This is a genomic window from Massilia frigida (assembly GCF_011682175.1).
In the GTDB taxonomy this organism is placed as follows: domain Bacteria; phylum Pseudomonadota; class Gammaproteobacteria; order Burkholderiales; family Burkholderiaceae_D; genus Telluria_A; species Telluria_A frigida.
The window spans coordinates 1-55,751 of the sequence record NZ_WHJG01000032.1 but is presented as its reverse complement, the minus strand read 5'-3'; the positions used below and the strand labels follow the sequence as shown (position 1 = coordinate 55,751).

The 55,751-nt window shown below is 63.4% G+C and carries 54 protein-coding genes; 31 read left to right on the top strand and 23 right to left on the bottom strand.

Annotation, left to right across the window (positions count from 1 at the left end):
• Positions 1 to 56 precede the first annotated feature (56 nt).
• Positions 57 to 761: an energy transducer TonB gene (locus F2P44_RS24905; RefSeq protein ID WP_167090402.1), complete on the bottom strand. Its 705-nt coding sequence runs from the start codon at positions 759 to 761 to the stop codon at positions 57 to 59.
• A gap of 8 nt (positions 762 to 769) precedes the next feature.
• The gene (locus tag F2P44_RS24900) at positions 770 to 982 is read right to left on the bottom strand and encodes a (2Fe-2S)-binding protein (RefSeq protein WP_167090400.1); all 213 of its coding nucleotides are present in this window, start codon (positions 980 to 982) and stop codon (positions 770 to 772) included.
• Positions 983 to 1,217: 235 nt separating this feature from the next.
• Here F2P44_RS24900 and F2P44_RS24895 point away from each other — a divergent pair, with 235 nt between their 5' ends.
• From F2P44_RS24895 to F2P44_RS24885, 3 genes are read left to right on the top strand one after another with little or no spacing between them, the layout of a single operon-like run.
• Entirely contained in the window at positions 1,218 to 1,484 is a 267-nt protein-coding gene (locus F2P44_RS24895) for a FeoA family protein (RefSeq protein ID WP_167090398.1), read from the top strand.
• Between the two features lie 20 nt (positions 1,485 to 1,504).
• The gene (gene feoB / locus F2P44_RS24890; protein ID WP_167090396.1) at positions 1,505 to 3,397 is read left to right on the top strand and encodes a ferrous iron transporter B; all 1,893 of its coding nucleotides are present in this window, start codon (positions 1,505 to 1,507) and stop codon (positions 3,395 to 3,397) included.
• A gap of 1 nt (position 3,398) precedes the next feature.
• Positions 3,399 to 3,629: a FeoB-associated Cys-rich membrane protein gene (locus F2P44_RS24885; protein ID WP_167090394.1), complete on the top strand. Its 231-nt coding sequence runs from the start codon at positions 3,399 to 3,401 to the stop codon at positions 3,627 to 3,629.
• 96 nt (positions 3,630 to 3,725) lie between these two features.
• On the opposite strand, the gene F2P44_RS24880 is transcribed toward F2P44_RS24885, so the two are convergent.
• The 4 genes from F2P44_RS24880 to F2P44_RS24865 all read right to left on the bottom strand — a co-directional run bounded on the left by F2P44_RS24880 (position 3,726) and on the right by F2P44_RS24865 (position 10,639).
• Positions 3,726 to 4,865, bottom strand: a complete 1,140-nt coding sequence (locus F2P44_RS24880) for an NHL repeat-containing protein (RefSeq protein ID WP_167090392.1) — start codon at positions 4,863 to 4,865, stop codon at positions 3,726 to 3,728.
• An 8-nt stretch (positions 4,866 to 4,873) separates the two neighbouring features.
• Positions 4,874 to 6,781 carry an esterase/lipase family protein gene (locus F2P44_RS36650; protein WP_167090390.1) on the bottom strand — a complete coding sequence of 636 codons (1,908 nt, stop codon included), beginning with the start codon at positions 6,779 to 6,781 and terminating at the stop codon, positions 4,874 to 4,876.
• Between the two features lie 91 nt (positions 6,782 to 6,872).
• Positions 6,873 to 8,801 carry a CocE/NonD family hydrolase gene (locus tag F2P44_RS24870; protein ID WP_167090387.1) on the bottom strand — a complete coding sequence of 643 codons (1,929 nt, stop codon included), beginning with the start codon at positions 8,799 to 8,801 and terminating at the stop codon, positions 6,873 to 6,875.
• Between the two features lie 212 nt (positions 8,802 to 9,013).
• Complete coding sequence (locus F2P44_RS24865; protein ID WP_167090385.1) at positions 9,014 to 10,639, bottom strand: FMN-binding glutamate synthase family protein; 1,626 nt, start codon at positions 10,637 to 10,639, stop codon at positions 9,014 to 9,016.
• A 71-nt stretch (positions 10,640 to 10,710) separates the two neighbouring features.
• Here F2P44_RS24865 and F2P44_RS24860 point away from each other — a divergent pair, with 71 nt between their 5' ends.
• Genes F2P44_RS24860 through F2P44_RS24845 form a run of 4 tightly spaced genes read left to right on the top strand, consistent with a single transcriptional unit; the run spans position 10,711 to position 13,924 of the window.
• A complete protein-coding gene (locus F2P44_RS24860) occupies positions 10,711 to 11,382 on the top strand; it encodes a glutathione S-transferase (RefSeq protein WP_167090383.1) in 672 nt (223 codons plus the stop codon).
• A 4-nt stretch (positions 11,383 to 11,386) separates the two neighbouring features.
• A complete protein-coding gene (locus tag F2P44_RS24855) occupies positions 11,387 to 12,163 on the top strand; it encodes a 5'-3' exonuclease (protein ID WP_167090381.1) in 777 nt (258 codons plus the stop codon).
• Between the two features lie 18 nt (positions 12,164 to 12,181).
• On the top strand, positions 12,182 to 12,565 hold the full coding sequence (locus tag F2P44_RS24850; protein ID WP_167090379.1) for an ANTAR domain-containing response regulator: 384 nt from the start codon (positions 12,182 to 12,184) through the stop codon (positions 12,563 to 12,565).
• A 6-nt stretch (positions 12,566 to 12,571) separates the two neighbouring features.
• Positions 12,572 to 13,924 carry a tetratricopeptide repeat protein gene (locus F2P44_RS24845; protein ID WP_167090377.1) on the top strand — a complete coding sequence of 451 codons (1,353 nt, stop codon included), beginning with the start codon at positions 12,572 to 12,574 and terminating at the stop codon, positions 13,922 to 13,924.
• A 27-nt stretch (positions 13,925 to 13,951) separates the two neighbouring features.
• Here F2P44_RS24845 and F2P44_RS24840 read toward each other — a convergent pair whose 3' ends face one another.
• Genes F2P44_RS24840 through F2P44_RS24830 form a run of 3 tightly spaced genes read right to left on the bottom strand, consistent with a single transcriptional unit; the run spans position 13,952 to position 16,099 of the window.
• Positions 13,952 to 14,482: a DUF2812 domain-containing protein gene (locus tag F2P44_RS24840; protein WP_167090375.1), complete on the bottom strand. Its 531-nt coding sequence runs from the start codon at positions 14,480 to 14,482 to the stop codon at positions 13,952 to 13,954.
• Positions 14,483 to 15,598, bottom strand: coding sequence for a tRNA 2-thiouridine(34) synthase MnmA (gene mnmA / locus F2P44_RS24835; RefSeq protein WP_167090373.1), 1,116 nt, complete (start codon positions 15,596 to 15,598; stop codon positions 14,483 to 14,485).
• 15 nt (positions 15,599 to 15,613) lie between these two features.
• The gene (locus F2P44_RS24830) at positions 15,614 to 16,099 is read right to left on the bottom strand and encodes an NUDIX hydrolase (protein ID WP_167090371.1); all 486 of its coding nucleotides are present in this window, start codon (positions 16,097 to 16,099) and stop codon (positions 15,614 to 15,616) included.
• A gap of 245 nt (positions 16,100 to 16,344) precedes the next feature.
• On the opposite strand from F2P44_RS24830, the gene F2P44_RS24825 reads away from it, so the two are divergent.
• Genes F2P44_RS24825 through F2P44_RS24815 form a run of 3 tightly spaced genes read left to right on the top strand, consistent with a single transcriptional unit; the run spans position 16,345 to position 19,278 of the window.
• Positions 16,345 to 17,457: a Re/Si-specific NAD(P)(+) transhydrogenase subunit alpha gene (locus tag F2P44_RS24825; RefSeq protein WP_167090369.1), complete on the top strand. Its 1,113-nt coding sequence runs from the start codon at positions 16,345 to 16,347 to the stop codon at positions 17,455 to 17,457.
• Positions 17,458 to 17,497: 40 nt separating this feature from the next.
• On the top strand, positions 17,498 to 17,821 hold the full coding sequence (locus tag F2P44_RS24820; protein ID WP_167090367.1) for a proton-translocating transhydrogenase family protein: 324 nt from the start codon (positions 17,498 to 17,500) through the stop codon (positions 17,819 to 17,821).
• Positions 17,818 to 19,278 (top strand): NAD(P)(+) transhydrogenase (Re/Si-specific) subunit beta, encoded by a 1,461-nt coding sequence (locus F2P44_RS24815; RefSeq protein ID WP_167090365.1) that lies wholly within the window; start codon positions 17,818 to 17,820, stop codon positions 19,276 to 19,278. Before F2P44_RS24820 ends, F2P44_RS24815 begins: the two co-directional genes overlap by 4 nt.
• Before the next feature lie 70 nt (positions 19,279 to 19,348).
• On the opposite strand, the gene F2P44_RS24810 is transcribed toward F2P44_RS24815, so the two are convergent.
• The gene (locus tag F2P44_RS24810; protein WP_167090363.1) at positions 19,349 to 20,113 is read right to left on the bottom strand and encodes a phospholipase D-like domain-containing protein; all 765 of its coding nucleotides are present in this window, start codon (positions 20,111 to 20,113) and stop codon (positions 19,349 to 19,351) included.
• Positions 20,114 to 20,315: 202 nt separating this feature from the next.
• On the opposite strand from F2P44_RS24810, the gene F2P44_RS24805 reads away from it, so the two are divergent.
• The gene (locus F2P44_RS24805) at positions 20,316 to 20,945 is read left to right on the top strand and encodes a lytic transglycosylase domain-containing protein (protein ID WP_167090361.1); all 630 of its coding nucleotides are present in this window, start codon (positions 20,316 to 20,318) and stop codon (positions 20,943 to 20,945) included.
• A 10-nt stretch (positions 20,946 to 20,955) separates the two neighbouring features.
• Here F2P44_RS24805 and tnpC read toward each other — a convergent pair whose 3' ends face one another.
• Entirely contained in the window at positions 20,956 to 22,341 is a 1,386-nt protein-coding gene (gene tnpC / locus F2P44_RS24800) for an IS66 family transposase (RefSeq protein WP_229423732.1), read from the bottom strand.
• A 134-nt stretch (positions 22,342 to 22,475) separates the two neighbouring features.
• Here tnpC and F2P44_RS24795 point away from each other — a divergent pair, with 134 nt between their 5' ends.
• Positions 22,476 to 22,667, top strand: coding sequence for a hypothetical protein (locus tag F2P44_RS24795; RefSeq protein ID WP_167090359.1), 192 nt, complete (start codon positions 22,476 to 22,478; stop codon positions 22,665 to 22,667).
• Positions 22,668 to 23,255: 588 nt separating this feature from the next.
• Entirely contained in the window at positions 23,256 to 24,923 is a 1,668-nt protein-coding gene (locus F2P44_RS36435) for a methyl-accepting chemotaxis protein (RefSeq protein WP_167090357.1), read from the top strand.
• Positions 24,924 to 24,932: 9 nt separating this feature from the next.
• On the opposite strand, the gene F2P44_RS24785 is transcribed toward F2P44_RS36435, so the two are convergent.
• From F2P44_RS24785 to F2P44_RS24770, 4 genes are read right to left on the bottom strand one after another with little or no spacing between them, the layout of a single operon-like run.
• Entirely contained in the window at positions 24,933 to 26,081 is a 1,149-nt protein-coding gene (locus tag F2P44_RS24785) for an FAD-dependent monooxygenase (protein WP_167090355.1), read from the bottom strand.
• On the bottom strand, positions 26,081 to 27,415 hold the full coding sequence (gene pepP, locus F2P44_RS24780) for a Xaa-Pro aminopeptidase (RefSeq protein WP_167090353.1): 1,335 nt from the start codon (positions 27,413 to 27,415) through the stop codon (positions 26,081 to 26,083). Before pepP ends, F2P44_RS24785 begins: the two co-directional genes overlap by 1 nt.
• Complete coding sequence (gene murU / locus F2P44_RS24775; protein ID WP_167090351.1) at positions 27,412 to 28,134, bottom strand: N-acetylmuramate alpha-1-phosphate uridylyltransferase MurU; 723 nt, start codon at positions 28,132 to 28,134, stop codon at positions 27,412 to 27,414. The genes pepP and murU overlap by 4 nt, the downstream gene beginning before the upstream one ends.
• Before the next feature lie 13 nt (positions 28,135 to 28,147).
• Positions 28,148 to 29,203, bottom strand: coding sequence for an aminoglycoside phosphotransferase family protein (locus F2P44_RS24770; protein ID WP_167090349.1), 1,056 nt, complete (start codon positions 29,201 to 29,203; stop codon positions 28,148 to 28,150).
• Between the two features lie 97 nt (positions 29,204 to 29,300).
• Between F2P44_RS24770 and F2P44_RS24765 the strand changes: the two genes are divergently transcribed.
• The 5 genes from F2P44_RS24765 to F2P44_RS24745 all read left to right on the top strand — a co-directional run bounded on the left by F2P44_RS24765 (position 29,301) and on the right by F2P44_RS24745 (position 35,229).
• Positions 29,301 to 31,529 carry an LPS-assembly protein LptD gene (locus F2P44_RS24765; protein ID WP_167090347.1) on the top strand — a complete coding sequence of 743 codons (2,229 nt, stop codon included), beginning with the start codon at positions 29,301 to 29,303 and terminating at the stop codon, positions 31,527 to 31,529.
• A 74-nt stretch (positions 31,530 to 31,603) separates the two neighbouring features.
• A complete protein-coding gene (locus tag F2P44_RS24760) occupies positions 31,604 to 32,998 on the top strand; it encodes a peptidylprolyl isomerase (protein ID WP_167090345.1) in 1,395 nt (464 codons plus the stop codon).
• A 4-nt stretch (positions 32,999 to 33,002) separates the two neighbouring features.
• Positions 33,003 to 34,052 (top strand): 4-hydroxythreonine-4-phosphate dehydrogenase PdxA, encoded by a 1,050-nt coding sequence (gene pdxA / locus F2P44_RS24755; protein ID WP_167090343.1) that lies wholly within the window; start codon positions 33,003 to 33,005, stop codon positions 34,050 to 34,052.
• 20 nt (positions 34,053 to 34,072) lie between these two features.
• The gene (rsmA, locus tag F2P44_RS24750) at positions 34,073 to 34,852 is read left to right on the top strand and encodes a 16S rRNA (adenine(1518)-N(6)/adenine(1519)-N(6))-dimethyltransferase RsmA (RefSeq protein WP_167090341.1); all 780 of its coding nucleotides are present in this window, start codon (positions 34,073 to 34,075) and stop codon (positions 34,850 to 34,852) included.
• 26 nt (positions 34,853 to 34,878) lie between these two features.
• Positions 34,879 to 35,229, top strand: a complete 351-nt coding sequence (locus tag F2P44_RS24745) for a DUF5710 domain-containing protein (RefSeq protein ID WP_167090339.1) — start codon at positions 34,879 to 34,881, stop codon at positions 35,227 to 35,229.
• A gap of 145 nt (positions 35,230 to 35,374) precedes the next feature.
• Here F2P44_RS24745 and F2P44_RS24740 read toward each other — a convergent pair whose 3' ends face one another.
• Positions 35,375 to 37,618: a PhoX family protein gene (locus F2P44_RS24740; RefSeq protein ID WP_167090337.1), complete on the bottom strand. Its 2,244-nt coding sequence runs from the start codon at positions 37,616 to 37,618 to the stop codon at positions 35,375 to 35,377.
• Between the two features lie 242 nt (positions 37,619 to 37,860).
• Between F2P44_RS24740 and F2P44_RS24735 the strand changes: the two genes are divergently transcribed.
• A complete protein-coding gene (locus F2P44_RS24735; protein ID WP_167090335.1) occupies positions 37,861 to 39,339 on the top strand; it encodes a serine hydrolase domain-containing protein in 1,479 nt (492 codons plus the stop codon).
• 188 nt (positions 39,340 to 39,527) lie between these two features.
• Here the strand turns inward: F2P44_RS24735 and F2P44_RS24730 are convergent, their stop codons facing one another.
• Complete coding sequence (locus tag F2P44_RS24730; RefSeq protein ID WP_167090333.1) at positions 39,528 to 40,142, bottom strand: hypothetical protein; 615 nt, start codon at positions 40,140 to 40,142, stop codon at positions 39,528 to 39,530.
• A gap of 50 nt (positions 40,143 to 40,192) precedes the next feature.
• A complete protein-coding gene (locus tag F2P44_RS24725) occupies positions 40,193 to 40,801 on the bottom strand; it encodes a hypothetical protein (protein WP_167090330.1) in 609 nt (202 codons plus the stop codon).
• Positions 40,802 to 41,003: 202 nt separating this feature from the next.
• On the opposite strand from F2P44_RS24725, the gene F2P44_RS24720 reads away from it, so the two are divergent.
• Together F2P44_RS24720 and hrcA are read left to right on the top strand one after the other, a co-directional pair.
• A complete protein-coding gene (locus tag F2P44_RS24720) occupies positions 41,004 to 41,720 on the top strand; it encodes an HAD family hydrolase (RefSeq protein ID WP_167090328.1) in 717 nt (238 codons plus the stop codon).
• Between the two features lie 127 nt (positions 41,721 to 41,847).
• On the top strand, positions 41,848 to 42,864 hold the full coding sequence (gene hrcA, locus F2P44_RS24715) for a heat-inducible transcriptional repressor HrcA (protein WP_167090326.1): 1,017 nt from the start codon (positions 41,848 to 41,850) through the stop codon (positions 42,862 to 42,864).
• A 21-nt stretch (positions 42,865 to 42,885) separates the two neighbouring features.
• Here the strand turns inward: hrcA and fur are convergent, their stop codons facing one another.
• On the bottom strand, positions 42,886 to 43,314 hold the full coding sequence (fur, locus tag F2P44_RS24710) for a ferric iron uptake transcriptional regulator (protein ID WP_054264984.1): 429 nt from the start codon (positions 43,312 to 43,314) through the stop codon (positions 42,886 to 42,888).
• 90 nt (positions 43,315 to 43,404) lie between these two features.
• Here fur and F2P44_RS24705 point away from each other — a divergent pair, with 90 nt between their 5' ends.
• The 5 genes from F2P44_RS24705 to F2P44_RS24685 are packed head-to-tail and all read left to right on the top strand — an operon-like array spanning position 43,405 to position 46,232.
• On the top strand, positions 43,405 to 43,965 hold the full coding sequence (locus F2P44_RS24705) for an outer membrane protein assembly factor BamE (protein ID WP_167090324.1): 561 nt from the start codon (positions 43,405 to 43,407) through the stop codon (positions 43,963 to 43,965).
• Positions 43,966 to 43,996: 31 nt separating this feature from the next.
• Positions 43,997 to 44,806, top strand: a complete 810-nt coding sequence (dapB, locus tag F2P44_RS24700) for a 4-hydroxy-tetrahydrodipicolinate reductase (RefSeq protein WP_167090322.1) — start codon at positions 43,997 to 43,999, stop codon at positions 44,804 to 44,806.
• 8 nt (positions 44,807 to 44,814) lie between these two features.
• Positions 44,815 to 45,471: a MotA/TolQ/ExbB proton channel family protein gene (locus F2P44_RS24695; protein ID WP_167090320.1), complete on the top strand. Its 657-nt coding sequence runs from the start codon at positions 44,815 to 44,817 to the stop codon at positions 45,469 to 45,471.
• Positions 45,472 to 45,481: 10 nt separating this feature from the next.
• Positions 45,482 to 45,904, top strand: a complete 423-nt coding sequence (locus F2P44_RS24690; protein ID WP_167090318.1) for an ExbD/TolR family protein — start codon at positions 45,482 to 45,484, stop codon at positions 45,902 to 45,904.
• A 1-nt stretch (position 45,905) separates the two neighbouring features.
• Positions 45,906 to 46,232 (top strand): barstar family protein, encoded by a 327-nt coding sequence (locus F2P44_RS24685; protein ID WP_167090316.1) that lies wholly within the window; start codon positions 45,906 to 45,908, stop codon positions 46,230 to 46,232.
• A gap of 55 nt (positions 46,233 to 46,287) precedes the next feature.
• Here the strand turns inward: F2P44_RS24685 and F2P44_RS24680 are convergent, their stop codons facing one another.
• From F2P44_RS24680 to F2P44_RS24665, 4 genes are all read right to left on the bottom strand, one after another.
• Positions 46,288 to 46,650, bottom strand: a complete 363-nt coding sequence (locus F2P44_RS24680; protein ID WP_167090314.1) for a VOC family protein — start codon at positions 46,648 to 46,650, stop codon at positions 46,288 to 46,290.
• A 72-nt stretch (positions 46,651 to 46,722) separates the two neighbouring features.
• Positions 46,723 to 47,493 (bottom strand): helix-turn-helix domain-containing protein, encoded by a 771-nt coding sequence (locus tag F2P44_RS24675; RefSeq protein ID WP_167090312.1) that lies wholly within the window; start codon positions 47,491 to 47,493, stop codon positions 46,723 to 46,725.
• A gap of 64 nt (positions 47,494 to 47,557) precedes the next feature.
• Positions 47,558 to 48,070 (bottom strand): hypothetical protein, encoded by a 513-nt coding sequence (locus F2P44_RS24670; RefSeq protein ID WP_167090310.1) that lies wholly within the window; start codon positions 48,068 to 48,070, stop codon positions 47,558 to 47,560.
• Positions 48,060 to 48,551 (bottom strand): CCDC90 family protein, encoded by a 492-nt coding sequence (locus F2P44_RS24665; RefSeq protein WP_167090308.1) that lies wholly within the window; start codon positions 48,549 to 48,551, stop codon positions 48,060 to 48,062. The genes F2P44_RS24670 and F2P44_RS24665 overlap by 11 nt, the downstream gene beginning before the upstream one ends.
• 263 nt (positions 48,552 to 48,814) lie before the next feature.
• Between F2P44_RS24665 and leuS the strand changes: the two genes are divergently transcribed.
• The 5 genes from leuS to F2P44_RS24640 all read left to right on the top strand — a co-directional run bounded on the left by leuS (position 48,815) and on the right by F2P44_RS24640 (position 55,629).
• Positions 48,815 to 51,457, top strand: coding sequence for a leucine--tRNA ligase (gene leuS, locus F2P44_RS24660; RefSeq protein ID WP_167090306.1), 2,643 nt, complete (start codon positions 48,815 to 48,817; stop codon positions 51,455 to 51,457).
• 3 nt (positions 51,458 to 51,460) lie between these two features.
• Entirely contained in the window at positions 51,461 to 51,979 is a 519-nt protein-coding gene (locus F2P44_RS24655; RefSeq protein ID WP_167090304.1) for an LPS-assembly lipoprotein LptE, read from the top strand.
• A 9-nt stretch (positions 51,980 to 51,988) separates the two neighbouring features.
• The gene (holA, locus tag F2P44_RS24650) at positions 51,989 to 53,005 is read left to right on the top strand and encodes a DNA polymerase III subunit delta (RefSeq protein WP_167090302.1); all 1,017 of its coding nucleotides are present in this window, start codon (positions 51,989 to 51,991) and stop codon (positions 53,003 to 53,005) included.
• Positions 53,006 to 53,069: 64 nt separating this feature from the next.
• Complete coding sequence (locus F2P44_RS24645; protein ID WP_167090300.1) at positions 53,070 to 54,335, top strand: glutamate-5-semialdehyde dehydrogenase; 1,266 nt, start codon at positions 53,070 to 53,072, stop codon at positions 54,333 to 54,335.
• Between the two features lie 16 nt (positions 54,336 to 54,351).
• Positions 54,352 to 55,629: an AAA family ATPase gene (locus tag F2P44_RS24640; RefSeq protein ID WP_167090298.1), complete on the top strand. Its 1,278-nt coding sequence runs from the start codon at positions 54,352 to 54,354 to the stop codon at positions 55,627 to 55,629.
• Positions 55,630 to 55,751: the final 122 nt, after the last annotated feature.

Sequence of the window (55,751 nt, the reverse complement as noted above, 5' to 3'; positions counted from 1 at the left end):
GCGGCACAATGACGAAAAGCCCCTCGCGGGGCCATCGTTTGTTGCTCCCAAACCGATCAGCTGGCGAGCTGGAAGGTCAGCGGGACAATCACGTAGACCGAGACCGGATGGCCATCTTCCACGTGCGGCTTGAACACGGCGCGCAAGGCGGCCTGGCGGCCCGCTTCGTCGAGGCGCGAGGAGCCCGATGAGCTCTGTACCTTGACCTGGTCGGGCATGCCTTTTTCATTGACCAGGATGAGCAGCACGACCTTGCCCTGTTCGCCCATGCGCTTGGACATGGTCGGGTACACCGGCTGCGGCGGCTGGATGTATTCGACGCCGGAGGTGATCGTTTTGGGACCTGCCGCCGGCGGGGCCGGCGGCGCCGCCACGGCCACCGGCGGGGCTGGCGCCTCGGTCACGGCAGGGGCCGACGCGGGCGACGCGGTAATCGTATTCTGGAGCGGCGTTTGCACGATCTGCGTCGGCGGCACGATCACCGGCGGCGGTGGCCGCAGCCTGGCGATCGAGACGGTTTTCGGCGCGGCGGGGGCGGCCGGCTTGGGTGGCGGTGGCGGCGGGGCGACCAAGGTCACCATCACCGCTTGCGGGATCGCTACCTCGACCATGCGGTGCAGCAGGCCGCTCGAAATCAGGTAGAACAGCACCGCGTGGATGGCGACCACGGCGGCGAAAGGGCCGAACTTGGCGCGCAGCTTCGCCACCACGGCGGTGGGATCGCCCATGCCGGCGTCGGTGGAAAAGGTCATTGCGCTCATGGCGATACTCAGGCGGTTTGCGCCGAGCGGAACGACAGCTCGGTGGCGTGGATTTTGCTGTCGAGGTGTTCGTTCAGCACTTGTTTGGCGCAGCTGGCGCATTTGCCGCAGCAGGTGGCCACGCCCAGGTCGCGGCGCAGCTCGGCCATCGACGACAGGCCCAGATCGACCGCCTGACGAATTTCGCGGTCGGAAATGTTATTGCAAACACAGACGATCATCGAAGCACCTTCCTTTGACTTGGCTTTGCGTTGGCTCAGCGGACAATCTTGCCGCTTTCACTATAATGAGAATCATTATCATTAAGATTTGTATTCTGTCGCAACTCCAGATCGTTTGCAAGTGGTTTTCTCAAAAAGGGCCAACTCCAAATAGAAATAAGTCGCATTTACGTTTATGATGCTAGTATCCAACACGATGTAGCGCGAATTCCACTTATCTTAGTGAAGTGACAATATGACTCTTGCCCCCACCCTGATCACGCTCGATGCCCTCGTTCCCGGCCAGAGCGGCACCGTGATCCATATCGCGCCGTGTGCGGCGGACGCGGGCGGCGGCGTCGATGTCGCGCGCCGCCTGATGGAGCTCGGCTTCGTGCCGGGCGAGTCGATCCGCATGCTCAAGCGCTTGCCGGGCGGCGATCCGGTGGCGGTCAAGGTGGGCGACTCCACCTTCGCGCTGCGCCGCTTCGAGGCGTCGCTGATCTCGCTCAAACCGGAATAACCGAAACAACGGAAACAACAATGGGTGCTGTAGAACCACAAGTCCAGGCAGTGACGCGCACGCCGCTCATTGCGCTGTTGGGCAATCCGAACTGCGGCAAGACTGCCCTGTTCAACCGCCTCACCGGCGCGCGCCAGAAGGTCGCCAATTACGCCGGCGTGACCATCGAGCGCAAGGAGGGCAGTTTCACCTCGCCCATGGGGCGCGCCTATAAAGTACTGGATTTGCCGGGCGCGTACAGCCTGTCGGCCACCACCCCCGACGAAGCCATCACGCGCGACGTGGTCGGCGGCCTGCGCGCCGGCGAACAGGCGCCCGACGCCGTCGTCTGCGTGGTCAACGCCACCAACCTGCGCCTGAACCTGCGCCTGGTCCTCGAAATCAAGCGCCTCGGCTTGCCGATGGTGCTGGCGCTGAACATGGTCGACGTGGCCAACAAGCGCGGCATCAAGATCGACAGCGCCAAGCTGGCGAGCGAACTGGGCATGCCCGTGGTCGAAACCGTGGCCGTGCAGAGCGGCGGCGAAATGGCGCTGCTCAAGGCGCTCGACCTGATGCCGCACGCGGCTACCGTGAAGGCCGCGCCGCTGTCGGCCATCGATGCCGTGCCGGTCGAAGAAACCCAGCGTGAAGTGCGCCGCATATTGGAGGCGTGCGTGAGCTACGCCAACGATACCGGCAACCTGTCCGAAAAAATCGACGATGTGGTGCTGCATCCCGTGTTCGGCCCGATCCTGCTGGCGGTGCTGATGTTCCTGGTGTTCCAGGCGGTGTTCAGCTGGGCCGCGGTGCCGATGGAAATGATCAGCGGCGCCGTCGAAGCGGTCGGCGCCTGGGTCGGCGGCATGATGAGCGAAGGCATGCTGCGCAGCCTGCTGGTCGAGGGCATTCTCGGCGGCGTCGGCAGCGTGCTGGTGTTCCTGCCACAGATCCTGATCCTGTTTTTCTTCATCCTGGTGCTGGAAGATTGCGGCTACCTGCCGCGCGCCGCCTTCCTGCTCGACCGGATCATGGGCGGGGTCGGCCTGTCGGGCCGCGCCTTCATTCCGCTGCTGTCGAGCTTTGCCTGCGCCATTCCGGGCGTGATGGCCGCGCGCACCATCCAGAATCCGCGCGACCGCCTGGTGACGATCATGATCGCGCCGCTGATGACCTGCTCGGCGCGCCTGCCGGTGTATGCGCTGATCATCGCCGCCTTCATTCCCAACCGCGACGTGGGCGGCGGCTGGATCAACCTGCAGGGACTGGTGCTGTTCATCCTGTACTTTGCCGGCATTTTCAGCGCCATGGCGGTGGCCTGGGTGATCAAGCGCTTCATGGGCGCCAACAGCCACCAGCCGCTGATGCTGGAACTGCCCAGCTACCACTGGCCGCACCTGCGCAACCTGGCGCTGGGCCTGTGGGAGCGCGCCAAGATCTTCCTGGTGCGCGTCGGTACCGTGATCCTGGCGCTGATGGTGCTGCTGTGGTTCCTGTCGAGCTTCCCCGGCGCGCCGGAAGGCGCCACCCAGCCGCCGATCTATTACAGCATCGCGGGCATGCTGGGCCGCGCGCTGGCCGTGGTGTTCGAGCCGATCGGCTTCGGCTGGCAAATCTGCATCGCGCTGGTGCCGGGCATGGCCGCGCGCGAAGTGGCCGTGGGCGCACTGGGCACCGTGTATGCGCTGTCGCAGACCGGCGACGAACTGGCCACCACGCTCGCGCCCATCATTTCGCAATCGTGGTCGCTGCCGACCGCGCTGTCCCTGCTGGCCTGGTATGTGTTCGCGCCCCAGTGCATCGCCACCCTGTCGGTGGTGCGGCGCGAAACGGGCAGCGTGCGTTACGCCTTCATCATGGCCGGCTATATGTTCGCGCTGGCGTATGCCGCCTCTTTCATCACTTACCGCGTCGCGATCGCGATGGGAGCCTGATATGCTGGAGAACCTGATCGTTGCATTGATCGTCGCCGTGGCCGCCTGGTATGCGGCGTCGAAATATCTGCCAGCCACCTTGCGGGCCAAGCTGTTCGGCAAGAAGAAGGCGTCCGCCGGCTGCGGCAGCGGGTGCAGCAGCTGCGGGACGTGCGAGGATGGGCCGGCGGCGCCGCGCATCGATGCGTCCGGCCCATCGTCACGGCGCGTGATCCAGCTCCATCTGAAGTGAGCACGTTCGCCGGGATGCCCCGCCTATTGATCCGGGTGACCCTCTGATGACTTGTCGATCCATGATCGCGGTTCCCGTGCCTGGGGCGGCTCGGCCTCACCTCCGGCGCGAGCTTCTCCCTGGTGTGATCTTATAGATCGTCATGTCGTTGGCGACGTAGATTTCGCCGCGCGGCCCCAGTGCCATCTCGGTCAGGTCGTGTCGCACCGCAGGATTCTGTCGCGGCAGCAGTCCGGCCTTGTCAAACCGGAAGTACGTGCTCATCTTGCCATCGGTATCGACCTGCAGGATGCGGGTATTGTCGGTCAGAAAAATGCGGCCGTGCGCATCGACCGCCACCGCGCTGATCTTGCACGACACCGCCCGCGTGGCGTCCACATTGGCCCTGCACGCGGTGTGCGCGCCGCCCGCGCACCTGCTGTCGTCAGGCGATTCCGGTGCGGCAAGTGAACAATCGCCGCCGTGCGTTGCTACCGGTACGGCACGCTCATCGGGCGTGATGCGGTAGACGCCATGCCGGCTGTCCGTCACCACCACGCCGCCGTCCGGATGGGCCGCCATGCCGCGCTTTTGCGCCAGCGTGCCGGGCGCGTACGCGTGCATGCGCGCGTTGCCGGGAATCGGGAGGCGTATCCGTTTTCCCGTGCCGGAGATTTTGTAGGTGTTATCGTCATCCTGCACGTACAACTGGCCTGCGCCGTCGCTGGCGATGGCAGCGATGTGGATGTACTGGTCGGTGATGCTTTGGTACTCCATGGCGGCGTCGGCATGCGCGAGCCGCGTTACCTTACCATCCGGCGTAAATTTCTTGATGCGTGGGTACCGGATACAGCCGTGGTCATCATTGCTGGTATCGGCGACATAGATGTTTCCTTGCCCGTCGGCGCTCAGGGCGTGTGGAATGATCAGGTTGATGCGCTTGAGCGGATCGTCGCTGCGCACGACCTCGCGAATGAATTCGCTGCGTCGTCCGTCGGCGCGCATGACATATACGCGCTCGTCGCGCCTGGAACTGACATACAGCGTGCCGCGCGCATCGACGGTCATGCCGTCGATGATGTCCTTGCCATCTTCGATTACTTCCTGGTGCGCCGCCGGCACTGCGCGGCGGCGTTGTTCCGCCTCGGCTGCCATGGCTGCCTGGCGCGGCATCTGGTAGGCCGCCGTGGCGATACCGGCGGCGACCAGCGCCAGGCTCAGGAGAATGCTGCGGCGCTCGCCCGGGTCTGCGGTCATGGCGCTTCCTATTTCGGCGCAGTCAAATCGATCGGCGTCACATAGCCGTATTTTCCCGGCACCACATCGTACGTATGCCGGTACGGCGGGTAACCCCTTACCTTGATCGTCAATTCATACCTGCCTTCGTTCAAACCGACAAACGAAAAAAACGATTTGAACATGTAATCCTGGCCTGCCAGATAGGCTTCGAGGGTGCGGTCGCTAGTGTCGGCGCTCGGCGTGATCTCGCGCCGGTCGCTTTCGTTGGCAAGTATGATGGACTCGATCTCGATGTCGCGGCGGCCCGCGCGGAAGCTGCCGGCCGGGTTGTCGGCCGGCGTGACGTCGGCGCCGATGTAGCCGGACAGGATGCCCTGTGGCGTGAGCTGGAAGGCCAGGTCGGGAATGCCGCCGGGGCCGATGGTCACCTGCGTGCTGGCCGGCGTGGTCTTGAATGCGCGCGTCACCAGGCCCACGTTGTAGGTGCCGGGTGGGAAAGGGCCCAGTTCACGCCCGCTGTCGCGCGCGTTGAGCGGCCACACGATCCGCTCGCGCGCCGCGTCGAGCGGTGTCAGTACCAACACCGGCGTCGAGGCCGATGTCTCGTCCGGCCGCGCGTACGAGAACGCCACCCGCAGATTGCCCTTGCCCGCCGCATGCTCATCGCTCCCGCGCTGGTCGGCCTCCTTGAGCAGTGCCGCGTACTGCGCGAACACTTGGGGCGACGACAGGATGCCGACATGGTCTTCGTCGTAGCCGAACACGCGCCGCGCTTCCGATTGCGCGTCCGCCCGCAACTGGCTGGCCAGGGTGATGACGCCGTCACTGCTGGCAGGGCGCAGCATGCTGTAACGCCCGCCGTGGCCGAAGAACAGGTAGTAATCGAGCTCGCGCGGAAGCGGTTTTTGAAACAGCGTTTGCACGAAGCGCCCGCCAGCCCGCACATCGTTCCACGACGGGATGACGGCGGGCGAGTAGGCGACGCCCTGGTCGGCCAGCGCGTCGCCGCCCCACGGCGCCGACAAGGTGATGAACAGTTTCGCGGCCGGGAACTGGTCGCCATAATTGGCCAGGAACGAGCGCACCACCAGGCTGCCCATGCTGTGCGCGGTCAGGTAGAGCCGGTCGAAATGGTAGCGCCGCTGCAGATTGCCGAGTTTCCAGTACAGCAGGTAGGACATGGAATCGAGCGAGGAGCCGGACGGGTAATAGAAAATCCACGGCTGGTAGCGGCTGCGGTCCAGGTGCTGGAGGAAGTAGGTCCAATCCTGTGGCGAGCCGGCCGCGCCGTGCACGAACAGCACCGGCGTCTTGCGCGGATCGTACTCTTCCAAAAAGTAGATATTGCCGCCCACTTCCTTGAAAAAATCGACCGGCGCCCAGTAGCCGCGCCGCCCGGCGTCGGCCGAAAACAAGGGGTCGTCGAGCGTGGCGATGGCGCCGACCTGGGTACTGTGCGGTTTGCCGGATGGACGGGCACCTACCGCCGTGCCTACCGCTGTGCCTACCGCCGTGCCGATCGGGATCGCGCTTTGCACCTTGTCGGACATGACCAGATCGAGATTGACCAGCGAGCCGGTGCCCGTGGCCCGCACCGGCGCCACGCCGTATTCGCCGACCGGTTCGCCGGCGTCCAGGGTCAGGTTGCCGTTGGCGTCGCCGAATGCAAACAGGGCGTAGTCGCCCTTTTGCACAATCAGTTCGTAGCCGCCGGCTTCATGCAGCATGGTGTAGTGCGCGATCTCGATCTGGCCATTGCGCCTCGTGTAGGCGGCGACAACCACCGGCTTGTCCCATGCAACGGCGCTGGAGATGTCGCCGGCCAGCACCGTGGACGAATAAAAGTTCTTCGATTCTTCCTTGAGCCTGACCAGCGAACACGCGCTCAGACAGAAACAGAGAAGTGCCAACACCAGCCCGGATCGATTTCGCACGAGACGCCTATTCAGAAACAATGCAAGCCGAAGGAACTTGCCTGTGCACGATTATAGGCTGTCTCGTAAGAGCCCGTGCTCTCGGCCAGTTTCACTTCGCCGCCGGCACCACCGGCAGTTCGACCGCGCTTTCCATGCCCGGCGCGTGGAACACCTTGTGCGTGGCCTTGCGGTAGTCGCCCGGCTTGGCGAAGAAAATATTCGGCACGAAGGTTTGCGGATTGCGGTCGTACAGCGGGAACCAGCTCGATTGCACCTGCACCATGATCCGGTGCCCCTTGAGGAACACGTGGTCGGCATTGGGCAGGGCGAAGCGGTAGCGCTCCACCTTGTTCGGCGTGATCGCCTCCGGCTTGTCCAGGCCGGTGCGGTAGCGGCCGCGGAAGATATCCATCGCGATGCCCAGCTGGTAACCGCCCAGTTCCGGCTGCGAGGCCACTTCGTCGGGATAGACGTCGATCAGTTTCACGACCCAGTCGGCATCGCTGCCGGTAGTGGCGGCGAACAGCTTGACCATCGGCTGGCCGGAAATCTGCAGGGGCGCATCGAGCTTGTCCGACACGTAGGTGAGCACGTCGGGGCGGTCCGAGAACGAGCGCTGGTCGCTGGCCAGCCATGGCTTCCAGACCGCGCCATCGTGCATGCGCACCGGACGCGCAATGAAGGGCACCGGCTTGGCCGGATCGGAGACGTAGTCGTCGGCCTGGGCCGCGCCAAGGCTGGCAGCGGCGGCCGGCTTGTCGAAGTCCAGGCGCGCGCCGGCTTTCAGGTAGACCGGTTTCATGACCTCGGTGAGTGGCCACTTGTCCAGGCGCTGCCACTTGTTGGTGCCGGTGCGGTACGACAGCACCGGCGCCGTGTCGGCCTCGGGGGCGTCGTCGCGCAGGTACTGGTTAAAGAAGGGCAGCATCACTTCGCGCCGGAATTCGGCGGCGGTGTCGCCGGTGAAGCGGATCGCGCCCAGGTTCGAGCCGTCGTAATTGACACCGCTGTGGCGCCACGGGCCGACCACCAGGTGGTTCATGGTGTTGGTGGTGTCGAGCTTTTCGGCGGCGGCGTAGGCGGCGTACGGGCCGTAGATGTCTTCCTGGTCCCAGCGCCCCACCACGTGCATGGTCGGCACCTTGAGCGGGCGCGCGCCGAGGATGCGGTCGAGCGCCTGGTGCTGCCAGAAGCTGTCGTAGGCCGGGTGCTCGAAGAGTTTCTTGGTGAAGGTGAGCTGGTCGACGCCGAAGCGTTTGGCGTAGTCGGAGGTGGAGCCGGCGCGCAGCGCGTATTCGTAGTCGTCGTACACGCCGGTGGCCAGGCCGGGCCCATTGCCGCGCGTGGCCGTCTGGCCGGCGATGTAGGACAGGTTGGTGACGCGGAAAGCGCCGTTGTGGAACCAGTCGTCGCCGCGCCAGCCATCGACCATGGCGCTCATCGGCACCGCGGCCTTGAGCGCCGGATGCGGATCGGTCAGCGCCATGAGCACCGTGAAGCCTTCGTACGAGGAGCCGACCATGCCGACCTTGCCATTGCTTTCCGGGATATTCTTGACCAGCCAGTCGATCGTGTCCCAGGCGTCGGTCGCATGATCGACCTCGCTGTCGTTGAGCGGGCCGCGCAGGGGGCGCGTCATCACGTAGTCGCCTTCCGAGCCGTATTTGCCGCGCACATCCTGGTACACCCGGATGTAGCCGTTGGCGACGTAGCCGTCGTCGCCCTCGGAGAGCATCGACGCCATGTGCGGGCTGACATTGCGCTCGGTGCGCTTGGCCGCGTTGTACGGCGTGCGCGAGAGGACCAGCGGCGCCCGTGCGGCACCCTTGGGGATCACGATCACGGTGTGCAGCTTGACGCCGTCGCGCATCGGAATCATCACGATGCGCTTGACGTAATCGGCGCCGTTATCGGGCTGGACAAACGCGGTGGCGGCGATGTCGGGCGCCATCGGCGCGGTCTGGGCGGAGGCCAGCGGCGGCACGGAAAGGAGTAACAGGGATAGGGCGGACAGGCGGATGGTGCTTTGGCGCGGCATTCATGTCTCCAGGGTGAACTGATCGTCAATGCGATCTTTATTGCAATATTGCTTGATAGTACCTAATCAAACACGCGTATGCAATCCGCATGCGGCGACATTTGCAGCGAATGGAAAATTCAGTGTCGTTGTGACAAACCGCGCTTTTTCAGCCGGATAATCCGTGTATGCTCGCCGCCGTGCGCTTCCCGCGCGCGCAAGCGCTCCATCCTTCAAGACAGGGGATGAAACGATTCGGCCTGCGCAATCGGCCAGTACAGCCCGAAGACCGGCGGCAGGCGTTCGAGCTGGTCCGGGTCGAGCAGTTCGCCTTCGCTCAGGTAAGGCAGCAGGGTCGAGACTTGCTTGACCTGGTTCGGCGAGACGCGCCGCACCAGGTGATGCGGGTTGAGCTGGTTGGGGTGGGTCAGCCCGGCGGCGGCGATCAGCTGCGCCAGCGCCTTCATCGTATTCTGGTGGAAGTTGGCCACGCGCGCGGTCTTGTCGGGCACGTCGAGCGCCTTCTGGCGCTGCTCGTCCTGGGTCGCCACGCCGGTCGGACAGCGGTCGGTGTGGCAGCTTTGCGACTGCACGCAGCCCAGCGCGAACATGAAGCCGCGCGCCGAATTGCACCAGTCGGCGCCCAGCGCGATGGTGCGCGCGATGTCGAACGCGGTGATGATCTTGCCCGAGGCGCCGATCTTGATCTTCTCGCGCAGGCGTGCGCCGACCAGGGTGTTATGCACCAGCAGCAGCGCTTCCTGCAGCGGCGTGCCGACGTGGTCCGAGAATTCGACCGGTGCCGCGCCGGTGCCGCCTTCGCCGCCGTCGACCACGATAAAGTCGGGCAGGATGCCGGTCGCCAGCATGGCCTTGACGATGCCGAAAAATTCCCACGGGTGGCCGATGGCCAGCTTGAAGCCGGTCGGCTTGCCGCCCGAGAGCGTGCGCAGGCGCTCGATAAAGTGCAGCATTTCGATCGGGGTCGAGAAGGCCGAATGGCTGGCCGGCGACAGGCAATCCACGCCCACCGTGACGCCGCGCGCGGCGGCGATTTCGATGGTCACCTTGGCGCCCGGCAGAATGCCGCCCTGGCCCGGCTTGGCGCCCTGCGACATTTTGAGTTCGATCATCTTCACCTGCGGCTGAATGGCGTTGGCGACGAAGTTCGCTTCCGAGAAGCTGCCGTCCGGGTTGCGGCAGCCGAAGTAGCCGGAGCCGATCTCCCATACCAGGTCGCCGCCGTTCTGGCGGTGATAGCGGCTGATGCTGCCCTCGCCGGTGTCGTGCATGAAGCCCCCCAGCCGCGCGCCGCCGTTGAGCGCCAGGATCGCGTTGGCCGACAGCGAACCGAAACTCATCGCGGAGATATTGAAGACGCTGGCGCTATAAGGCTGCGCGCGCGGGCACGACGGGTGGTTGCCGATCTCGATGCGAAAATTATAGTCGCCCATGGGCGCCGGCGCCATGGAGTGGTTGATCCACTCGTAGCCCGGCTGGTAGACATCGAGCTGGGTGCCGAAGGGGCGCTTGTCGGTTTCCATCTTGGCGCGCTGGTAGACGATGCTGCGCTGGTTGCGCGAGAACGGCTTGGCGTCGGTATCGTCTTCGAGGAAGTACTGGCGGATCTCGGGCCGGATCGATTCGAAGAAAAAGCGGAAGTGCGCCAGGATCGGGTAGTTGCGGCGCAGCGCGCGCCGGGTCTGGGACAGGTCGGCGATGCCGACCGCACCCAGGGCCCCGCTGAGAACCACCAGCCACCATCCGGGGCCTTCGCCGCGCAGCGCGAGGGCGCCCGACCAGGCAAAGACGATCAGCGAGATCAGGAACGGCAGGTAGCGCGGCGCGGCGAAACTCATTGGTGACTCCATGGTCAATAGGCAGCAACAATGCTAAGCTAGCGCCGATTCCATACCGGCGAAAGAACCCAATGATCATTGTCCACCATTTGAATAATTCGCGCTCCCAGCGTATTTTGTGGCTACTGGAAGAATTGGGACTGGAGTACGAGATCAAGAAGTACCAGCGCGATGCCAAGACCATGCTGGCCCCGCCCGAGCTGCGCGCGGTGCACCCGCTGGGAAAGTCGCCGGTGATTACCGATGGCGCGAACACGGTGGCCGAATCGGGCGCCATCATCGAGTACCTGCTCGAACGCTATGGCAATGGCAAATTCGTGCCCGCCGCCGGTACGCCGGACAAGCTGCGCTACACCTACTTCATGCACTACGCCGAAGGGTCGGCCATGACGCCACTGCTGATGAAGCTCGTGTTCGACCGCGTTGAAAAGAGCCCGATGCCGTTCTTCGCCAAGCCGATTGCGCGCGGTATCGCGCAAAAGGTCAAGAGCACGTTCATCCTGCCGCAGATCGCGCAGCACCTGGCCTACCTTGAAGGCGAACTGGCCAAGTCAAGCTGGTTCGCCGGCCCGGAGTTCAGCGGCGCCGATATCCAGATCAGCTTCGTGCTGGAGGCGGCGGCCGCACGCGGTGGCTTGGGCGACAGGTACCCCAAGCTGATGGACTTCTTGAACCGCATCCATGCGCGTGCCGCCTACCAGCGCGCGCTGGAGCGCGGCGGCCTGTACGAACTGCTCAAGTAAGGCCGTGGGCAAGCTGCTTGCGATCGACGGGCTCAATATCGTACGGCGCGTGTACGAGGCCAGTCCGGAGCCCGATTCGGCCGAGAAGGCCGATATCGCGCTGCGCCACGCGCTCTCGTCGTTCCGCAAGCTGCTGGCCACGCACGCGCCGACCCACGTGCTGGCGGCGTTCGACTTTGGCGGGCCCACCTGGCGCCACGCGCTGTATCCGCGCTACCGCGAGCAGCGCGCGCCGATGCCAACCTTCCTGCGCGACGCGCTTCCCGGGTTTCATGCGAAGCTGGCGGGGGAAGGCCTGCACGTGCTAACGCTGCCCGGGGTCGAAGCCGATGACGTGATCGGCACCGGGGTGCTGCGCTGGCTGGCCGAAGGGCGCGGCGACGCCATCGTGGCCAGCACCGACAAGGACTTGCACGGCCTGATTGCGCAAGGGGCGCTGGTGTGGGACCATTTCAAGGGCGAGTGGCACGATGACGCCTGGGTGCGCAAGAAATTCGGCGTCGCGCCCGAGCTGCTGGTCGATTTGCTGGCGCTGATGGGCGACGTGACCGACGGCGTGCCGGGCGTGTCCAAGGTCGGCATGAAGACTGCGGCCAAGCTGCTCAACGCCTACGGCAACCTCGATGCGGTGATGGCCGGCGCCGGCATTCTCAAGACCCCGGTCGGCGAACGCCTGCGCGCCGAGCGCGAGGTCCTGTATTTGTCGCGCCAGCTGGTGCAGCTCAAGACCGATGTGCGCCTGGGCGTGACCTGGAACATGCTGGCATTCGAGACGTTCTGACGAAAAGGAAAAGACGCGATGTTAAGAGCAGTGATCGTCGATGGAAATGCGATTTCGCGGGGCTTGTTGAACAGCGTGTTGAGCGAGGGTGGCTACAACGTCCTCGGCGACACGCACACGGGCGCCAAGGGCTATCTGATGGTGCAGAAGCATCACCCGCAGATTGTCTGCGTGGCGCTCGAACAGGTCGAGGATGGCGGCGAGATCGTCGAACAGATCCGCGCGCATTTTCCGAAGACCCTGATCTTCATGGTCTCCGGCACGCTCGACGCGCCCACCGTGCAGGCAGCGGTGGCGCGCGGGGTGCACGGGTTTATCGTCAAGCCGTTCAAGGCCGATGCGGTGCTCAACACCATCCGCAACACGGTGATCGCCGTGATCAGAAAACAGAAAGCCACTTAGGACGCGATGACTCCCGCATTTCCAGCACTGACCGCGTGGTCCGATTTGCCGCGCCTGAACGTCGATGAATTTTTCGAGCGTTTTCCCGTGATCGACGAGGCCTACGAGGCCGGGGAGACCGGTCTGGCCGACGGCGATATCGACGACCTCGAATTCATTGTGATCAGCGGCGACGTCAGTATCTCGCAAGAGCAGGCCAGGGAAATGGAAGCGGCACTGGAACTCGAAGAGAACTGGACGCTGCGCATTGCCGTCGACGGCAGCGTGCACGTCGACGGTGGAACGGACGCCTTGTTTGCCGTCAGTGGCGACCTGTATTGCAACTGGCTGGGGATCGACAAGGCCTGGGCCAGCTTCTCGGTGTGCGGGCGCGTGTTCGCCAGCGATTGCGTGTTTGTCAGCGCCAGCGACGAGGGGTGGATGCTCGACTTGCCAGCCACCCGCATCGACACGCCCTTGCTGTTTTTATGGAACTACAAACCCGACAACATCGACCTGAACCCGGACGCCGTCATGTTCGTCCTCGGTTTCGAGTGGTGGGGTTCCACGCTGCCGAACCGCTGCTACGCTCACCAGCAAATGATCCACGTGATCGACAGCCGTTTCCTCAAGCCCTTCACTTGCATCAACACGGAAGAAGACATCTGGGACAGCCGCGCCATCATCAACGCCCTGGCCGCTGGCGAGAGCATCTACCGCGCCGGTGTCGACTTGCGTTGCGAGCAAGCGATGGACGCGGCCGGCGCGGCGATGGCAAGCGCTGACTTCCGGCTGGGCCATGTGCGGTACAAGCAGGCGGCTACCATGTCGCCGGCTTACTATCCCGCGACCATGGGCATGGCCGACGCCATGCGCGCGGGCCAGGCGTATGCCCAGGCGTTCGATCTGTACCTGGAAGCGAGCAAGCTGTTCCCGCTGGAGCAAACCGGATTGGTGAACGAAGCCCTCAACGCCGCCGCGCGCTTCGCCTTGCGCTTGGGCCGGCTGGAACTGGCGCACGAGCTGGCGACACAGTCGATCGATTTTACCCAGGTCTCGAACTGGAACGATCAGCCGCTGGCGCAAGCTTACTGGATCCGGGGCGAGGCCAGCATCGCGCAAGGCGACTTCGCCGCCGCCGAGCGTGACGTGGCGCAGGCGCTGCGCTTTGACGCGGACGAGCCGCAGCCCAACTGGCTGATGGGATTCTTGTGCTTCCGGCGCGGTGAGCACGATCAGGCGCGCGCCTTCCACGCGAAGGCCGCCCGGCACTGGCCCCAGAACGGGTACTACGACGTGGCCAGCACCTACGTCGTGGGTTTCAATCCGGTCAGCGTCGACTGGGACCAGATTGACCCGGCATCGCTGCTGCCGGCATAAGCGGCATATCAAGGGGCGAACGCCGGTTCAGCGCAACTGGCGGATGCGCATGACCAGCCGGTACACGCCATACCCGTACACGAGCGCCGCCACGGCGCCGAAGGCGAGCGCCGGTTGCAGGTAGACTCCCGACAGTGTGCGCAGCGCGTCCCAGTCGACCATGAGCCAGGCCGACAGGCAGAGGCAGCCGCCGATGACGGCCAGCAGCAATAGCATGGCCCTGAGATTGTCGCGCTTCGAATACTGGTCCGGCGGGAATGCCGGCACCTTGCCGTTGATGGCGGTCTGGCGAAAATACTTCCAGCCGCCGGCATCGGCCGCACGTTCCCAGCCCAACGCTGCGAACGGTCCCCAGTATTGCTCCGGTTCGTCCACGTTGTCGCCGCAATCGAGCCGGTACACCACATCGGCCGGCACGCCCTGCTTGAACTTCCAGAGCGAGAGCACATTCACGCCCGCCAGGTGCAAGCCTTGCTGCGCCATCCGGCGCAGCCACAGCTCCTGCTCGTGCTCGCGGGCCGCCCAGAACCACTTGAAGATCCGGACGTGCGCGCCCACTCAGGCCGCCGTCGACGTATCGATCATGCCGCCACCGAGGCACACGTCGCCGTCGTACAGCACCGCCGACTGCCCCGGCGTGACCGCCCACTGGGGATCGCTGAAGCTCAAACTGAAATTGCCCATGGCGTCGGGCGTGACCACGCACGGCACGTCGGCCTGGCGGTAGCGGGTCTTGGCCGACATGGCGCGCGCTTCGGGAGGCGCGCCGGCCACCCAGCTGGCCTGGTCGGCGCGCAGGGCGCTCGACAACAGCCACGGATGGTCGTGTCCCTGCACGATATACAGGGTGTTGGTGGCGATATCCTTGCGCGCCACGTACCAGGCGTCGCTGCTGCCGTCCGGGTTCTTGTACGCCTTCATGCCGCCCACGCCGATGCCCTTGCGCTGGCCCAGCGTGTAGAACGACAGCCCGACGTGCTCGCCCACCGTCTTGCCGTCGTCGGTTTTCATCGGGCCCGGCTTGTACGACAGGTAGCGGTTCAGGAAATCGCGGAACGGACGCTCGCCGATGAAGCAGATGCCGGTCGAATCCTTTTTAGCGGCGTTGGGCAGCGCCAGCTTTTCGGCGATCTTGCGCACTTCGGTCTTGGGGATTTCGCCCAGCGGGAACAGGGTGCGCGACAACTGCGCCTGGTTCAGGCGATGCAGGAAGTAGCTCTGGTCCTTGGTATGGTCGAAGGCCTTGAGCAGCTCGAAGCTGGCGCCGTTCTGGCGCACGCGCGCATAGTGCCCGGTCGCGATCAGGTCCGCGCCCAGGTGCATCGCATGGTCGAGGAAAGCCTTGAACTTGATCTCGGCGTTGCACAGCACATCCGGATTCGGAGTGCGCCCGGCCTGGTACTCGCGCAGGAAGTCGGCGAACACGCGGTCCTTGTATTCGGCCGCGAAATTGACCGCTTCGATGTCCACGCCCACCACGTCGGCCACGCTGGCCGCGTCGATCCAGTCCTGGCGCGTGGAGCAGTATTCGGAATCGTCGTCGTCTTCCCAGTTTTTCATGAACAGGCCGACCACGTCGTAGCCCTGTTCCTTGAGCATCCACGCCGCGACCGAGGAGTCGACTCCGCCCGACATGCCGATCACGACTTTCTGCTTTTTCCCTGCGTTCGTCATTGCATTACATCCGTCTTAGGTTAATCCACCCTCGAACACCGAGGCGTGGGTGTGCAGCATGTCCAGCGGCGCGCGCCGGCCGGCCAGGTAGTCGTCCACGCACTGCAGCATCAGTGGGCTGCGGTGGCGCTCCTGGCAGGCCGCCATTTCGTCGCGCGTCATCCACAAGGTGCGGATGATGCCATCGTCGAGCGGCTGGTCATGTTCGGCGCCGGCCTCGCCGCAAAAGGTGAAGCGCAGGTAGGTCACGTCGGTGCCGCGCCGCGTGGAGGCGTAGCGCGACATGTACACGCCCACCAGCGCCTGCGGCGTGAAGTCGTACGCCGTCTCTTCCAGCACTTCGCGCACCACCGCCTGGGCCAGCGTTTCGAGCGGGTCGAGGTGGCCCGCCGGCTGGTTCAGGCGGATGCCTTCACTGGTCTCTTCTTCAATCAGGAGGAACTTGCCATCACGCTCGATGATGGCGGCAACGGTAACGGAGGGTTTCCAGATATGCGGCATGCGTGTCCTTCAAAATGAGCCGTCATTTTACCTTCATGCAGCATCGCTTGCCGATCCGTCACCGAACACAAGCCTGAATCGGGGAACACGGTATTGATCTGATACAAGAAAATGCGGGATTTTGCGCAGCGCGCAGTGCAACCGGTTTGGATGTGGAAGAGTTCATCTAGAAAAAGCGGATGGTCGTGCTATTTTGAAGTTTGCGTGTACTATCGTGAGCAGTTTATTAATTCTATGGAGGCGTCATGAGAATAGGCATACCGGCCGAAACGCGGTCGGGTGAAACGCGTGTTGCAGCAACTCCCGAGACGGTCAAGAAGCTCGCCGTCAAGCACCAGATCGTCGTCCAGGCGGGCGCCGGCCTGATGGCATCCGTCACTGATGAAGCGTATGCGGCGGCCGGCGCCACGATCGGCACCGCCGCAGATGCTTTCGGCTGCGACGTGGTGCTCAAGGTGCGCGCACCGAACGCCGCCGAACGTCCCCTCATGAAACCCGATGCCGTGTTGATCGGCATGCTCAATCCTTTCGATACCGACAATATCGCCGCCATGGCCGCAGCCCGCCTGCGCGCCTTTGCGCTCGAAGCGGTGCCGCGCATTACGCGCGCGCAGTCGATGGACGTGCTGTCTTCGCAGGCCAACATCGCCGGCTACAAGGCGGTGATGATGGCGGCGAACACCTACCAGCGCTTCATGCCGATGCTGATGACCGCGGCCGGCACCGTGAAAGCGGCGCGCGTGCTGATCATGGGCGTTGGCGTGGCGGGGCTGCAGGCGATTGCCACCGCCAAGCGCCTGGGCGCCGTGATCGAGGCGTCCGACGTGCGCCCGCCGGTCAAGGAGCAGGTCGAGTCGCTCGGCGCCAAGTTCATCGACGTGCCCTACCTGACCGACGAGGAAAAGGAAATCGCCAAGGGTTCGGGCGGCTATGCGCGCTCGATGCCGGCCGACTGGATGCGGCGCCAGGGCGAACTGGTACACGAACGCGCCAAGCTGGCCGACATCATCATCACCACCGCGCTCATTCCGGGGCGCGCCGCACCGGTGCTCATCTCCGAAGAGACGGTCAAGGCCATGAAGCCCGGTTCCGTGATCGTCGACCTGGCCGTGTCGCAGGGCGGTAACTGCCCGCTGTCGGAACTGAACAAGACGGTCACCAAATACGGTGTGCATATCATCGGCGAGCCGGACCTGGCGACCCTGGTGGCGGCCGATGCCTCGGCCCTGTATGCGCGCAATGTGCTCGATTTCCTCAAGCTGGTCATCGACAAGGATGAACAGCTGGTGATCGACCGCGAAGACGAGATCCTCAAGGCCACCCTGGTGTGCGCCGACGGCACGGTGCTGCGCACATAGCGCGCGCCGCCACATCACATCAACTTTAGAGGGAGGCAGCATGGAAGTCAGTCACACCATCATTAATCTCATCATCTTCGTACTGGCGATTTACGTCGGTTACCACGTAGTCTGGACCGTCACCCCGGCGCTGCACACGCCGCTGATGGCGGTCACCAACGCCATTTCGGCGATCATCATCGTCGGCGCCATGCTCGCCGCCGGCCTGACCACCGGGATCGTCGGGCAGGTGGCCGGCACGGTGGCGGTGGCGCTGGCGGCGGTCAATGTGTTCGGCGGCTTCCTGGTCACCCAGCGCATGCTCGAAATGTTCCGCAAGAAGGAACCCAAGGCGGCCAAGGCCAAGGCGGGGGATCACGCATGAGCTATATCAGCATGAACCTGGTGACGATGTTCTACCTGATCGCGTCGGTGTGCTTCATCCAGGCGCTCAAGGGCTTGTCGTCGCCGGCCACGGCGCGCACCGGCAACGCCTTCGGCATGAGCGGCATGGCGATTGCCACGGTCACCACCGTGGCGCTGATCTTCAAGCTGCAGGCGCAGGCGGCCAGCAGCGGCGGCTTGGGTTTCAGCCTGGTGCTGCTGGGCGTGGTGGTGGGCGGCGGGATTGGCGCGTATGCGGCCAAAAAAGTCGAGATGACCAAGATGCCGGAACTGGTGGCGGCGATGCACTCGCTGATCGGCCTGGCGGCAGTGTGCATCGCGGTGGCCGTGGTGGCCGAACCGTGGGTGTTCCAGATCACCACCGCCGGCGTGGCGCTGCCGTTCGGGAACCGCCTGGAGCTGTTCATCGGGACCTTCGTGGGCGCGGTGACGTTCTCGGGTTCCGTGATCGCCTTCGGCAAGCTGTCGGGCAAATACAAGTTCCGCCTGTTCCAGGGCGCGCCGGTCAGCTTCCCCGGCCAGCATATGCTCAACCTCGGTATCGCGATCGCCCTGATCGCGCTCGGCCTGGTGTTTTGCTTCGCGCCCGGCGTGGAACCGGCATGGACGCCGTTCATCCTCATGGCGGTGCTGGCGTTCATCCTGGGTGTGCTGATCATCATTCCGATCGGCGGGGCCGACATGCCGGTGGTGGTGTCGATGTTGAACAGCTATTCCGGCTGGGCGGCGGCGGGCATCGGTTTTTCGCTGAATAACTCGATGCTGATCATTGCCGGGTCGCTGGTCGGCTCGTCCGGCGCGATCCTGTCGTACATCATGTGCAAGGCGATGAACCGCTCGTTCTTCAATGTGATCCTGGGCGGCTTCGGCGGCGACCCGGCGGCGGCGGCCACTGGCGGCGCGCAGGAACAGCGTCCGGTCAAGTCGGGTTCCGCCGACGATGCGGCTTTCATCATGAGCAATGCCGAAACCGTGATCATCGTGCCGGGCTATGGCCTGGCGGTGGCGCGCGCCCAGCATTCGCTCAAGGAGCTGGTCGAGAAGCTGACCCACAAGGGCGTGATCGTCAAGTATGCGATCCATCCGGTGGCGGGCCGCATGCCGGGGCACATGAACGTGCTGCTGGCCGAAGCCGAGGTGCCGTACGACCAGGTATACGAGATGGAGGACATCAACGGCGAATTCGGCCAGGCCGACGTGGTGCTGGTGCTGGGCGCGAACGATGTGGTCAATCCGGCGGCCAAGGATCCCAAGTCGCCGATCGCCGGCATGCCGATCCTGGAGGCGTACAAGGCCAAGAGCATCATCGTCAACAAGCGCTCGATGGCGTCCGGCTATGCGGGCCTGGATAATGACCTGTTCTACCAGGCCAATACCATGATGGTGTTTGGCGATGCCAAGAAGGTGATCGAGGCGATGGTCAAGGCAGTCGACTAGTACCGGCTGCGCCAAGCAAAAAACGCGCCACCCGATGAGGCTGGCGCGTTTTTTTTTCGTCCCGGGCGTCCTAGCGCGCCGATTCCAAGCTCAGGCGCTCGAACTCGGCCACGTATTGCTTGGCCAATGCTGGCACGCCGACAAACAGATTGAAGTTATCCGCGGTCTTTTTGGACGGCGTGCCCGGGCGCGCCTTCTGCATGGCCGCTGCCGTGAAGCCGGCGCTGCCGAAGGCGACCCGGTCGTCGTCGCAGATCACGAAATTCTGATGCATGCCGCGGTTGCGTGAATGAACCAGCGGGGTAATGCCACCGGCGCGAAAGCGCGCGGCGGCGTTGTTCTTGTCCGGACCGGTCTGGGACGCGTCGAGCAGGACGCGCACATCGAGCCCGCGCACCTTGGCCTGGATGATGGCTTGCGCTACCTCCGGCAGGGTGAACTCGTTGGCGGAGACCCACACGCGGCGCTGTGCTTTGTTGATAAAGTCAACCAAATAGAGGGCGATGTCGTCCTGCGTGGAAAACAACACATCGGCTCCCGAAGACTCGCCGCTGAGCTGGACCCGCTCCGCGAGGGCGGGCGATGTTGCTACGCATCCAATTGCGAAACCGAATCCAATAATTCTTCTGTGAAATTTTTTCATGGCGTTTTTTTGTGGGTAGAATAGGGCGTAGCGCCACGATGGACGCAGTAAATATTGCAAAAGAAGTATCGCATGAATTTGCTCTTCCGGAACATTAGCGCCGCCCTTGGCAGAGTGCAGCGGCGCTGGGCGGGAGGGTTTGATGTTGCATAGGTTCAACGTTTTTACACAAAATAAGTTGACAATATGCATGGGTAAGTTGACAATAAGATAAATAAAATATTTTCTGCTCACTAAATGATTATTTGTGACATTGTTGCGGCAATGTTTCATTTCGACAACATGATCGGGCGAAAAATGCAGTTCTTTGCGTAATTTGGAGAGTATTCAACGTTTGTCCGTACGGTCGAATGACGCGGATCACAACAGTGGTGTCAAACAGGCGGATGGGCGAATGATCGATTTTGTGTTTCTCGCGCAACAGTGTGCGCCGGGTGTTCATGTCGACACGATGCAGCGGATTGTCCGTGTCGAGTCCTCGTTTAATCCGTATGCCATCGGTGTGGTCGGCGCGCGGCTCGAACGCCAGCCGCGCAATAGCGGCGAAGCGCTGGCCACGGCGCAGTGGCTTGAAAAGAATGGCTATAACTTCAGCATGGGCCTGGCGCAGGTAAACAAGCGCAATCTGGCCAAGTACGGGCTGACACTGGCCACCGCATTCGATCCATGCCGGAACTTGAGTGCGGGAAGCGCAATCCTTGCGGAATGCTATCAGCGGGCGGGCAAAACAGGCCGCAGCCAGCAGGATGCCTTGCGTGCGGCATTTAGCTGCTATTACTCGGGCAATTTCATCAGCGGATTCCGGCTGGGGTATGTCCTGAAAGTGGTTGCCGCAGGTGGAAACGGTAGCGCTGCGTCAGCGCGCATCGTGCTCAATCAGCCGCCAGCCGTGGCAGCCGCGAGCCGTGGGGTCCGGGCGCGCAGGGAAAGTGGCAGCGCGCGGCGCATGGCCTATGCCCCTGGTTTGCCGGGTGAGCAGGCACCGGTGGTTTCCTCGCAATCGAATAGCGCGTTGTTGTTTTAACGCGAGGTAACTATTCAGCCACTACGCGGCGTAGCAAAATTGGATTGCCGATAAACGCGCGGCGTAGCACTTCCAGCATGCTCTGGCCCTGCTTGCGGAACGTGTCGAGGCAAGAGCGGATGACGCAGAAATTCTCGGCTCCGGTGATCGTGCGGAAACACCCAGAGATCTTCTGTTTGACCTTCGGCATGCGGACGGCACGCTCCGCGATATTGTTCGAGAAAGGTACGGACGGATCGGCGATGAAGCGCAGGATGGCGTCGGCATGGAGTCGAAATCGGCGCAATAGGTTGTGGGCGTCAGACTGCTTGCAGCGGCCGGATTGCCCGTCAGCTTGCTTGCGTGGGTTGAGTTGCTCGCCCTCAGCCACGATGGCGTGGTAGACGGTGCTGAAGGCGGCGATGCCATCGGCGTCAATTGTTCGCTCCTGGCGCCGTGCTGCCCCGGTAAGCCGCTGGGCATTGAGCAGCAGTTCCGTCATGGCGACCGGCCAGGTTTGTCCGGTCAATTCGTGAATGTAGACCAGCTCGCGCAGCAGATGGGCATTGCACAAGGCATGCATGCCATCGTCGAGTTTCCAGTAAGGAGCCCAGCAATCGTGCACCAGAACGCCAATCCGTTTAGGCAGAATGCCATGCGCGTTGATGGCCTCCAGACCACGCTTGGCGTGCATCCCGTACCAGGTCAGATCGGCTGTGGCGGCCACGTGCATCCAGTGCAATTGACCGGCGACGCGCAAGCCCGACTCGTCGGCGCACAAGACGGGAGCATGGTGCAGTTGCTGGGCAATTTGATCTGCCGTTCCCTGCAAAGCCAGCCTGGCGTCCTCAACCCAGCCATACAGCGTAGCCGGCGACACCGACAGGCCGGTCATTTCGCTGATCAACCCGGCCGCGCGGGCATAGGGCAGCATCTGTCCTTGGGTCAGATGCACGCCCAGTGCACGAACGCGCGGGCCGTACTGGACGAACTCGCTCACCGCAGCGGGAAAGGCGCTGTCGTGGCGCTGGCCGCACGTGCACACGACGGAGTATGTCCGGTGTTCGATCACCTCGAAGCACATCGTTGGCACGTCGAATACCTGGCGGCGTTCCAATACCTGTGCCTGATCTACGGCCAGGGTGCTGTGGCAGTGGCTACACTGCGGCGGTGGGCGATGGTCCTGCACTCCGGTGGGATCGGCAACGCGCTTGAGCGTCTTTCCTTTGTGGCCCGTCTGCCCACCAACGGCCTTGTCGGACTTGCCGCGCAACGAGCTCGTCTTCGGTTTCTTGCCAAGTCCGTCCGATGACGGCGGCTTGCTCGAATTCTCGCTGTTCATCCCTAACTTCGCCTCGAGCGCTTCCATCCTGGCAAACAGCATTTCGATGAGACGGTCCTTGTCCTCGTGGGACAATTGGGTCGTGGCTGGGCGTGGCGGTTTCGGTGGCATGGCGACATCATGCGGGATTTCAGAGCAGTTTACAACTGCCTATCGCAGCGCTCGCTCAGGCTGAATAGTTACCTTTTAAATTTGATCCGAACAAGAAGATGGTCCTGGAAAAGCCTGCGGCGCCAACCAAGGACGGCAAACCCGCCAAGCGGCCCAAATCCCACGGGACCGAAAACGCCGGTGACACCTTCAAACTCAAGGCACCGGCAACAACGGACAAGGCCACTTCCGGCGCAACGGATCCGGCCGCCCGCACCAAGGACGCTCCGGCGAACGCCGGCAACCGATAGCCGTACAGGGGCCTCAACCAGCCTTATCCACCAGTCGCGCGCCCCTGGCAATTGCCAGGCCGGTCGTTGCGCGCCGACGCGATGGGGCCCCGGTTTTCGCCCTGCAAGTTCTCAGCCCGGCGCGTGGGTGCCTCTTTCAAGGCGCACCCACGCCATCCATACTGATCGTCATGCCGCCTGCTTGCACGCAGGCGCGACGATCGTCTCTTCTGCCCCCGCAGCGACTTCATTCCGTCAACACGCGTGCCGTCGTGCCGCCTAGAGGCCAGTGAACCGCCGGACGACTTCTTTCCACGTCCGTACACGCCAAAACCGTGGGCGCGAGGCGCCTTGCCACCCAACGCCATCGATCGTGCCCGGCAGTTGCCACTGGCGGGCGCGTGGCCGCATCGACAATAACGAGCACACAACATCGCCGTTGCGCTTGTCGCATCGCAAACACACGCGACGCTGAATTTGTTCCATGTTGATAATGCGCCATTTAACTCGCCACCCAAGTTAGGTATATTTCTTGGAGGACAGGCTTTCATGGCGCGCCCCGCCATGCCCATCTGGCTCCCACAATCGCACGCTGAAAGGTCACCGACCATGTTCAAGAACCTGACGATCAAGGCCCGCCTCATTTTCGTCATCACGGTGCTCAGTGTGATTTCCCTGCTCATTGGCTTGCTCGGCTTGCGCAACCTGAGCGTGACCAACGCCTCGCTCAAGACGGTGTACGAAGACCGCCTGGTGGCGGTGGGCATGCTGGCCGAAGTGCTGACCGAGATCCAGCAAAACCAGACCGCCCTGTCGAAAGCGGTCAGCGCCGACCCGGCCGGCCTGGGTGCGGTGGCCGACGAGGTCGAGCAGCGCGTGAAGGTCGTCACCACCGTGTGGGGCGAATATATGCAGACCTATCTGACCGCCGAAGAAAAAATCATCGCGGCCAAGTTCGTGGCCAGCCGGGAAGCGTTCGTGGCGCAGGGAATCAAGCCGACCCTGGCCGCGTTTCGCGCCAAGGACGCGCCAGCCGCTGTCGCCCTGGTGAACGGCGCGCTGACCCAGGCCTTCCAGCCGGTGCGCGAGAACATGAACGCGCTGATCAAGTACCAGCTCGGCGTCGGCAAGTCCGAGTACCAGGAAGCCACGGCGCGTTTCGAGACGGCGCGCGCGCTCGCCATCGGCCTGATTGTCGTTAGCGCCGCACTCGGCCTGCTGATCGGCGCCGCGCTCATTCGCGGCATCTCGCGCTCGATCGCCGAGGCGCTGCGCTTTGCCAACAGCATCGCCGGCGGCAATCTGACCGGCACCGTCAAGATCGAATCGAACGACGAAATCGGCCAGCTGCTCACGGCGCTGCAAAAAATGAACGACAGCCTGGTCGACGTGGTGCGCCAGGTGCGCCAGGGCACCGATACGATTTCCGTCGCCTCGTCCGAAATCGCGGCCGGCAACCAGGACCTGTCGAGCCGCACCGAGGAGCAAGCCAGCTCGCTGGAGGAAACCGCATCGTCGATGGAAGAACTGACGTCCACCGTCAAGCAGAGCGCCGACAACGCGCGCCAGGCCAGCACCCTGGCCGCGACGGCATCGGACGTGGCTACCAAGGGCGGTAACGTGATCGGCAACGTGGTCGATACGATGGGCCGCATCAATGAGGCCAGCAACAAGATCGTCGACATCATCGGCGTGATCGACGGGATCGCGTTCCAGACCAATATCCTGGCCCTGAACGCGGCGGTGGAAGCGGCGCGCGCGGGCGAGCAGGGACGCGGGTTCGCGGTGGTGGCGAGCGAGGTGCGCAACCTGGCGCAGCGCTCGGCCCAGGCGGCCAAGGAGATCAAGGGCTTGATCGGCAGCTCGGTCGAGCAGGTCGAGGCGGGCAGCAAACTGGTAAACGACGCGGGCAGCACGATGGACGATATCGTCCAGAGCATCCGCCGGGTGACCGATATCATGGGCGACATCGCGGCGGCCAGCCAGGAGCAGACCCTGGGGATCGAGCAGATCAACCAGGCGCTCACGCAGATGGACCAGGTGACGCAGCAGAACGCGGCGCTGGTGGAAGAGGCTGCGGCGGCGTCCGAAGCGATGCAGGACCAGGCGCGCCAGCTGGCCGCCGTGGTCAGCGTGTTCAAGCTCAATGCCGGCACCGCGGTGGCATCGGCGCCACGGCAAATGGCGGCGCGCAGCGCGTCCAAGCCGGTGGGGCGCGCGCCGGTGAAAAAGCAGCTGGGCAGCGCCACGCCGGCCGAGGATTGGGAAGAGTTTTAAACGACGCTATCAGCGCCGTCCGAACATCATCCATTCACCCAGCAAATTCTTGGCCGGGTTGAATGTGTCGAGCAAGCCAAGCGACAATCCCAGCAGGGCCTGCCCCGGCCCCTCATGCGCGAACGCGCGCGCCATGCTATCGGTCAGCTCCACCACCAGCTTGCGGTCGCTCTGCCGCTCGCTGGCGAACGCGCTCACGGCCGCCGGCCCCGCCTCGCGTACCAGCAGCCGCGCCAGCACGGCCGCATCGCGCAGCCCCAGGTTCAATCCCTGTCCCGCCACCGGGTGCAAGGTCTGCGCCGCATTCCCGATCGCCACCGTACGCTTGGTGGCAGCCGGTTCGGCATTGAGCCCGAGCGGATAGGCACTGCGCGCGCCAGTTGCGGTAAACCGTCCCAGGCGCTGCCCGAACGCCTCGCCCAGCTGCGCCAGGAAAGCCGCGTCATCGAGCGCCAGCAATGCCTGCGCGCGCTCCGGCCGCACGCACCACACCAGCGCATACTGATGGCCATCGGCGCCGTCCTGCGGCAGCAGCGCCAGCGGCCCTTCGCCGGTAAAGCGCTCGTACGCGCGATGCGCAAGCGGCGCGCTGGCGCTGACGCGCGCAATCACCGCCGTCTGCCGGTAGTCGTGCGTGCGCGACCTGGCATCCTGCTCGCCGAACACGCCGCCCTCGGCCTGCACCACCACCGCCGCATCCAGCGCGCGGCCGTCGTCCAAGGTCAGTCCGACGCCATCGGCACGCTCCGCATGGCCGGCCACGCGCGCCGGCCGCATCGCCACCACGCCGGCGCGCTCGCACGCCGCCGACAGGGCCGACACCAGGTCGCCGTAGCGCGCCACGTAACCGAGTGCCTCCACGCCATGCTCGCCGCGGTCGATCAGGCTGCGCCCGAAGTGGCCGCGGCGCGATACATGGACCTGGTGGATGGCGCTGGCCGGCAGCGGCCAGGCGCCGATCTCTTCCAGCAGCAGGCGGCTGCCATACGACAGCGCGATCGAGCGCGGGTCGCTCATTGCCGTACCCAGCGCCTTGGCGTCGATCAGGGCAATCCGCGCGCTATCCATGCCGCGCCGCGCCAGCAGGGCGGCCAGTGCCATGCCGACCGGGCCGGCACCGCAGATCGCCACATCGAACGTTGTTTGTGTGTTGTCCATCAGGTCCGCATCAGTTGTTCAATATCGTCCGCCAGCCTTGGAGCGCAAGCGCTCAGGATCGTATGCCCGCCTGGGGTGAGCAGCACGTCGTCCTCGATGCGGATGCCGATGTGCCAGAACTGTTCCGGCACGCCGTCCGCCGGACGCACGTAGATGCCCGGTTCGACCGTCAGCACCATGCCCGCCTGCAGCGGGCGCGATGGCTTGCCATCCACCGTGACGTCGCGGTAAGCGCCGGCATCGTGCACGTCGAGGCCCAGCCAGTGGCCGGTGCCGTGCATGTAGAACTGCTGGTGCGCGCGCTCGGCGATGACGTCGTCGACGCTGCCGAATTTGCCCTTGTCCAGCAAGCCCAGGTCGAGCATGCCCTGCGCCAGCACGCGCGTGGCGGCGTCGTGGATGTCGCTGTACTTCTGGCCGGGCCGCAGCACCGCCAGCGCCGCCTCCTGCGCTGCCAGTACCAGCTCGTACAGCACCCGCTGTGGTCCGCTGAAGCGGCCGTTGACGGGATAGGTGCGGGTGATGTCGGCGGCGTAGCTGTCCAGTTCACAGCCGGCGTCGATCAGCACCAGGTCGCCGTCGCGCGTTTGCCCGTTGTTGGCGTTGTAGTGCAGCACGCAGGCGTTCGCGCCCGAGGCCACGATCGGCGTGTAGGCCGGAAACTGGGCGCCGTTGCGGCGGAACTCGTGCAGCAGTTCCGCCTCGATCTCGTATTCGTACACGCCGGGTTTTGAAAAACGCATGGCGCGTTCGTGCGCCTTGCCCGAAATGGTCGCGGCGCGCAGCATCACGGCTTGTTCGCCGTCGTCCTTGAACACCCGCATCTCGTCGAGCATGGCCAGCAGGTCATGCGCCACCGTCGGCGCAGTGACGCCGGTACGCGCCTGGCGCCGCACCGCCAGCAGCCAGTTCTTCATTTGCATGTCGAGCGCGGCGCTGTGCCCGAGCGCATAATACGCCGCCGGGGCGTTGGCCAGCAGCCGCGCCATTTCCGTATCCAGCTCCTCGATCGGGAAGGCGGCATCGAAACCGAAGGCGATGCGCGCGCCCTCGGGACCATGGCGGAAGCCATCCCAGATTTCGCGCTCGACGTTCTTCTGGCGGCAGAACAGGATCGCCTGCGCCGCCGTCGACCCATGCCCGGCCACCAGCACCAGCACGCTGTCCGGTTCCGTGAAGCCGCTCAGGTAGTAAAAATAGCTGTCGTGGCGGTAGGGGTAGTCGGTGTCGCTGTTGCGCTGCACTTCCGGCGCGGTCGACAGGATCGCCACCGCGCCCGGCTGCATCGCCGCGCACAGGCGCGCGCGCCGCGCCGCGAAAGGCGCGTTGTTCATGGTGCCGCCTTGCGCGCGCCCAGCGGTGCGTTGAGCTCTTCGAGCTGCGCCACCGTGCCGACGTTGACCCAGTCGCCTTCGTAGATTTCGCCGCCCACCTGGCCCAGGTCCGCGTACTGGCGGATCAGGGTGCCCAGGCGCGCATGCGTGCCCGGCGCGATGGCCTTGAACATCTCCGCCCGGTACACGCCGATGTTCGAGAAATTCCACTTGGTGTCGCCGTCGTTGGCCACCTGGTACATGGTCAGGCCGAAGTCGCCCTGCGGATTGTGGAAGGGGTTCGGCGTCAGGTAGATCCAGCAGGCGTCGCGCTTGTCAAGCGGGTAAGGATTGCCCCACATGTCTTCGTCAACCAGCACGTCGGCCACCTGCGCAAAATCGAAGTAGGGGCAGTAGATGTCGGCCGACAGCACCAGGAACGGATCGTCCCCCAGCAGGTGCAGCGCGTTGGCGATGCCGCCGGCCGTTTCCAGCGCCACCGTTTCGGGCGAGTAGACGATGCGCGCGCCGTACTTGCCGCCGTCGCCCAGTTCGCGCTCGATCACGTCGCCCATGTATGCGTGGTTGATGACGATCTCGGTGATCCCCGCGCGCACCAGGTTCAGGATATGCCAGACGATCAGCGGCCGGCCGCGCACTGTCAGCAGCGGCTTGGGGCAATGGTCGGTCAGTGGCCGCATGCGTTCGCCGCGGCCGGCGGCCAGGATCATGGCTTTCATGAGTGGCCCCGCATCAGAAGGTGTAGCCCACTTGCGGAACCTTGTCCTCGAAGGCGTCGAGCAGGCGCGCCAGCGGTTTGAGGGCAATGTAGCGGTTGCACGTCTTGCGCACGTAGTCGATCACGGTCGGCAGATCGCCCAGGTAGGCGCTCTTGCCGTCGCGGTAGTTCAGGCGGCAGAAGATGCCGAGGATTTTCAGGTGGCGCTGCAAGGCCATGAATTCGAAGTCCTGGTAAAACGCGTCGATGTCCGGATTGACCGGCAGCCCGACCGCCTTGGCGCGCTGCCAGTAGCGCACCACCCAGTCGAGCACGATTTCTTCATCCCATTGCACATACGCGTCGCGCAGCAGCGAGGCCAGGTCGTAGGTGACCGGGCCGAACACGGCATCCTGGAAGTCCAGCACGCCCGGGTTGCCCTGGTCCATGAACATCAGGTTGCGCGAATGGAAATCACGGTGCATGAATACTTGTTGCTGGGCCAGGTTGTTGGCGATGATCGCCTCGAACACCTTGTTCAGCGTGGCGCTCTGTGCCGGCGTCATGGTCACGCCCAGGTGCTTGCCGACGAACCATTCCGGGAACAGGTTCAGCTCGCGTTCGATGAAGGCGCGGTCGTATTCGGGCAGCACGCCGGCTTCGCTGGTGAGCTGGAACTTGATCAGCGCGTCGACCGCGTCCGAGTACATGAACGGGGCGTTGTCGACGTCCAGGCGCTGCAGGTACGTGGTGGTACCCAGGTCCGACAGCAGCAGGAAGCCATTGGCCACATCCTGCGCCACGATGGCCGGCACCGACACGCCGGCAGCGAGCAGCAAGCCTTGCACGTGGATGAAGGCCGGCACGTTTTCGCGCTCGGGCGGGGCATCCATGGCGATCAGGGTGGCGCCGAGTTTGGCGCGCAGTGCGGGCGCGACGTCGAGCCGGAAGTAGCGGCGGAAGCTGGCGTCGGCCGAGGCCGGACGGCGCGATTCGACCTGCACCAGGCCGAGCGTATCGAGCCAGGTGGTGAGCTGCGTCAGGCGGGTGTCCGACGATGTTGCGGGGGTGGTGGGGAGCGATGAAGACATGATGCAGCCTGAGAATCCGATTGAAGGTGAAGATTCCCATATAATAAGGGATTAAACTCAAAAAATCGCCTGCCATGGTGTTTGCACACGTCATTTCATGAGCTGGAAAAAACCGGCAGCTCTCCCCTCGCAGCGTTGGGCCTATGCCCTGACGGCGCTCGTCACCGCCACCGCGGTGCCCTTGCACGCCCAAACCGTCCAAAACGTCCAAAAGCGCGAACGTACCGAAGATCCGAACCTGCCCGTGAACGTGCGCGCAGAGGAAATTTCCGGCCGCCCCGAACGCGAACTCATTCTTGAGCGCGGTGTCGAACTGAGCCGGGGACAAACCCGGATGAAAGCCGACCGCGCCTGTTTCAAGAACGTCGAGAATGAAGTCACCGCCAACGGCAATGTCTGGATGGAACGCTTCGGCGACACCTACAAGGGCGAAGAGTTGCAGCTGAACTTGTCTTCGGGCAAGGGCTGGGTATTGCGTCCCGAGTACCGCATGGGGCTCAACAACGCGCAGGGCGCGGCCAAGCGCGTCGATTTCATCAGCGAAGACGAAGCCATCGTCGTTGACGGCACCTACACCACCTGCGAAGGCCTCACGCCCGACTGGTACCTCAAGTCGAACACCCTGCGCCTCGACGCCGGGCGCGACGTGGGCGTGGCCGGCAAGACCGTGATTTATTTCAAGGGCGTGCCGATCATCGGCACGCCGGCGCTGTCGTTCTCGCTGTCGGGCGCGCGCCGTTCCGGCTGGCTGCCGCCGACCGTGGGCTTGCGTTCCAAGGGCCGCGCCGAGGTCTTGCAACCTTATTATGTGAACATCGCGCCCAACCGCGACCTGACCCTGTATCCGCGCTGGATGCTCGACCGCGGCATCCAGTTCGGCGCCACCGCGCGCTACCTGGGCGAAAACGCGTATGGCGGCTATTCCGGCCAGACCCATGCCGAAGTCTTGCCCAACGACAAGGTCACCAAGACCGACCGCTGGCGCGTCAATTCGCTGCACAACCAGGGCATTGCGCGCGGCCTGTCGTTCGGCTGGAACCTGAACGGCGCCTCGGATGACAATTATCCGAGCGACTTCTCGCAATCGATTTCCAGCAGCGCCGAACGGCAGCTGGTGCGCGAAGTGCGCACTGACTATCGCGCCGAGCACTGGAATATGTCGCTGCGGGCGCAGAGCTACCAGATTTTGCAGGACCCGAATTTCTTCATTGCGCGTCCGTACGCACGCTTGCCGGAACTGTTGCTGCATGCCGGCCGCTACGACGTCAAGGGCTTCGACTGGGCGGTCGACACCGAAGTGACCCGCTTTGCGCATCCGGACTTGCCTACCGGCAACCGCGCGGTGGTGATGCCGCAGCTCAGCTATCCGATCGTGCGTCCCGGCTACCACATCACGCCCAAGCTCAGCCTGCACGCCAGCGCCTACGAGCTTAGCCATGGCGTCGACAGCGCCGCCAACGCCCCGACCTCGCTCACGCGCGTGCTGCCCACCTTTTCGCTCGACAGCGGCCTGGTATTCGAGCGCGACGCCAAGCTGGCCGGGCGCCAGATGACGCAAACGCTCGAACCGCGCCTGTTCTACGTCTACACGCCGTACAAGGACCAGAGCAAGTTCCCGAATTTCGATACCTTCGAGGCCAGCTTCAACATGGCCCAGATCTTCAACGAAAACCGCTTTATCGGCAACGACCGGGTATCGGATGCGAACCAATTGACCGCGGCACTGGTCTCACGCTTCCTGGAATCGAACGGGGCCGAGCGCCTGCGCCTGGTATTCGGGCAGCGCTTTTACCTCAACGAGCAGCGCGTCCAGCTGCTGGCCAACGCGCCGCGCACCGAAAGCCGCTCCGACGTGCTGCTGCAGGCGTCCGGCCGCATTTCCGAGAAATGGAACTTCGACAGCGCGGTGCAATACAATGCCAGCGCCAGCAGCGTGGTCGCATCCAACTACGGGGTACAGTGGCAGCCGGGCGAAAAGAAGGTCATCAACGCCGAGTATCGCTTCCTGCGCGACAGCGTCAAGAATGCGATGATATCGTCGCAGTGGCCGCTCTCGAAGCGCTGGTATGGCGTGGGCCGGATGAATTACTCGGTCCTGAGCCACAAGGTGGTCGAAAGCCTGGTCGGGCTGGAATACCAGGCCGATTGCTGGGTGTTCCGCATGGGTGGCCAGCGTTTTGTGACGACCACGCGCAATACCTCGACCCAGGCGTTCGTCCAGCTTGAGCTGAACGGCCTGTCCAAGCTTGGTTTCGGCAGTCCGCTCGAATCGTTTTACAAGAGCGTTCCAGGTTACACGAGGCTCAATCCGGGCCCGAGCCGTTAAGCGGGACGTCGGATTTTTTATTCACCGAATATCACCTGAATATGAGTGCTTCCCAGATTATGCGTAATATCCGTATGCACCAACTCAAGATCGCAGCGACGCTGCTGTGCGCCCTGTGCGCCGGACAGGCCGCCGCGCAGGGCGCTCCGGCCAAGCCAGGCGCCCCGGCCAAGCCGGCGCCAGCGGCCCCCGCCAAGCCGTCGAGCGGCTTCCTGCCGCCGGCATCGGCGTCCGCCAATGTCATCGATTCGATCGCCGTGGTGGTCAACGATGAAGTCATCACCCGCAACGAAATCGCCGCGCGCGTGCGCGCCGTCGAAGGCGCGATGAAGGCGCAGAACGCGCCCGTGCCCGAAGCGGCCGACTTGCAGCGCCAGGTCATCGAGCGCATGATCGTCGAACGCGCCCAGATGCAGCTGGCCAAGGAAATGGGCGTGCGCGTCGACGACACCATGCTCGACCGCGCTATCGGCCGCATCGCCGAGCAGCAAAAGATGTCGGTGCAGGACATGCGCAACCAGATGGAAAAGAGCGGCACCACCTTCGCCGCCTTCCGCGAAGAGATCCGCAGCGAAATCATGATGCAGCGCCTGCGCGAGCATGAAGTCGACAACAAGATCCAGATTTCCGACGCCGAGGTCGACACCTACCTGGCCGCCGAAAAAGCCGCCGCCGCCGACAAGGTCGAAATGAACCTGTCGCAGATCATGGTGCGCATCCCCGAAAACGCCTCGCCCGAGCAGATCGCCGCGCGCCGCGCACGGGCCGACGAAGTGATGCGCCAGCTGCGCACCGGCGCCGACTTCGCCAAGATCGCCGCCACCTATTCCGATTCGAGCGATGCGCTCAAGGGCGGCGAAATCGGCTGGCGCAACACCGACCGCCTGCCGCCGCTGTTTTCCGACGCCCTGTCCAAGCTCAAGCCGGGCCAGGTCACCCCGGTCCTGAAAAGCACCACCGGTTTTCACATCCTCAAGATGGTCGACAAGCGCAACCTGGCCGACGCCAGCGCGCCGGCGGCGGTGCAGCAGACGCGCGCGCGCCACATCCTGCTCAAGGTCAGCCCGACCATGACGGCGGCCGACGCCAAGCGCAAGCTGACCGAATTGAAGGAGCGCCTCGACAACAAGGCCGCCAAGTTCGAGGAACTGGCGCGCCTGTTCTCCAACGATGGTTCGGCCAGCAAGGGCGGCGACCTCGGCTGGCTGTACCCGGGCGACGTCGTGCCCGAATTCGAGACCGTCATGAGCACGCTCAAACCGGGCGAGCTGAGCGCCGTGGTCGAAACGCCGTACGGTTTCCACCTGATCGAAGTGATGGAACGCAAGAGCGACGACCAGAACAAGGAACGGGTGCGCATGGCCGCGCGCCAGGTGATCCGCGACCGCAAGCTCGAAGAAGCCACCGAAGACTGGGCGCGCCAGGTGCGCGACCGCGCCTACGTCGAGTTCCGCGACGAAAACAAGTAAGCCGATGCACCAGGCAAGCACACGGCCGGCGATCGCCATCACCACCGGCGAACCGGCCGGGATCGGGCCGGAAATCTCGATCCGCGCCGCCTGGGCCATGCGTGCGCAGGTCAACTGCGTGCTGCTCGGCGACGCCGCCTTCCTGGCGCTAACCGCCAGCCTGATCGACCCCGCTATCGAACTGGCCGCGCTGTCGGTGCAGGCGCTGCGCAACGGCGGCCTGCCGCACTTCGGGCCGTCCCGCATCGCCGTGATCGACGTGCCGCTCGGTGCCCACGTGGTGCCGGGCGTGCTCGATCCGGCCAACGGGCGCGCGCTGCTGGCCACGCTCGACCTGGCGCTCGAAGGCGCACGCGCCGGCTGGTTCGACGCCATCGTCACCGCGCCCCTGCAAAAGAGCACCATCAACGACGCCGGCGTGGCTTTTTCGGGCCACACCGAATACCTGGCCGAAAAAACCGGCACCGCGCAGGTGGTGATGATGCTGGCCGGCGAGACCGAACCTGGCAATCCGCCGCTGCGGGTGGCGCTGGCCACCACCCATTTGCCGCTCAAGGATGTCGCGGCGGCCATCACCCGCGAGGGCCTGGCGCGGGTGATCGGCATCATTCATGACGACCTGAAAACCAAATTCGGCATTGCCGCTCCGCGCATCCTGGTCACCGGCCTCAATCCGCACGCGGGCGAGAACGGCTACCTGGGGCGCGAAGAGATCGACACCATCACGCCGGCACTGGAACAGGCGCGCGCGAACGGCATCGACGCGCGCGGGCCGTATCCGGCCGATACCCTGTTCCAGCACAAGTATCTGATCGACGCCGACTGCGTGCTGGCCATGTACCACGACCAGGGCCTGCCGGTGCTCAAATACGCCACCTTCGGACGCGGCGTGAACATCACGCTCGGCTTGCCGCTGATCCGCACCTCGGTCGACCACGGCACCGCGCTCGACCTGGCCGCCGCAGGCCTCGGCCGCGCCGACTGCGGCAGCATGGAACAAGCCATCCGCACCGCCCTGCACATGGTGGACGCACAGCGTGCATCGCAGCTTTAAACAGATTTGAGAAGAAGAATATGAAACACGTCGCCCGCAAGCGCTTCGGCCAGAATTTTTTGACCGACAAACTCGTCCTCGATAACATCATCGACGCCATCGGTCCCGAGAAGGGCCAGGCGATGGTCGAAATCGGGCCGGGCCTGGCCGCCATGACGGCGCTGCTGCTCAAGCGCCTGGACCACATGCACGTGGTGGAACTGGACCGCGACCTGGTCGCGCGCCTGGAAAACAACTTCCCGCGCGAGAAGCTGACCATTCACTCGGGCGACGCGCTCAAGTTCGACTACGGCCAGATTCCGGTACCGGAAGGGCAAAAGCTGCGCGTGGTCGGCAACCTGCCGTACAACATTTCGAGCCCGCTGCTGTTTCACCTGGCCGAATTCGCACACCTGATCGAAGACCAGCATTTCATGCTGCAAAAGGAAGTCGTCGAGCGCATGGTGGCGGCGCCGGGCAGCAAGGTGTACGGACGCTTGTCCGTGATGCTGCAATGGCGCTACGACATGTCGCTGATGTTCATCGTGCCGCCGACCGCGTTCGATCCGCCGCCGCAGGTGGAGTCGGCGATCGTGCGCATGGTGCCGACCGCGCGCAAGCTGGCCTGCGACGGGCCGACGTTGGAGGCGGTGGTGATGAAGGCGTTTTCGCAGCGCCGCAAGGTGATCCGCAACTGCGTGGCGGGGATGTTTACCGAGGCGCAGCTGATCGAGGCGGGCATCGATCCTTCGACCCGTCCGGAGACGGTCAGCCTGGAGCAGTATGTGGCGCTGTCGAATTTGCTCAAGCAACCGGCCTGACTGGCCGATCCGATGGGAGCATTGTCATGATCATGCTGAAAGTCCCGTACGCCGAAAAAGACGAGGCCAAGGCCCTGGGCGCGCGCTGGAACAAGGATAGCAAGCTGTGGTACGTGCCCGATAACGTGGATGCGGCGCCGTTCCAGCGCTGGGTGCTCAAGGGCTTGGCGCCAGGCCCCGCCAAGGCTTCCGGCGCTCCGGCGGGCAGGGTTGATTCGTATGCGGGCAAGCAGGTCGTGGGCGCGCGCTATGTGGCGCTGGAACACGGGTGCAATCCGTTTGAGGCGTGCCCGGAGTGCGGGCCGAAGCTGGCGGCGTCTGGATGGTCGGATGCCCGCGCCGAGGTGCTGCGGATTGTGAGTGGGCTGACGACCTGAAGTGGTCTTCGCGTATCAATTACCGAGCCAAGTACCCTTTGACCTAAAACCTCAAAACCGTCATTCCTGCGCGGGAAGTCATTTCTGCCAGTGGCAGGAATGACGGTTTTTAGTTTACCGGTAAAAGGTTTTAGTTTAGCGGTCCTTACGTCCCGATCCGCCCACCATCGTTCTTGGTGATCACGATGGTCGCCGACCGTGGTCGCTTGCCCGCGCCGTAGCCGGCATTGCTCGGCCACTGGCTGGTGTACTTCGACGGATCGCCCAGATTCGCCTGCGCCGTATTTTCACCCGGGTGCTGGATGTTGATGAACATCGACTTCCCATCCGGCGTTTCGCAAATCCCCGTGATCTCCGACCCCACCGGCCCGACCAGGAAGCGCTTGAGCGTCTCCGCGCTTGGCTTCTTGCCCACGTAGGTATCGACCGCCAAGGTGCCGCCATTGGCCTTTGGATGGTTCAGGGTGACCTTGGCGCCATCGCCGACCGTGCCCGGAATCGCGGCAAGCATCATGCAGTTGGTGACGTCGGTGTACGCGCCATCGTCGGTCTGGATCCAGCAGATGCCGGTGTACGGGCTGAAGGCCAGGCCGTCCGGGCTCGAAAAATCCTGGTCCGCGGTCAGGTTCGACAAATTCACGAAGCCGCCACTGGCACCCGCTTCGGCGCCGAACAGGTACACATCCCACGTGAAGCTGGTGGCCGCGCTGGCGCCCGCGCCTTCCTTCATGCGCAGGATATGGCCGTTCGGATTACCGCTTTGGGCCGAGCTGCCTTTCATGTCGGTGTAGGCGCGCGGGTTGGCGCTGTCCGGCACCAGCTGCGACGACGTCGGGTCGACCGCGCGGTTCGAGTTGTTGGTCAGCGCGTAGTAGATTTCGCCGTTGGCCGGATTGACCGAGCACCATTCCGGACGGTCCATCTTGGTCGCTCCCACCGCATCGGCGGCCAGGCGGGCGTTGATGGCGATGTCGGCCTGGTCGGCGAACTTGTAGGCGCCGTATCCGGCAATCGCGGCGTTCGACATGGCCAGTTCGATCCACTGGCCGCTGCCGTCGGCGTTCAATTTGGCCACATACAGCTTGCCGCTGTCGAGGTATTTGTCGCCGGTGGCCATGCGGTCGCTGGCGCTGGCGTCGGCGGCGGCCCAGACGGCGGTCGAGACGAATTTGTAGATGTACTCATTGCGCGAATCGTCGCCCATGTACACGGCCAGCTGCTGGCCGGCGACCGGGTTGCCGAAGGCGGCGCTTTCGTGGGCATAGCGGCCGAGCGCCGTGCGCTTCTTGGCCGATTTGGACTTGTCGTACGGGTCCATTTCGACGATGTAGCCCATGCCGTTCATTTCATTGCGGTAGTCGTCGCTGCCATCGAGCGACGTCCCTTTCTTGCTGATGTCCCAGCGCGCGTACTTGTCGTCGCTGCCGGCGCTTTCCCAGCCGTGGCGCGAGGTGGCGCCCTGGCTGCGGCCATAGCGCTTGAGCGAGGCGATGCTCTTGTCGCCGGCGCGCGCTGCGTCGTCGGCGCCGCCGCGTACAAAGTAGCCGGACCAGTTTTCTTCACCGGTCAGGAACGAACCCCATGGCGACTTGCCGGTGCCGCAGTTGTTCAGGGTGCCGCGCGTCTTGGTCGCGGTCGGCGAGTATTTGGTGGTCAGGAGCGCATTGCCGCGCGCCGGGCCGGACAGTTCGATGTCGGAGAGCGGCGTGATGCGGCGGTTGAACGACGACTCTTTGACGTAGGCCCAGGCGGCGCCGGTCTTCCTGACTTCGACCACGCTCACGCCATGGATCGCGATTTCCTTGTCCACTTCGGCGGCGGGGCGCGGCAGGGTGGTCGCGCCGCCATTGGCGTGCAGGAAGAAGGACGACAGTTTCGCATCGGTGGTCGCTTCATGGTTCACGGCCAGCAGGCCGCGCTCCGAACTGCTGGTGGTGGCGGTGCCGGTCGCCGACAGGCCATAGAACTCCATGCCGTCGTGATGGTCGCCGGCGCGGGTGTCGAAGTTGTCGTCGGTGCCGTCGTTCTTGTAGGCGGGGGTGGTGCCGTTGAGCGGGTCGCCCAGCGCATAGATGACGGACGCGGTGTAGCCGGCCGGGACGGTCACGAGATCGGCCAGGCTTTTCGGCACGGCGGTAAACGCCAGCAGTTTTTCAGCCGGGACCGGCGTCGGGGTCGGCGTTACCGGACCTGGGCTGTCATCGCTGCTGCAGGCCGACAAACCGACTGCGCCGAAGATCGCCGTGGCGGCCGACGCCATGCCGCCGCGCAGCAGGCTGCGGCGGCTCAGGCGGGCATTGAGCACCGTGTTGAAGTGTTCGTTCGGCGAATCGTTGCAGTCGATATCATCCGGATCAATGGCGCGAACCGGATCGTTTGGCTTGTTCATGAAGGTCCTATGGCTGGGGGTTGATTTAGCAAGCCGGATTCTAGCCAGCCCAGATGACCGTGCCGTGACGGCAGGATGACAGGATGATGACAGGCGCCGGCCTGTCGATCCAGGATGCATGACCGCGCAAGACGATCCATGCAGAAATATCGTTTCCAAAGCGCCAACATTAACCCCGTTCATGCCATGATGGATGCTGGCTTGCCGAACGAATTGCTCTCACCCTGAAGGAATGACATCCGATGAGTTTTCCCCGCACACTGTGTTTCCTGCTCGCCAGCCTGGCCGTCGCCATGCCGGGTGCGAGCGCCCTGGCGGCGGCGCCAGCCAGTGCCGCCGTCGATACCTCCGCCGACAGCGCCGCCAGCAAGGCCGTGCTGGAATTCATGCGCGCCGAAATGCAGGAACGGCGCATACCGGGCTTGCAGATTGCCGTGATCCGCCACCAGAAAGTGGTGTTTTCAAGCGCGCTCGGCGTGGCCAACATCCAGCACGGGGTGCCGGTCAATGATCGCACCGTATTTTCGATCAATTCCGGGACCAAGGCGTTCACCGGCGTGGCCATCATGCAGCTGCTTGAACAGGGCAAGCTGGCGCTCGACGCGCCGGTGTCGCGCTATCTGGATGGCTTGCCGGCGGCGTGGCAGGGCGTCACCATCGCCCAGTTGCTCAATCACACGTCCGGGATTCCCGACGTCCTCGATCCGGAAGGCGACCTGCTGCCGGGCGGCATGGACGGCGCCTGGAAGACCGCGCAAACGCTGCCGGTACGGTTCGCGCCGGGCCAGCGCTTCAGCTATAACCAGACCAACTACGTGCTGCTGGGGAAAATCATCGACCGCCTGAGCGGCGAGCCCTTCCTGGCGTCCATCCGGCACCGCCAGTTCGACGTGGTTGGCATGCCCGACAGCAGCTTCGGCGATAGCGCCGACGTCATCAAGAACAAGGCCAATTCCTACCGCTTCGGGCGCGACGGCGCGCTGCGCAACGTGGTCGAAGAGTTTCCGCCGGCGATGCGCACGGGCGCCGGCATGAATACCACGGCGACCGAACTGGGCAAGTGGATCGTGGCCCTGCAGCAGGGGCGCCTGCTGCAGCCGGCGACCATGGCGGCGATGTGGACGCCGTCCTCGTTCGCCGATGGGCGGCCGGCACCGTGGGCCATGGGCTGGCCGGCGATCCGCCGTGGCGCACAGGCGCACCGGGCGGTGGCGGGGATCGGGGGCGGGCGTTCGGCCTTCTATATTTATCCGGACGACGACCTGGCGGTCATCATCCTGACCAACCTGGCCGGCGCCCAGCCGGACCAGTTGATCGATACGGTGGCGGGCTTGTATGCGCCGGCGCTGCGCGCCACCGGCGGCGGCGGCTATGCCCTGTACCGCTTGCGCGAGCAGACCGCGCGCGGCGGTTTCGATGATATCGACGGGCAGCTGCGCCAAGTGACGCGGCAATACGCGGTGCCGAACCCGTCCGAGGGCAGTTTGAACGGCTGGGGTTACCGCTTGCTGTCGCGCAAGCAGCTCAAGCCGGCCATTGCGGTGCTCGGCCTGGCCGCGCGCCTGTATCCGGACAGCGCCAACGCCCATGACAGCCTGGCCGAAGCGTATGAAGCCGTGGAAGAGCAAGCGCTGGCGATCCGCCATTACCGCCGTTCGCTGGAACTGGACCCGGACAACCGCAATGCGGCCGGCCACCTGGCGGCGCTGGAAAAGAAATAAGGCGCAAGCACGCCGAAAACCAGGACAAAAAAAAGCCCGCTGTGAAGCGGGCTTGAAATCCAATTCTTTTTGAGGAGAGTTGGAGGAGACAGGTGCAATTATGCTGCGCTACAGCATATCAAGCCAATTTATCTTTGGAATATCAGTTATAGCTTTTGCAAATATCACCTGCCCAACCCTCGCCGATCTTACTTTTCGCGGCAAGTCACATCGATGTTGGTGATGTCGGCATCGCCCATTTCGCCTACGCCGCGCTCGACCGTGCAGGCATACTTGCCGCCATCCGGCTGCTTGAATACCGACACGCCGTAGCTGGTGCCGAAGGTGGTCGCGCCGGCGAATTTGTAGGCGGTCGCGTCCTTGGGGACGGCGTATTTGTCGCTGCTGCCGTTGATCAGCACCAAGCCTTCGCCCGTGTAGGTACGGGCCCCGCCGTCGGCGCCGAGCGCCTTGACCGCGCCGCCGATCGAAAAGGCGTTATCGATGCACTTGATAATCACGCTGATGGAAGCCTGGCGTCCGGCGTTGTCCTTGCCGTTGTCCCAGGTGCATTTCTGGTGCAGCGCACTGGTTTTGACCTGGACATCGTAGGGCACGCCGTATTCGATCGTGTTGGGGAAGCGGAAAGTGGTGGCCTTGGCCTCGACCGTGAGGTCTTGCATGCCGACGTTGCTCAGTACCAGGCCGGAATACTTCAGGTTTTCAATGGTGCCTTCGACAGGGAAGGTCGCTTTGCCGCCGCAAGCGGACAGGCCCGCGACGAGGGCCAGCAGCAGCGAATGGCGCAGGACGGATAACTTCATAGAATTCTCCAGGGGAAAGGGCGCCGCCCGCGCAGGGGCGGCTGCCGGGATCAGTTGCAGGTGATGAGGATATGGTCGACGTCGGCTTTGCCCATCGTGCCGATGGCGTTGTCAATCCGGCAAGTCAAGCCCGGCGGCTGTTGCAGCACGCTCAGGCCGTAGGCCATCGTTTCGCCGACCTGGCCGAGCTTGTCTTTTTTATTCTCGGCCAGCGTGGTCATGTTGAATTCGGTGGAGTTGGCCGCAATACTGAGGCGATAGCTGCCGTTGATGATGACCAGCGGGCCGCTCGTCAGGCCGGTGATCTTGCCTTTGATATCATGCGGGATCAGGGTGCAGCGCACGGTAATGTTGCCGACGCCGTAGACGCTCGATTTGCCCTTGCCATTGACCATGGCGCAGGTGGCGTTCGATGGCGGCGACTTGATGGTGATGTCGAATTCGGTATTGGTGGCGATCAGGTCGGGAAACACAAAGGTGTTGACGTTCGGTTCGACCTTGAGTTCCGGGCCGCCCTTGTTTTGCAACACCAGGCCGGACACGGTCACATTTTCCACGGTGCCGCCCAGCTGCATGGTGCCATCGTCGTCGCCGCCGCAAGCGGCAAGACTCAGCGCGCACGACAGTGCCACGGCGGAACGCAGGTACAGATTTTTCATACTTTCTCCAAAACGAATGCGGTAAGGTGGGAGGCTGGGCCGCCGATGGACAGCCTGATGTGGACGTCATTTTAGTGCATTTGTTAACCCGGCGGCTCATTGCCTTGTAACGGGTGCAAGGGACTTGGCGCGCCCGGCGCGCCGATTGATTTTCGGCGCCGCCCTCGTTATGCTGGAACCTGTCCCATTACCGAGCCAGAACATGAGCATTCCGCCGCGCCGCACCTGGCCCAGAGCCATCCTGTTCGACCTGGACGATACCCTGTGGCCGATCGCCCCGGTCATCCTGCAGGCCGAGCAAACCCTGCATGCCTGGCTGCACAGCAACGCGCCGCGCGTGGCCGAGCGCTTCACCGTCGACGCCCTGCGCCAGGCGCGCCTGGCGCTGCTGGCCCAGCAACCCGAGTTCCAGCTCGACCTGGGCGCCCTGCGCCGCGCCGGCCTGCTGTCGGCGTTCGAGGCGGCCGGCGAAGATGCCGCCAAGGTCGAGCAAGCCATGGTCCAGTTCTATGCGGCGCGCAATGCCGTGATTCCCTACGATGACGTGGTGCCCGGCTTGCTGCGCCTGAAAGGCCGCAGCTTGCTTGGCTCGGTTAGCAACGGCAATGCCGATTTGCAGGCGATCGGCTTGTCGCACCATTTCAAGGTGTCGCTGGCGGCCAGCCAGTTCGGCCGCGCCAAGCCGGACCCGGCCATCTTCCTGGCCGCCTGCGGGGAACTCGGGGTCGACCCGGCCGATGCCGTGTACGTGGGCGACGATGTGCTGCTCGACGTGCAGGGCGCCCAGCGTGCCGGGCTGCGCGCGGTCTGGCTCAACCGCACCGGCAGCGCGCTGCATCTGGAACACGGGGTGGTGCCGGACGCCATCTGCGGCAATTTCGACGAGCTGCTCGACTGGCTCAAGCGCGCGCACGACTGAGGCGGCCGGGGCGCACTGGCGGCGCCCGTCGGCCCGGAAAAGCGCTAAACTGCACACCACGCCTGCGAACGTGCATAATAAGCGGATCAACACTTGTGCATGTCCACCTCGCACCACACATAGAATCATGCAACTCGATACCCGTGCGCAAACGCTGCTCAAAGCCCTGGTCGAACGGTATATTGCCGACGGCCAGCCGGTAGGGTCGCGCGCGCTGTCGAAAATTTCCGGACTCGACCTCTCGCCCGCGACCATCCGCAACATCATGGCCGACCTGGAAGAACTGGGGTATGTGTCCAGTCCGCACACCTCGGCCGGACGCATTCCGACCCCGCGCGGCTACCGCATCTTTGTCGATACCTTGTTAACCGTGCAGCATCTGGACGAGCACGCGGTCGATGGACGCCTGCGCCTGCCGGCCCAGCAACCGCAAAAGATGATCGCCAACGCGGCGCAGATGCTGTCGTCGCTGTCGCAGTTCGCCGGCGTGGTGCTCAGCCCGCGGCGCGAATCGGTGTTCCAGCAGATCGAATTCTTGCGTTTGTCGGAAAAGCGCATCCTGCTGGTGATCGTCGATCCGCGCGGCGACGTGCAAAACCGCCTGCTGCTCACCGAGGCCGACTACACGCCGGCCCAGCTGGTGCGCTCGGCCAATTACATCAACCAGAATTATGGCGGCCTGTCGTTCGACGACGTGCGCACGCGCCTGTCCAGTGAATTGCGCCAGCTGCGCGACGATATGGGGAGCCTGATGCAGGCAGCGGTCGAGGCCGGCAGCGAGGCGATGACCGACCAGTCGGACGATATGGTCATTTCCGGCGAGCGCAACCTGCTCAGCGTGTCGGACCTGTCGTCGAACATGAGCTCGCTGCGCCAGATGTTCGACATGTTCGAGCAAAAGACCGGGCTGATGCAGCTATTGGACGTGTCGAGCAAGGCGACAGGCGTGCAGATCTTCATCGGCGGCGAATCGAACCTGGTGCCGATGGATGAAATGAGCGTGGTCACGGCGCCGTACGAGGTCAACGGCAAGATCGTCGGCACCCTGGGCGTGATCGGGCCGACCCGCATGGCCTACGAGCGCGTGATTCCGATCGTGGATATTACGGCCAAGCTGCTGTCGAACGCGCTCAGCCACTCCTAGACAGCGGCGCCGGCCGCTGCTTCAGGTTTTGTGGGGGCAGGCCGGCTTGACGCAATTACCGTAAATCGCCAGCGCGTGCTCGGCAATCTTGAAGCCGCGCTCGACCGCGACCTTGTGCTGGCGCGATTCGATTTCTTCATCGTAGAACTCTTCCACGCGGCCGCAATCGAGGCACACCAGGTGGTCGTGGTGCGAACCGGCATTGAGCTCGAAGATCGCCTTGCCGGTTTCAAAATGGTTGCGGTTGAGCAGGCCGGCTTGCTCGAACTGGGTCAGTACGCGGTACACGGTGGCCAGGCCGACATCCATATTATCGGTCAGCAAAATCTTGTATACATCTTCCGCTGTCAGGTGGCGCACCTCGCTGTTCTGGAAAATCTCGAGGATTTTCAGACGGGGCAGGGTGGCTTTCAGGCCGCTGGCCTTGAGGTCGCTAGGATTGTTACTCATGTTTGTTACTCGTATATTGGCGTAGTGCTTTATCATATAGCGTTTTAGACGGAGGTGCCTAGGCTTCCGTACAACGATTTGAGGTCCTCTATGCCTGTCGATACTGCCGTTTTGCACCGTTTTAGCTTGCGCGCCCCGCTCGTGGCGACCCTGGCCGGCGCCGTCCTGAGCCTGTCGGGCTGCTCCATGTTCGGCGGCGCCAAGGATCCCGTGGTCCCGGTCAGCACCTCGCCAGACTCCGGCGCCCAGACCGTCCAGGCCAGCAAGCTGCAGAAGTTCCTGTGGATCTTCTCGCCGTATCGTCCGGACATTCAGCAAGGCAACTTCATCTCCCAGGAAATGCTGACCCAGCTCAAGGTGGGCCAGACCCGCGAACAGGTCAAGTTCCTGCTCGGCACGCCGCTGCTGACCGACGTCTTCCACGCCGACCGCTGGGATTTCCCGTTCTACCTGGCGCGCGGCGATGGCGAGCTGACCAGCAGCCGGGTGACGGTCTACTTCAAGGATAACAAGGTCGAGAAATTCGACGGCGGCAACCTGCCGACCGAGAAGGAATACATCGCCCGCATCGCCGGTCCGTCCAAGGTGGCCGCCAAGGAAGCGCCGAAGCGCGAAGAAGCCGGTTCGGCCTCGATCAAGATCAACAAATAAGCCATCGCACGGGTAGCACGAGGGTAGCAAAATGACGCAGATGAAAATTGCAGTAGCGGGCGCCGATGGGCGTATGGGACGGATGCTGATCGATGCGGTCGCGGCCGCGCCCGACGCGGTGCTGGCCGGCGCGCTCGGCCTGGCAGGTTCGCCATCGATCGGCCAGGACGCGGGCGCCTTTGGCGGCCAACCGGCCGGCATCAGGATCGAAGCGGACCTTGCCGCCGGCCTGGCCGGGGCTGATTACCTGATCGACTTCACCCGTCCCGAAGGCACGCTCAGGCATCTGGAATATTGCGCCGCCCATGGCATCAAGCTGATCATCGGCACCACCGGTTTCGATGATGCCGGCAAGGCCGCGATTGCCGCCGCCGCCGAAAAGACCGCGATCATGTTCGCGCCGAACATGAGCGTGGGCGTGAACGTCACCCTCAAGCTGCTCGAACTGGCCGCCAAAAGCCTGTCCGAAGGCTACGACATCGAAATCATCGAAGCGCACCACCGCCACAAGGTCGATGCGCCGTCCGGCACCGCCTTGAAAATGGGCGAAGTGATTGCCGACGCGCTCGGGCGCGACCTCAAGGAATGCGCCGTGTACGGACGCGAAGGCGTCACCGGCGAGCGCGATCCGTCGACCATCGGTTTTGCCACCATCCGCGGCGGCGACATCATCGGCGACCATACCGTGCTGTTTGCCGGCACCGGCGAGCGCATCGAGATCAGCCACAAGTCCAGCAGCCGGGCCAGCTACGCCAACGGCGCGCTGCGCGCCTGCCGCTTCCTGGCCGGCAAGGCGACCGGCTTGTACGACATGCAGGACGTGCTGGCACTCAAGGACTAGGCGGCGCCATGCCACCGGTCAATCACTTCAGCGTTGCGCGCTACTGGGAACAGGGCGACGCGATCAGCCACGCGGTGGCGTATGTGCTGATGCTGATGTCGCTGGTGAGCTGGTTCTTCATCCTGTCCAAGGCGCTCAGCACCTGGCGCGTGCGCCGTGCGGCGCCGGCGCTGGACGCCTTCTGGGGCGCCCCCACGCTGCACGACGGCATCGCCCTGCTGAGCCTGGCCGACCGCGAGGGCGTCTATGCGCCGCTGCCCGCGCAAGGGCTGGCGCATGCCGCTGGCGCCGCCACCCTGGCCGGCGCAATGAGCAAGGACGAACAGATTATCCGCGTGCTGCGCCAGGAAATCACGCGCGCCACCCACCGCATCGAAAGCGGACTGACCGTGCTGGCCTCGATCGGCGCCACCGCCCCGTTCGTGGGGCTGCTGGGCACCGTGTGGGGGATTTATCATGCGCTGTCGAATGTGTCCGCAGCCGGCATCGTGCAGATCGACAAGATCGCCGGGCCGGTCGGGGAAGCCCTGATCATGACCGGCTTCGGGCTGGTGGTGGCCATTCCCGCCGTGTTGGCGTATAACGGATTGAACCGCCTGAATCGGCTGACCCTCGCCGAGCTGGACGGATTTGCCCACGATTTGCATTCCTACTTCAGCAAATAAGGGGAACGGCATGGCATTCGGCAGCTTCAATCCATCGCGCCAGCAGTCGATGATGAGCGATATTAACGTGACCCCGATGGTCGACGTGATGCTGGTGCTGCTCGTCATTTTCATCATCACTGCGCCCATGTTCACGCATGCGGTCAAGCTCGACCTGCCGCGCGCGCAGGCTGCGGCAGCGCAGCAGCAGCCGCACACGGTCACCATCGCCATCGATGCGGCCGGCGTGCTGCATTGGGGCGGGGAGCAGGTCGACGTGCCCGGACTCGACGCGCGCCTGCTGCAGGCCGCGCGCCAAGCCCCGCAACCCGAATTGCAGCTGCGCGCAGACAAAAACACCCGTTACGAAGTCGTGGCCCAGGTCATGGCGGCGGCACAGTCCCACGGATTGAGCAAGCTGGGCTTCGTGACCGATCCAAAAAAGGAGAAATAACATGGCCAGCGCTGAACTCAATGGTGCCTCGATCCTCGGCTGGGATACCTTTCATTCCGAAAGCCGCGCGGCGTTCGGGTTTCCCGAGTTTTACGCCAACACGATGGATGCCTGGGTCGATTGCCTGAGCTATCTGCGCGACGAAGACGGCATGACCAAATTCCGGCTGAAACCGAACGAGGTGCTGGAAATCGTCGTCAAGGATGCCGCATCGATGCGCGAGCGCGTGCCCGACCTGCTCGACGAGATGACTTTCTGCATCGCCGGCATCAACGAGCGCTACGAGGATTACGGCGAAAAGCCGGCGCTGGCGCTGGTGTTGCGCTGACCGGCTTCATGCTGCGCGGGCAGCGCGTGCCCGCGCACAGGTTTCCGGCTGGCGCTTAACGCACCTTCTTGAGGTCGAAATTCGGGTTGTAGATCAGCCCCAGCGTATTGCCGAACGGATCCTTTAGCTCGACCACCTTGATCCCCTCGCCCACGTCCTGGATGGCCGAGTGGATACTCGCGCCCAGGCCCGTGATGCGGTCGGTTTCCGCCTCGATGTCATCCACGCCCCAGTACGCCACGCAGCCGGGCATGCCGGGTTCGCCCGGGTGCAGGCCCAGCTCGAAGCCGCCGATTTCGAAGCCGATATAGAACGGCTGATCGAAGTAGGGGGCGGTGCGGAACACCTCGGTAAACCAGGCCTTGGCCGCGTCCATATCCTGGACCGGGTAGCAGACAGTGCGCATTCCGTTGATCATATTCGTCTCCTTGAGTGCAAAGCAGCATCCTGCCATGGAGCGCCGCGTTTGTATTGTAAAAATGTAAGGCGGTCAGGCCGGCGGCGCGGCGAACGATTCCGGCGTGCTGCCCGCCAATTGGCGAAATTCGTGGATCAGGTGCGGCTGGTCGTAATAGCCAAGATCGAGTGCGAGGCATGCCCAGTCGAGCTGGTTTGCATCGCGTGCGGCGGCGCGGATGCGTTCGCTCGCCTGGCGGAAGCGGCACACGCGCGCGAACTGCTTGGCGCCCAGGCCGACTCTGGCGCGGAACTGGCTGGAGAGGTGCTGGCGCGACACGCCCAACTGCGTGGCCAGCGTCTCGATGCGCATGGTGCCGCCGGATTGTTCGATGGCGCCCACGGCGGCGTCGACTAGGCCGGGTGCCATGGTGGTGCCTGCGCTGCGCAGGCGCTGCAGCAGCAAGCGTTCGACGGTGCCCACGGCGTCGACGTCGGAGAGTGTGCGCGACCACAGGGCGTCGGTGAACTGGCGCGCCGTGGCGCCGCCCCACAGCTCGTCCAGCAGAGGATGCTGGTCAGCCAGTTCGTGCAGCGGCATGGCGAAAAAGTACGCGGCGGCACCCGGCTTGAAGCGGGCGGCGACGGTGCGCACGGGCTGGTGCACGGGAACGTGGACGACCGTGCTCATCATGCCGGATACGCGGCTCAGCGCGGCCACATCCTGCCACAGGATATCCATGCAGTTATCGGGCAGCACCCGGTGCGTGACAGGTGAGGCGCCTGGCAGCACCTGGCAGGTCCACAGGCAGGCCAGATACGGCGCCAGCGCGGGGTGAGGCGGGTGTTCCTGGTAGAGAACCATGTGGTGCCCTGCAAGTGGCAAAAAAGGCCATTTTACCCTGCGCGCACTGTCTTTAAAGGGGGCATCAAGGGAAGTATATCCTGGCAAAAATCGCGCTGTTCATGACGAGAAGGACGCCGAGTAGCCAGCGGTGCACGGTCAATGCCTCTTTTACCGAATCGACCTTCGCGTTCAGGTCGGTTCGGACACCGTCGATTTTGGCGGTCAGATCGGTTCGGACAGCGTCGATTTTGGCGGTCAGATCGGTTCGGACACCGTCGATGTTGGTGGTCAGGTCGGTTCGGACACCGTCGATTTTGGCGTCGAGCACCTCGATTTTTGCGCTTGATTCGGTTCTGAATGTCTGTAGTTCGGCGCTGAGTTCCGTCTTTGCCAGAGTGATTTGCGAACTTAATCGTTCTTCCGACCGACGAATATCGCGTTGCCACTCGTCCTTCATTTGCACATGGTCGGATGTCGACACCCCCGCGCTCGCCACCTCGGTCAGTGCCTTGGCATGCAAGTCCGCCTGGTTTCTGGCTACCCCGGCCGATTCCAACTGCTGGGCGTGTCCAATCGCATCGAATTCAATTGTCATGACAGCAGTCTCCGGTACGTGGTATTCGGTTCAACAGAATATGCAGCGACATCGCTTGAGCCGTGCTTGATGACTGCATCAGGATCGAGCGAACTGCATGCCAAAAGAATATTATTTTGGTAAGCATGGCGAGCGTTACGCCGATCAACACTCCCATGTAGAGATAGGAGAGGTCGCGCGAGATGAGTCCTCGCTGGTCCATTCGTACATCAAGGAACGACTTGAGCGCGTCAATTTTTGCATTCTGCAGTGCGATTTCGGCGCTCAGGACCTTTCTGGCGTTTGTCACGTGCGACATCAAACGCGCTTCCGATTCATGGCTTGAGGTTTGCAAATTGTATTGCAGGGTCAACAGTTGAGCCTCCTGGTTGGCCTTGTCCATCATCTTGGCCAACGCTTGTGCATGCACCTCCGCCTGCTGTTGTGGCAAACCTGCCAACTCCAGCTTCCGCACGTAGTCTGTCGTGTCGAAATTGCTCATCATGTCAATTAGACGTCGATATGGCCGGATAGTTCAGCAAAGTTCAGGGAAAAGAGCGGCCGGCTTGGCATGTGGTGCGCTTTTCGGCAGCTCCGTAAGCTGACGCGTCCAATTCGCTTGTCATCTTATTTGGACAGCAACGCCGCCCCATAGTTCAGCGAAATTTGGCCCCCAAGCCCCGGCCGCGCCCGGATGCGGGATGTGCCAGTATAATGACCGGTTCATATTCACTTTTGGCCGGGCCACGCTTGGCTGCACATATCATGCAAGATAAATATAGTCCCGCCGACGTTGAACAAGCCGCCCAAGCCCACTGGAAGGCGATCGACGCCTACAAGGCTGTCGAGAACGACCCGCGTTTCCCGAAAGGTAAGTACTACGCCTGCTCCATGCTGCCTTACCCGTCGGGCAAGCTGCACATGGGCCACGTGCGCAACTATACGATCAATGATGTGATGTACCGCTACCTGCGGATGAACGGCTACAACGTGCTCATGCCGATGGGCTGGGACGCCTTCGGCATGCCGGCCGAGAACGCGGCGATGCAAAACAATGTGCCGCCGGCGCAATGGACCTACTCCAACATCGCCCATATGCGCGAGCAGATGGAATCGATGGGCCTGGCGATCGACTGGTCGCGCGAAATGACCGCGTGCAAGCCCGAATACTACAAGTGGAACCAGTGGATGTTCCTCAAGATGCTTGAAAAAGGCATCATCTACAAAAAAACCGGCACCGTGAACTGGGACCCGGTCGACCAGACCGTGCTGGCCAACGAGCAGGTGGTCGACGGCAAGGGCTGGCGTTCCGGCGCGCCGATCGAAAAGCGCGAAATCCCGATGTACTACGCGCGCATCACCGACTACGCCGACGAACTGCTCGATTACGTCGACAACAAGCTGCCGGGCTGGCCGGAGCGCGTGCGCGTCATGCAAGCGAACTGGATCGGCAAATCGGTCGGCGTGCGCTTCGCCTTCCCGCACACCATCGCCAACGCCGCCGGTGAGCTGATTGACGACGGCAAGATGTACGTCTTCACCACCCGCGCCGACACCATCATGGGCGTGACCTTCTGCGCCGTGGCGCCGGAACACGCGCTGGCGCAGCACGCCGCGCAGACCAACCCGGAACTGGCGGCCTTCATCGCCGAATGCAAGCTCGGTAGCGTGATCGAAGCCGACATGGCAACGATGGAGAAGAAGGGCATGCCGACCGGCCTGTTCGTCACCCATCCAGTCACCAACGAGCAGGTCGAAGTCTGGGTCGGCAACTACGTCCTGATCACCTACGGCGACGGCGCCGTCATGGGCGTGCCCGCGCACGACGAGCGCGATTTCGCGTTCGCCAAAAAATACAATCTGCCGATCAAGCAGGTGGTCGCCGTCGAAGGCAAGCAATACTCGCTTGAGGCCTGGCAGGAATGGTACGGCGACAAAGAGAACGGCGTCTCGGTCAATTCCGGCAAATACGACGGCCTCGATCACATTTCCGCCGTCAACGCGGTTGCGGGCGACCTGGCCACGGCCGGCCTGGGCGACAAGAAGATCACCTTCCGCCTGCGCGACTGGGGTATCTCGCGCCAGCGCTACTGGGGTACGCCAATCCCGATGATCCATTGCGCCGATTGCGGCGTGGTGCCGGTGCCCGAAAAAGACCTGCCGGTGGTGCTGCCCGAGGACTGCGTCCCGGACGGCAGCGGCAACCCGCTGGGCAAGCACGAAGCTTTCCTCAAGTGCGACTGCCCGCAATGCGGCAAACCGGCGCGCCGCGAGACCGACACGATGGATACCTTCGTCGACTCGTCGTGGTACTACATGCGCTATACCTCGCCGGGCAGCAAGGACGCCATGGTCGACGCGCGCAACGATTACTGGATGCCGATGGACCAGTACATCGGCGGCATCGAACACGCCGTCATGCACCTGCTGTACGCGCGCTTCTGGACCAAGATTATGCGCGACCTGGGCCTGGTCAAGTTCGATGAACCGTTCGTCAACCTGCTTACCCAAGGCATGGTGCTCAACGAGGTTTACTACCGTGAACCGGAACCGCCGAAGAAGATCTATTTCAATCCAACCGACATCGACCTGACGCTGGACGACAAGGGCCGCCCGCAAACCGCCACGCTCAAGAGCGACGGCCTGCCGGTGATCATTGGTGGCACGGAGAAGATGTCGAAATCGAAGCTGAATGGCATCGACCCGGAAGCCCAGATCGGCAAGTACGGCGCCGACACCGCGCGCCTGTTCACCATGTTCGCCTCGCCGCCGGAGCAGACGCTCGAATGGTCCGACAGCGGCGTCGAAGGCGCCAGCCGCTTCCTGCGCCGCGTGTGGACATATGCGTACGCGCAGGCGCCCCGCGTTGCCTCGGCCCTGGCCGCGACCGACAAGGTTGAAGGCAGCGAAGCGCACAAGACGCTGCGCCGCGAACTGCACAAGATCCTGCAGCAGGCCGACTACGACCTGAAACGCATCCAGTACAACACCGTGGTGTCGGCCTGCATGAAGATGCTCAACACGATGGAATCGGCCAAGCTGGAAGACGGCCCGGCCACCGACGCGGTGATCGCAGAAGGCCTGTCGATCTTCCTGCGCGTGCTCAACCCGGTCGCGCCGCACATCACCCACGTGCTGTGGGAAGAACTGGGCTACGCCAAGGTCCACGGCGACCTCCTCAACGTGCAGTGGCCGCAGGTCGACCCGGCCGCGCTGGAACAGGCCGAGATCGAGATGATGATCCAGGTGAACGGCAAGCTGCGCGGCTCGATCAAGGTGGCCAAGGATGCCGACAAGGCGTCCATCGAAGCGATGGCGCTGGCCTGCGAAGCGGTACAGAAGTACATCGAGACGCCGCCGAAAAAGGTGATCGTGGTGCCGGGCAAGTTGATCAGCATCGTGGTGTAAGCGATGACGATCCTTCGCTCCGCCACCGTGCTGCGCGCCACCTTTGCTTTGGTGCTGCTCGCGACCTTGTCCGCGTGCGGCTTCCAGCTGCGCGGCTCGAACGGCCAATTCAACATGCCGTTCCACAGCATCTACCTGGCGTTCCCCGAAACGTCGGCGCTCGGCACGGAATTGAAACGCAACCTGCGCGGCGGCGACGCCGTGCAGGTGCTGACCGATGCGTCCAAGGCCGAGACCCTGTTCGACGTGCTGTCGGAAACGCGCGGCAAGCAGATCCTCTCGCTCAACGCCCAGGGCCGCGTGCGCGAGTATCTGCTCACGTACACCCTGGTGTTCCGCCTGCGCGACGCCAAGGGCTTTGAACTGCTGCCGGCCACCGAGATCTCGCTCAAGCGCTCGATTACCTTCAACGAGAGCCAGGTGCTGGGCAAGGAATCGGAAGAAGTGCTGCTGTACCGCGACATGCAGACCGACCTGGTACAGCAGGTGCTGCGCCGCCTGGTGGCGGTCAAGCCCACATGAGCATGAGCGATGCAACTGCGCTTTGACGCCCTCGAAGGGCACCTGGCCAAGACGATCGCGCCGCTGTACGTGATCTCCAGCGACGAGCATCTGCTGGCGCTGGAGGCGGCCGACAAGATCCGCCGCGCCGCGCGCGCCAACGGCTATTCGGAGCGCGACGTGCTGACGGTGGAGCGCACCTTCAAATGGGGCGAGCTGCTGGCCGCGAACCAGGCCTTGTCGCTGTTCGGCGACAAGAAGCTGATCGAACTGCGCATCCCGACCGGCAAACCGGGCAAGGATGGCGGCGCGGCGCTGCAAAGCTATGCCAAGGACCTCAGTCCCGATAACCTGACCCTGATCACCCTGCCCAAGCTCGACTGGCAGACCGCCAAGGCGGCCTGGGTCGGCGCCTTGCAGCAGGCCGCGGTGTACATCGAGATTCCGGCGGTCGAACGCGCTCAGTTGCCTGGCTGGATCGGCACGCGCCTGGCCGCGCATGGCCTCTCCGCCGACCGCCAGTCGCTCGACTTCATCGCCGACCGGGTCGAAGGCAACCTGCTGGCGGCGCACCAGGAAATCCAGAAGCTGGCGCTGCTGCACGATCCGGGCAAGCTGACGTTCGAGCAGATTCACGACGCGGTGCTCAACGTGGCGCGCTACGACGTGTTCAAGCTGTCCGAGGCGATGCTGGCGGGCGATCCGGCGCGCCTGGTGCGCATGCTCGAAGGCCTGAAAGGCGAGGGCGAGGCGCTGCCGCTGGTTTTATGGGCGGTCGCCGAAGAAATCCGTACGCTGTTAAAATTGAAATCCGGGATGGCGCAGGGAAGGCCGCTCGGCATGCTGCTCAAGGAATACCGCATCTGGGGTCCGCGCGAACGCATGATGGAACCGGCGCTGCGCCGCATCTCGCTCCCGACCCTGGAAGGCGCGATGCGCGACGCCGCGCAGGTCGACAAGATGATCAAGGGCCTGCGCGCCAAGGGCTTCGCGGGCGACGCCTGGGATGCGATGCTGCAGCTGGCCTTGAAAGTAACGCGCGGATAGACCGCAGCGGCACGCTACCATGGTGCCTGCGCGACGAATGCGCTTCACCTACGTAGACGAGATAATGAACATTACCGAATACATGCAACAGGTCGGCCAGCGCGCCCGCGCCGCTTCGCGCGCCATGGCAAGGTCCGACAGCGCCACGCGCAACCGCGCGCTGCTCCTGATCGCCGATGCGATCGTGCGCGACAGCGCGCTGCTGCGCGCGGCCAACCAGCTCGATCTCGATGCGGCCGCCGCCGCCGGTCTCGCGCCGGCCATGCTGGACCGCCTGCAACTGTCGGACAAGGCCATCGACACCATGGTCGAAGGCTTGCGCCAGATCGTCTCGCTGGCCGACCCGATCGGCGAAATCTCGAACATGAAATTCCGCCCGAGCGGCATCCAGGTGGGCCAGATGCGCGTGCCGCTGGGCGTGATCGGCATCATCTACGAAGCGCGTCCGAACGTCACGGTCGACGCGGCGGGCCTGTGCATCAAGAGCGGCAACGCCACCATTTTGCGCGGCGGCTCGGAAGCGATCAACTGCAACCGCGCACTGGCGAAAATCGTGGCCGAAGGCCTGGCCGGCGCCGGCCTGCCGAACGACGGCGTGCAGATTGTCGACACCACCGACCGCGCCGCCGTCGGCGCGCTGATCACCATGCCGGAATATGTCGACGTGATCGTGCCGCGCGGCGGCAAGGGCTTGATCGCGCGCCTGATCGCCGAGGCCACGGTCCCGATGATCAAGCACCTGGACGGCATCTGCCACGTCTACATCGACACCAGGGCCGACCTGGAAAAAGCGGTGGCGATCGCGTTCAACGCCAAGTGCCACCGCTACGGAACCTGCAACACCATGGAAACGCTGCTGGTCGCGCGCGCCATCGCCCCGGCCGTGCTGCCACGCCTGGCGGCACTGTACGCGACCAAGGAAGTCGAACTGCGCGCCGATCCGGAAGCGCTGGCGCTGCTGGCCGGCTACCCGCACCTGGTCGCCGCCGTGGAAGAAGACTGGAGCACCGAGTACCTTGCGCCGGTACTGTCGATCAAGCTGGTGGACGGGCTGGACGCGGCGATCGACCATATCAACACCTATTCGTCGAAGCACACGGAAGCGATCATCACCGAAGACTACAGCGACGCGCTGCGCTTCTTGCGCGAAGTCGATTCGGCGTCGGTGATGGTGAACGCCTCGACCCGGTTCGCGGACGGTTTCGAGTATGGCCTGGGCGCCGAAATCGGCATCTCCAACGACAAGCTGCATGCGCGCGGCCCGGTCGGATTGGAAGGATTAACATCTCTGAAGTACGTGGTATTCGGCCACGGCGAAGTCAGGCATTGAGCTATCGGAGGAACATATGCTAACCCGGCTGAAAGTTAATGGATTTAAGAGTTTGGAGGATATTGAAGTTCGCTTCGGCCCTTTCACGTGCATTGCCGGTGTAAACGGCGTGGGAAAATCCAATTTATTCGACGCCATCCTGTTTTTGAAGGATTTGGCGGATACGTCCATTATTGATGCCGCCACCAGGATCCGAAACAGCGGACGCCAACGTGTCAACCTGTCGTCGTTGTTTACCCGAACTGCAGTCGGGCAAGCTCAATTAATGGAGTTTGAAGTCGATTTTTTGGTGAACGATACTGTCACAGATGATTTTGGCCGTAATGCTAAACCAAAGGTCACGTTCCTGCAGTATAAGTTGGGTTTGCGATATGTCGCCGCATCCGGTTCTAAACCGGAGGGAATTGAACTCGCACATGAGTCGCTGGATTTTGTGCAAAAAGGCGAAGCAAAACGGCGTCTCGGTTTTCCGGTATCTCAGGAATTTCTTGACTCCGTTTATGTCGGCACTAGCCGGATCGATTTTATCTATATGGATAAAGACGACCCAACTGTTGCGAAAATACGCCAGGATGGTACCGGAGGAGGGCAGCCGATCAGTATTCCGATTGACAAGGCTGAACGCACGCTGCTGAGCAATATAAATACTATTGACCGTCCGACTGCATTGGCGGCGCGGCGTGAAATGCAGTCCTGGATCAATTTGCAGCTTGAGTCGAGCTCGTTGCGCAAACCAGACGATTTTTTGGCGTCGAGTCAGGTCTCGTCCACAGGCGAGCATTTGCCGGCGACATTGGATCGTTTGAAAAAATTCGATGAGGTTGCAAGCCAATTGGCTAATCTGCTGCCGGATGTGAAGAGCCTTACCGTCGATGTGGATGAGCGCAGACAGTTAAAAACGCTGTACTTGGAAAGCGTCAGCGGCATACGTCATGAGGCACGTGCGCTTTCGGATGGAACCCTGCGGTTTCTTGCCCTGTCTATTATTGGGGCAGACGCTGACGCTGGCGGCGTAATTTGTCTCGAGGAACCGGAAAATGGTATTCACCCGGCGAGAATCCCCGCCATTGTCCAGCTTTTGACCGACATGGCCGTCGATACTGACTATGCCGTGGGTCCCGACAATCCACTGCGCCAGATTATCATCAATACCCACTCTCCCCTGGTAATTCAGAAACTTCAAACGGATAATATTATCGTTTCGCAAGCTTATAAGCGCGATGGCGCATCGCTTTCGTTGTTTTGTCCGATTCTCGGAACATGGCGCACGAGGACAGTTTTAAATATTTCGTAACTATTCAGCCGCTACGCAGTTGGCCTGATCGGATCGCCAGCAAATGCACGGCGCAGCACTTCCAGCATGCTGTGCCCTTGTTTGCGTAGGGTGTCGAGGCAGGAGCGGATGGTGCAGAAGTT

Bases quoted from the DNA above. Each gene is read 5' to 3' on its own strand.
- F2P44_RS24905 (WP_167090402.1), bottom strand. From the start codon at position 761: ATGAGCGCAATGACCTTTTCCACCGACGCCGGCATGGGCGATCCCACC.
- F2P44_RS24900 (WP_167090400.1), bottom strand. From the start codon at position 982: ATGATCGTCTGTGTTTGCAATAACATTTCCGACCGCGAAATTCGTCAG.
- F2P44_RS24895 (WP_167090398.1), top strand. From the start codon at position 1,218: ATGACTCTTGCCCCCACCCTGATCACGCTCGATGCCCTCGTTCCCGGC.
- feoB (WP_167090396.1), top strand. From the start codon at position 1,505: ATGGGTGCTGTAGAACCACAAGTCCAGGCAGTGACGCGCACGCCGCTC.
- F2P44_RS24885 (WP_167090394.1), top strand. From the start codon at position 3,399: ATGCTGGAGAACCTGATCGTTGCATTGATCGTCGCCGTGGCCGCCTGG.
- F2P44_RS24880 (WP_167090392.1), bottom strand. From the start codon at position 4,865: ATGACCGCAGACCCGGGCGAGCGCCGCAGCATTCTCCTGAGCCTGGCG.
- F2P44_RS24870 (WP_167090387.1), bottom strand. From the start codon at position 8,801: ATGCCGCGCCAAAGCACCATCCGCCTGTCCGCCCTATCCCTGTTACTC.
- F2P44_RS24865 (WP_167090385.1), bottom strand. From the start codon at position 10,639: ATGAGTTTCGCCGCGCCGCGCTACCTGCCGTTCCTGATCTCGCTGATC.
- F2P44_RS24860 (WP_167090383.1), top strand. From the start codon at position 10,711: ATGATCATTGTCCACCATTTGAATAATTCGCGCTCCCAGCGTATTTTG.
- F2P44_RS24850 (WP_167090379.1), top strand. From the start codon at position 12,182: ATGTTAAGAGCAGTGATCGTCGATGGAAATGCGATTTCGCGGGGCTTG.
- F2P44_RS24845 (WP_167090377.1), top strand. From the start codon at position 12,572: ATGACTCCCGCATTTCCAGCACTGACCGCGTGGTCCGATTTGCCGCGC.
- mnmA (WP_167090373.1), bottom strand. From the start codon at position 15,598: ATGACGAACGCAGGGAAAAAGCAGAAAGTCGTGATCGGCATGTCGGGC.
- F2P44_RS24830 (WP_167090371.1), bottom strand. From the start codon at position 16,099: ATGCCGCATATCTGGAAACCCTCCGTTACCGTTGCCGCCATCATCGAG.
- F2P44_RS24825 (WP_167090369.1), top strand. From the start codon at position 16,345: ATGAGAATAGGCATACCGGCCGAAACGCGGTCGGGTGAAACGCGTGTT.
- F2P44_RS24820 (WP_167090367.1), top strand. From the start codon at position 17,498: ATGGAAGTCAGTCACACCATCATTAATCTCATCATCTTCGTACTGGCG.
- F2P44_RS24815 (WP_167090365.1), top strand. From the start codon at position 17,818: ATGAGCTATATCAGCATGAACCTGGTGACGATGTTCTACCTGATCGCG.
- F2P44_RS24810 (WP_167090363.1), bottom strand. From the start codon at position 20,113: ATGCATATTGTCAACTTATTTTGTGTAAAAACGTTGAACCTATGCAAC.
- F2P44_RS24805 (WP_167090361.1), top strand. From the start codon at position 20,316: ATGATCGATTTTGTGTTTCTCGCGCAACAGTGTGCGCCGGGTGTTCAT.
- F2P44_RS24795 (WP_167090359.1), top strand. From the start codon at position 22,476: ATGGTCCTGGAAAAGCCTGCGGCGCCAACCAAGGACGGCAAACCCGCC.
- F2P44_RS36435 (WP_167090357.1), top strand. From the start codon at position 23,256: ATGTTCAAGAACCTGACGATCAAGGCCCGCCTCATTTTCGTCATCACG.
- F2P44_RS24785 (WP_167090355.1), bottom strand. From the start codon at position 26,081: ATGGACAACACACAAACAACGTTCGATGTGGCGATCTGCGGTGCCGGC.
- pepP (WP_167090353.1), bottom strand. From the start codon at position 27,415: ATGAACAACGCGCCTTTCGCGGCGCGGCGCGCGCGCCTGTGCGCGGCG.
- murU (WP_167090351.1), bottom strand. From the start codon at position 28,134: ATGAAAGCCATGATCCTGGCCGCCGGCCGCGGCGAACGCATGCGGCCA.
- F2P44_RS24770 (WP_167090349.1), bottom strand. From the start codon at position 29,203: ATGTCTTCATCGCTCCCCACCACCCCCGCAACATCGTCGGACACCCGC.
- F2P44_RS24765 (WP_167090347.1), top strand. From the start codon at position 29,301: ATGAGCTGGAAAAAACCGGCAGCTCTCCCCTCGCAGCGTTGGGCCTAT.
- F2P44_RS24760 (WP_167090345.1), top strand. From the start codon at position 31,604: ATGCACCAACTCAAGATCGCAGCGACGCTGCTGTGCGCCCTGTGCGCC.
- pdxA (WP_167090343.1), top strand. From the start codon at position 33,003: ATGCACCAGGCAAGCACACGGCCGGCGATCGCCATCACCACCGGCGAA.
- rsmA (WP_167090341.1), top strand. From the start codon at position 34,073: ATGAAACACGTCGCCCGCAAGCGCTTCGGCCAGAATTTTTTGACCGAC.
- F2P44_RS24745 (WP_167090339.1), top strand. From the start codon at position 34,879: ATGATCATGCTGAAAGTCCCGTACGCCGAAAAAGACGAGGCCAAGGCC.
- F2P44_RS24740 (WP_167090337.1), bottom strand. From the start codon at position 37,618: ATGAACAAGCCAAACGATCCGGTTCGCGCCATTGATCCGGATGATATC.
- F2P44_RS24735 (WP_167090335.1), top strand. From the start codon at position 37,861: ATGAGTTTTCCCCGCACACTGTGTTTCCTGCTCGCCAGCCTGGCCGTC.
- F2P44_RS24730 (WP_167090333.1), bottom strand. From the start codon at position 40,142: ATGAAGTTATCCGTCCTGCGCCATTCGCTGCTGCTGGCCCTCGTCGCG.
- F2P44_RS24725 (WP_167090330.1), bottom strand. From the start codon at position 40,801: ATGAAAAATCTGTACCTGCGTTCCGCCGTGGCACTGTCGTGCGCGCTG.
- F2P44_RS24720 (WP_167090328.1), top strand. From the start codon at position 41,004: ATGAGCATTCCGCCGCGCCGCACCTGGCCCAGAGCCATCCTGTTCGAC.
- hrcA (WP_167090326.1), top strand. From the start codon at position 41,848: ATGCAACTCGATACCCGTGCGCAAACGCTGCTCAAAGCCCTGGTCGAA.
- fur (WP_054264984.1), bottom strand. From the start codon at position 43,314: ATGAGTAACAATCCTAGCGACCTCAAGGCCAGCGGCCTGAAAGCCACC.
- F2P44_RS24705 (WP_167090324.1), top strand. From the start codon at position 43,405: ATGCCTGTCGATACTGCCGTTTTGCACCGTTTTAGCTTGCGCGCCCCG.
- dapB (WP_167090322.1), top strand. From the start codon at position 43,997: ATGACGCAGATGAAAATTGCAGTAGCGGGCGCCGATGGGCGTATGGGA.
- F2P44_RS24695 (WP_167090320.1), top strand. From the start codon at position 44,815: ATGCCACCGGTCAATCACTTCAGCGTTGCGCGCTACTGGGAACAGGGC.
- F2P44_RS24690 (WP_167090318.1), top strand. From the start codon at position 45,482: ATGGCATTCGGCAGCTTCAATCCATCGCGCCAGCAGTCGATGATGAGC.
- F2P44_RS24685 (WP_167090316.1), top strand. From the start codon at position 45,906: ATGGCCAGCGCTGAACTCAATGGTGCCTCGATCCTCGGCTGGGATACC.
- F2P44_RS24680 (WP_167090314.1), bottom strand. From the start codon at position 46,650: ATGATCAACGGAATGCGCACTGTCTGCTACCCGGTCCAGGATATGGAC.
- F2P44_RS24675 (WP_167090312.1), bottom strand. From the start codon at position 47,493: ATGGTTCTCTACCAGGAACACCCGCCTCACCCCGCGCTGGCGCCGTAT.
- F2P44_RS24670 (WP_167090310.1), bottom strand. From the start codon at position 48,070: ATGACAATTGAATTCGATGCGATTGGACACGCCCAGCAGTTGGAATCG.
- F2P44_RS24665 (WP_167090308.1), bottom strand. From the start codon at position 48,551: ATGAGCAATTTCGACACGACAGACTACGTGCGGAAGCTGGAGTTGGCA.
- leuS (WP_167090306.1), top strand. From the start codon at position 48,815: ATGCAAGATAAATATAGTCCCGCCGACGTTGAACAAGCCGCCCAAGCC.
- F2P44_RS24655 (WP_167090304.1), top strand. From the start codon at position 51,461: ATGACGATCCTTCGCTCCGCCACCGTGCTGCGCGCCACCTTTGCTTTG.
- holA (WP_167090302.1), top strand. From the start codon at position 51,989: ATGCAACTGCGCTTTGACGCCCTCGAAGGGCACCTGGCCAAGACGATC.
- F2P44_RS24645 (WP_167090300.1), top strand. From the start codon at position 53,070: ATGAACATTACCGAATACATGCAACAGGTCGGCCAGCGCGCCCGCGCC.
- F2P44_RS24640 (WP_167090298.1), top strand. From the start codon at position 54,352: ATGCTAACCCGGCTGAAAGTTAATGGATTTAAGAGTTTGGAGGATATT.